Annotated in this window: 52 protein-coding genes, 1 tRNA gene, 1 pseudogene and 1 riboswitch; of the genes and pseudogenes, 21 read left to right on the forward strand and 33 right to left on the reverse strand. The window is 71.0% G+C overall.

Annotated features, from left to right (window positions below; all coding sequences use genetic code 11):
* Positions 1-139: 139 nt before the first annotated feature.
* A complete protein-coding gene (locus ACZ7GZ_RS25055) occupies positions 140-709 on the forward strand; it encodes a hypothetical protein (protein WP_471027529.1) in 570 nt (189 codons plus the stop codon).
* 6 nt (positions 710-715) lie between these two features.
* Here ACZ7GZ_RS25055 and ACZ7GZ_RS25060 read toward each other — a convergent pair whose 3' ends face one another.
* Positions 716-2,278 (reverse strand): carboxylesterase/lipase family protein, encoded by a 1,563-nt coding sequence (locus ACZ7GZ_RS25060; protein WP_471027530.1) that lies wholly within the window; start codon positions 2,276-2,278, stop codon positions 716-718.
* A gap of 70 nt (positions 2,279-2,348) precedes the next feature.
* Entirely contained in the window at positions 2,349-3,473 is a 1,125-nt protein-coding gene (locus ACZ7GZ_RS25065) for an NADH:flavin oxidoreductase (RefSeq protein ID WP_471027532.1), read from the reverse strand.
* Positions 3,474-3,854: 381 nt separating this feature from the next.
* On the opposite strand from ACZ7GZ_RS25065, the gene ACZ7GZ_RS25070 reads away from it, so the two are divergent.
* Positions 3,855-5,201 carry an MFS transporter gene (locus ACZ7GZ_RS25070; RefSeq protein ID WP_471027534.1) on the forward strand — a complete coding sequence of 449 codons (1,347 nt, stop codon included), beginning with the start codon at positions 3,855-3,857 and terminating at the stop codon, positions 5,199-5,201.
* 24 nt (positions 5,202-5,225) lie between these two features.
* Here the strand turns inward: ACZ7GZ_RS25070 and groL are convergent, their stop codons facing one another.
* From groL to thrC, 4 genes are all read right to left on the reverse strand, one after another.
* Positions 5,226-6,848 (reverse strand): chaperonin GroEL, encoded by a 1,623-nt coding sequence (gene groL, locus ACZ7GZ_RS25075; protein WP_471027535.1) that lies wholly within the window; start codon positions 6,846-6,848, stop codon positions 5,226-5,228.
* Positions 6,849-7,172: 324 nt separating this feature from the next.
* A complete protein-coding gene (locus tag ACZ7GZ_RS25080; RefSeq protein ID WP_019057200.1) occupies positions 7,173-7,379 on the reverse strand; it encodes a cold-shock protein in 207 nt (68 codons plus the stop codon).
* Positions 7,380-7,809: 430 nt separating this feature from the next.
* The gene (locus ACZ7GZ_RS25085) at positions 7,810-8,085 is read right to left on the reverse strand and encodes a MoaD/ThiS family protein (RefSeq protein ID WP_076087077.1); all 276 of its coding nucleotides are present in this window, start codon (positions 8,083-8,085) and stop codon (positions 7,810-7,812) included.
* A complete protein-coding gene (gene thrC, locus ACZ7GZ_RS25090) occupies positions 8,082-9,365 on the reverse strand; it encodes a threonine synthase (protein WP_471027536.1) in 1,284 nt (427 codons plus the stop codon). Before thrC ends, ACZ7GZ_RS25085 begins: the two co-directional genes overlap by 4 nt.
* 17 nt (positions 9,366-9,382) lie before the next feature.
* Positions 9,383-9,530: riboswitch (SAM riboswitch) on the reverse strand.
* 159 nt (positions 9,531-9,689) lie between these two features.
* Between thrC and ACZ7GZ_RS25095 the strand changes: the two genes are divergently transcribed.
* Positions 9,690-10,634, forward strand: a complete 945-nt coding sequence (locus ACZ7GZ_RS25095; RefSeq protein ID WP_471027538.1) for a glucosyl-3-phosphoglycerate synthase — start codon at positions 9,690-9,692, stop codon at positions 10,632-10,634.
* An 89-nt stretch (positions 10,635-10,723) separates the two neighbouring features.
* Positions 10,724-12,145, forward strand: a complete 1,422-nt coding sequence (locus tag ACZ7GZ_RS25100) for an alpha,alpha-trehalose-phosphate synthase (UDP-forming) (RefSeq protein WP_471027539.1) — start codon at positions 10,724-10,726, stop codon at positions 12,143-12,145.
* On the opposite strand, the gene otsB is transcribed toward ACZ7GZ_RS25100, so the two are convergent.
* From otsB to ACZ7GZ_RS25115, 3 genes are all read right to left on the reverse strand, one after another.
* Positions 12,133-12,966, reverse strand: coding sequence for a trehalose-phosphatase (otsB, locus tag ACZ7GZ_RS25105; protein WP_471027541.1), 834 nt, complete (start codon positions 12,964-12,966; stop codon positions 12,133-12,135). The genes ACZ7GZ_RS25100 and otsB overlap by 13 nt on opposite strands.
* A gap of 64 nt (positions 12,967-13,030) precedes the next feature.
* Entirely contained in the window at positions 13,031-13,255 is a 225-nt protein-coding gene (locus ACZ7GZ_RS25110; RefSeq protein ID WP_471027543.1) for a DUF3263 domain-containing protein, read from the reverse strand.
* Between the two features lie 35 nt (positions 13,256-13,290).
* The gene (locus tag ACZ7GZ_RS25115) at positions 13,291-14,622 is read right to left on the reverse strand and encodes an extracellular solute-binding protein (RefSeq protein WP_471027544.1); all 1,332 of its coding nucleotides are present in this window, start codon (positions 14,620-14,622) and stop codon (positions 13,291-13,293) included.
* A 64-nt stretch (positions 14,623-14,686) separates the two neighbouring features.
* On the opposite strand from ACZ7GZ_RS25115, the gene ACZ7GZ_RS25120 reads away from it, so the two are divergent.
* The 3 genes from ACZ7GZ_RS25120 (at position 14,687) to ACZ7GZ_RS25130 (ending at position 17,870) form a co-directional block, all read left to right on the forward strand.
* A complete protein-coding gene (locus tag ACZ7GZ_RS25120; RefSeq protein WP_471027695.1) occupies positions 14,687-15,664 on the forward strand; it encodes an ROK family protein in 978 nt (325 codons plus the stop codon).
* Positions 15,664-16,806, forward strand: a complete 1,143-nt coding sequence (gene nagA / locus ACZ7GZ_RS25125; protein WP_471027545.1) for an N-acetylglucosamine-6-phosphate deacetylase — start codon at positions 15,664-15,666, stop codon at positions 16,804-16,806. Before ACZ7GZ_RS25120 ends, nagA begins: the two co-directional genes overlap by 1 nt.
* Before the next feature lie 134 nt (positions 16,807-16,940).
* A complete protein-coding gene (locus ACZ7GZ_RS25130) occupies positions 16,941-17,870 on the forward strand; it encodes a 1-phosphofructokinase family hexose kinase (protein ID WP_471027546.1) in 930 nt (309 codons plus the stop codon).
* A gap of 79 nt (positions 17,871-17,949) precedes the next feature.
* Here the strand turns inward: ACZ7GZ_RS25130 and ACZ7GZ_RS25135 are convergent, their stop codons facing one another.
* A complete protein-coding gene (locus tag ACZ7GZ_RS25135; RefSeq protein WP_471027547.1) occupies positions 17,950-18,873 on the reverse strand; it encodes a CBM35 domain-containing protein in 924 nt (307 codons plus the stop codon).
* Between the two features lie 118 nt (positions 18,874-18,991).
* Positions 18,992-20,650 carry a diguanylate cyclase CdgB gene (gene cdgB, locus ACZ7GZ_RS25140; protein WP_471027548.1) on the reverse strand — a complete coding sequence of 553 codons (1,659 nt, stop codon included), beginning with the start codon at positions 20,648-20,650 and terminating at the stop codon, positions 18,992-18,994.
* 418 nt (positions 20,651-21,068) lie between these two features.
* Between cdgB and ACZ7GZ_RS25145 the strand changes: the two genes are divergently transcribed.
* On the forward strand, positions 21,069-21,560 hold the full coding sequence (locus ACZ7GZ_RS25145) for a flavin reductase family protein (protein ID WP_471027697.1): 492 nt from the start codon (positions 21,069-21,071) through the stop codon (positions 21,558-21,560).
* 408 nt (positions 21,561-21,968) lie between these two features.
* On the opposite strand, the gene ACZ7GZ_RS25150 is transcribed toward ACZ7GZ_RS25145, so the two are convergent.
* Positions 21,969-22,826, reverse strand: a complete 858-nt coding sequence (locus ACZ7GZ_RS25150) for a sigma-70 family RNA polymerase sigma factor (RefSeq protein WP_471027550.1) — start codon at positions 22,824-22,826, stop codon at positions 21,969-21,971.
* A 127-nt stretch (positions 22,827-22,953) separates the two neighbouring features.
* Positions 22,954-23,391, reverse strand: coding sequence for an alternative ribosome rescue aminoacyl-tRNA hydrolase ArfB (arfB, locus tag ACZ7GZ_RS25155; protein WP_471027551.1), 438 nt, complete (start codon positions 23,389-23,391; stop codon positions 22,954-22,956).
* A gap of 167 nt (positions 23,392-23,558) precedes the next feature.
* Here arfB and ACZ7GZ_RS25160 point away from each other — a divergent pair, with 167 nt between their 5' ends.
* Together ACZ7GZ_RS25160 and ACZ7GZ_RS25165 are read left to right on the forward strand one after the other, a co-directional pair.
* Positions 23,559-24,134 carry a TerD family protein gene (locus ACZ7GZ_RS25160; protein WP_471027553.1) on the forward strand — a complete coding sequence of 192 codons (576 nt, stop codon included), beginning with the start codon at positions 23,559-23,561 and terminating at the stop codon, positions 24,132-24,134.
* Between the two features lie 332 nt (positions 24,135-24,466).
* Positions 24,467-25,462 (forward strand): hypothetical protein, encoded by a 996-nt coding sequence (locus tag ACZ7GZ_RS25165; RefSeq protein ID WP_471027554.1) that lies wholly within the window; start codon positions 24,467-24,469, stop codon positions 25,460-25,462.
* Between the two features lie 78 nt (positions 25,463-25,540).
* On the opposite strand, the gene ACZ7GZ_RS25170 is transcribed toward ACZ7GZ_RS25165, so the two are convergent.
* Positions 25,541-25,996 (reverse strand): hypothetical protein, encoded by a 456-nt coding sequence (locus ACZ7GZ_RS25170; RefSeq protein WP_471027555.1) that lies wholly within the window; start codon positions 25,994-25,996, stop codon positions 25,541-25,543.
* A 602-nt stretch (positions 25,997-26,598) separates the two neighbouring features.
* Here ACZ7GZ_RS25170 and ACZ7GZ_RS25175 point away from each other — a divergent pair.
* Positions 26,599-28,155: a M4 family metallopeptidase gene (locus tag ACZ7GZ_RS25175; RefSeq protein WP_471027698.1), complete on the forward strand. Its 1,557-nt coding sequence runs from the start codon at positions 26,599-26,601 to the stop codon at positions 28,153-28,155.
* A 37-nt stretch (positions 28,156-28,192) separates the two neighbouring features.
* Here ACZ7GZ_RS25175 and ACZ7GZ_RS25180 read toward each other — a convergent pair whose 3' ends face one another.
* Positions 28,193-29,581: a M1 family metallopeptidase gene (locus ACZ7GZ_RS25180; RefSeq protein WP_471027556.1), complete on the reverse strand. Its 1,389-nt coding sequence runs from the start codon at positions 29,579-29,581 to the stop codon at positions 28,193-28,195.
* Between the two features lie 53 nt (positions 29,582-29,634).
* Here ACZ7GZ_RS25180 and ACZ7GZ_RS25185 point away from each other — a divergent pair, with 53 nt between their 5' ends.
* Positions 29,635-30,135, forward strand: a complete 501-nt coding sequence (locus tag ACZ7GZ_RS25185) for a hypothetical protein (RefSeq protein WP_471027557.1) — start codon at positions 29,635-29,637, stop codon at positions 30,133-30,135.
* Positions 30,136-30,180: 45 nt separating this feature from the next.
* On the opposite strand, the gene ACZ7GZ_RS25190 is transcribed toward ACZ7GZ_RS25185, so the two are convergent.
* The 3 genes and pseudogenes from ACZ7GZ_RS25190 to ACZ7GZ_RS25200 form a co-directional block, all read right to left on the reverse strand.
* Positions 30,181-30,870, reverse strand: coding sequence for a pentapeptide repeat-containing protein (locus tag ACZ7GZ_RS25190; RefSeq protein WP_471027558.1), 690 nt, complete (start codon positions 30,868-30,870; stop codon positions 30,181-30,183).
* Between the two features lie 92 nt (positions 30,871-30,962).
* Positions 30,963-31,442 carry a GNAT family N-acetyltransferase gene (locus tag ACZ7GZ_RS25195; protein ID WP_471027560.1) on the reverse strand — a complete coding sequence of 160 codons (480 nt, stop codon included), beginning with the start codon at positions 31,440-31,442 and terminating at the stop codon, positions 30,963-30,965.
* A 43-nt stretch (positions 31,443-31,485) separates the two neighbouring features.
* A pseudogene (locus ACZ7GZ_RS25200) lies at positions 31,486-32,402 on the reverse strand (aminoglycoside phosphotransferase family protein).
* Here ACZ7GZ_RS25200 and ACZ7GZ_RS25205 point away from each other — a divergent pair.
* From ACZ7GZ_RS25205 to ACZ7GZ_RS25215, 3 genes are all read left to right on the forward strand, one after another.
* Positions 32,401-33,054: a rhomboid-like protein gene (locus ACZ7GZ_RS25205; RefSeq protein WP_471027561.1), complete on the forward strand. Its 654-nt coding sequence runs from the start codon at positions 32,401-32,403 to the stop codon at positions 33,052-33,054. The pseudogene ACZ7GZ_RS25200 and the gene ACZ7GZ_RS25205 sit on opposite strands and share 2 nt — an antisense overlap.
* 10 nt (positions 33,055-33,064) lie before the next feature.
* On the forward strand, positions 33,065-34,471 hold the full coding sequence (locus ACZ7GZ_RS25210) for an NAD(P)/FAD-dependent oxidoreductase (RefSeq protein ID WP_471027562.1): 1,407 nt from the start codon (positions 33,065-33,067) through the stop codon (positions 34,469-34,471).
* A gap of 194 nt (positions 34,472-34,665) precedes the next feature.
* The gene (locus ACZ7GZ_RS25215; protein WP_471027563.1) at positions 34,666-35,106 is read left to right on the forward strand and encodes a VOC family protein; all 441 of its coding nucleotides are present in this window, start codon (positions 34,666-34,668) and stop codon (positions 35,104-35,106) included.
* A 115-nt stretch (positions 35,107-35,221) separates the two neighbouring features.
* Here the strand turns inward: ACZ7GZ_RS25215 and ACZ7GZ_RS25220 are convergent, their stop codons facing one another.
* The gene (locus ACZ7GZ_RS25220; protein ID WP_471027564.1) at positions 35,222-35,521 is read right to left on the reverse strand and encodes a hypothetical protein; all 300 of its coding nucleotides are present in this window, start codon (positions 35,519-35,521) and stop codon (positions 35,222-35,224) included.
* Positions 35,522-35,551: 30 nt separating this feature from the next.
* Between ACZ7GZ_RS25220 and ACZ7GZ_RS25225 the strand changes: the two genes are divergently transcribed.
* Complete coding sequence (locus tag ACZ7GZ_RS25225; protein WP_471027565.1) at positions 35,552-35,803, forward strand: hypothetical protein; 252 nt, start codon at positions 35,552-35,554, stop codon at positions 35,801-35,803.
* A 330-nt stretch (positions 35,804-36,133) separates the two neighbouring features.
* Here the strand turns inward: ACZ7GZ_RS25225 and ACZ7GZ_RS25230 are convergent.
* A tRNA-Thr gene (locus ACZ7GZ_RS25230) sits at positions 36,134-36,207 on the reverse strand.
* 216 nt (positions 36,208-36,423) lie between these two features.
* Between ACZ7GZ_RS25230 and ACZ7GZ_RS25235 the strand changes: the two genes are divergently transcribed.
* The 3 genes from ACZ7GZ_RS25235 (at position 36,424) to ACZ7GZ_RS25245 (ending at position 39,025) form a co-directional block, all read left to right on the forward strand.
* On the forward strand, positions 36,424-37,560 hold the full coding sequence (locus ACZ7GZ_RS25235; RefSeq protein WP_471027566.1) for an ABC transporter ATP-binding protein: 1,137 nt from the start codon (positions 36,424-36,426) through the stop codon (positions 37,558-37,560).
* A gap of 209 nt (positions 37,561-37,769) precedes the next feature.
* Positions 37,770-38,231: a hypothetical protein gene (locus ACZ7GZ_RS25240; protein WP_471027567.1), complete on the forward strand. Its 462-nt coding sequence runs from the start codon at positions 37,770-37,772 to the stop codon at positions 38,229-38,231.
* A gap of 62 nt (positions 38,232-38,293) precedes the next feature.
* Positions 38,294-39,025 (forward strand): nucleotidyltransferase family protein, encoded by a 732-nt coding sequence (locus tag ACZ7GZ_RS25245; RefSeq protein WP_471027568.1) that lies wholly within the window; start codon positions 38,294-38,296, stop codon positions 39,023-39,025.
* Positions 39,026-39,094: 69 nt separating this feature from the next.
* On the opposite strand, the gene ACZ7GZ_RS25250 is transcribed toward ACZ7GZ_RS25245, so the two are convergent.
* From ACZ7GZ_RS25250 to ACZ7GZ_RS25280, 7 genes are all read right to left on the reverse strand, one after another.
* A complete protein-coding gene (locus tag ACZ7GZ_RS25250; RefSeq protein ID WP_471027570.1) occupies positions 39,095-40,789 on the reverse strand; it encodes a DoxX family membrane protein in 1,695 nt (564 codons plus the stop codon).
* A 128-nt stretch (positions 40,790-40,917) separates the two neighbouring features.
* Positions 40,918-41,859 (reverse strand): 23S rRNA (guanosine(2251)-2'-O)-methyltransferase RlmB, encoded by a 942-nt coding sequence (gene rlmB / locus ACZ7GZ_RS25255; protein ID WP_471027572.1) that lies wholly within the window; start codon positions 41,857-41,859, stop codon positions 40,918-40,920.
* 89 nt (positions 41,860-41,948) lie between these two features.
* A complete protein-coding gene (gene cysS / locus ACZ7GZ_RS25260; protein ID WP_471027573.1) occupies positions 41,949-43,349 on the reverse strand; it encodes a cysteine--tRNA ligase in 1,401 nt (466 codons plus the stop codon).
* Positions 43,350-43,646: 297 nt separating this feature from the next.
* Positions 43,647-44,051, reverse strand: a complete 405-nt coding sequence (locus ACZ7GZ_RS25265; RefSeq protein ID WP_471027575.1) for a PPOX class F420-dependent oxidoreductase — start codon at positions 44,049-44,051, stop codon at positions 43,647-43,649.
* 57 nt (positions 44,052-44,108) lie between these two features.
* Positions 44,109-44,606: a 2-C-methyl-D-erythritol 2,4-cyclodiphosphate synthase gene (ispF, locus tag ACZ7GZ_RS25270; protein WP_471027577.1), complete on the reverse strand. Its 498-nt coding sequence runs from the start codon at positions 44,604-44,606 to the stop codon at positions 44,109-44,111.
* Positions 44,596-45,348, reverse strand: a complete 753-nt coding sequence (gene ispD, locus ACZ7GZ_RS25275; RefSeq protein ID WP_471027579.1) for a 2-C-methyl-D-erythritol 4-phosphate cytidylyltransferase — start codon at positions 45,346-45,348, stop codon at positions 44,596-44,598. The genes ispF and ispD overlap by 11 nt, the downstream gene beginning before the upstream one ends.
* A 317-nt stretch (positions 45,349-45,665) precedes the next feature.
* A complete protein-coding gene (locus ACZ7GZ_RS25280; protein ID WP_003953493.1) occupies positions 45,666-46,148 on the reverse strand; it encodes a CarD family transcriptional regulator in 483 nt (160 codons plus the stop codon).
* Positions 46,149-46,751: 603 nt separating this feature from the next.
* On the opposite strand from ACZ7GZ_RS25280, the gene ACZ7GZ_RS25285 reads away from it, so the two are divergent.
* Positions 46,752-47,444: a DUF461 domain-containing protein gene (locus tag ACZ7GZ_RS25285; RefSeq protein ID WP_471027580.1), complete on the forward strand. Its 693-nt coding sequence runs from the start codon at positions 46,752-46,754 to the stop codon at positions 47,442-47,444.
* 82 nt (positions 47,445-47,526) lie between these two features.
* On the opposite strand, the gene phoP is transcribed toward ACZ7GZ_RS25285, so the two are convergent.
* The gene (phoP, locus tag ACZ7GZ_RS25290; RefSeq protein ID WP_466437636.1) at positions 47,527-48,198 is read right to left on the reverse strand and encodes a two-component system response regulator PhoP; all 672 of its coding nucleotides are present in this window, start codon (positions 48,196-48,198) and stop codon (positions 47,527-47,529) included.
* Between the two features lie 5 nt (positions 48,199-48,203).
* Positions 48,204-49,463, reverse strand: a complete 1,260-nt coding sequence (phoR, locus tag ACZ7GZ_RS25295) for a two-component system sensor histidine kinase PhoR (protein WP_471027581.1) — start codon at positions 49,461-49,463, stop codon at positions 48,204-48,206.
* Positions 49,464-49,643: 180 nt separating this feature from the next.
* Between phoR and phoU the strand changes: the two genes are divergently transcribed.
* Positions 49,644-50,333, forward strand: coding sequence for a phosphate signaling complex protein PhoU (gene phoU / locus ACZ7GZ_RS25300; protein WP_471027583.1), 690 nt, complete (start codon positions 49,644-49,646; stop codon positions 50,331-50,333).
* 466 nt (positions 50,334-50,799) lie between these two features.
* Here the strand turns inward: phoU and ACZ7GZ_RS25305 are convergent, their stop codons facing one another.
* The 4 genes from ACZ7GZ_RS25305 to ACZ7GZ_RS25320 form a co-directional block, all read right to left on the reverse strand.
* A complete protein-coding gene (locus tag ACZ7GZ_RS25305) occupies positions 50,800-51,966 on the reverse strand; it encodes a GAF domain-containing protein (RefSeq protein ID WP_471027584.1) in 1,167 nt (388 codons plus the stop codon).
* Positions 51,967-52,357: 391 nt separating this feature from the next.
* Complete coding sequence (locus ACZ7GZ_RS25310; protein WP_471027585.1) at positions 52,358-53,116, reverse strand: GAF and ANTAR domain-containing protein; 759 nt, start codon at positions 53,114-53,116, stop codon at positions 52,358-52,360.
* On the reverse strand, positions 53,116-54,006 hold the full coding sequence (locus ACZ7GZ_RS25315; protein ID WP_471027586.1) for a GAF and ANTAR domain-containing protein: 891 nt from the start codon (positions 54,004-54,006) through the stop codon (positions 53,116-53,118). The genes ACZ7GZ_RS25310 and ACZ7GZ_RS25315 overlap by 1 nt, the downstream gene beginning before the upstream one ends.
* A 427-nt stretch (positions 54,007-54,433) precedes the next feature.
* Positions 54,434-54,655 carry a hypothetical protein gene (locus ACZ7GZ_RS25320; protein ID WP_345661612.1) on the reverse strand — a complete coding sequence of 74 codons (222 nt, stop codon included), beginning with the start codon at positions 54,653-54,655 and terminating at the stop codon, positions 54,434-54,436.
* Between the last annotated feature and the right edge of the window lie 12 nt (positions 54,656-54,667).

Below are 54,667 nucleotides of genomic sequence, written 5' to 3' on the forward strand. Positions count from 1 at the left end.
GGGGGGGGGGTGGGAAGGTGGGGGAGGACTTAACCGGTTGGTTCGGAAACCACGTCCCCGCCTCCGCCCCACCGCGGACCCCAGGGCGCCGGTCCCGGGGCAGGGGGGCCCGGGCCCCGGCGGGCGTTACCGTCGGACCATGAACCACGCCCAGCTCGCCGCCCTCGGACGGGCCCTCCGGTTGCTCGGGGAGCACGGGGAGGCGGTGACCGCCGACACGCCGGACGCCCGGTTGCACGAGATCAAGGCCGATCTGCGCAGGGCGCTCGACCTCCTCGACGAGAGCGTCGCCTCCAGCGCGCGGAGCACCCGGTGCGCCGAACATCCGCAAGGGCCCGTCGACGAGAGCGCGCCCGATCTGTGTCTGCTCTGTGAGACCCGGCGGCGCGCGGCTCGGCGGTCGGAGTTCCAGGGCCGGCCCGGTCCGGCACAGCCCGTACCGACCGCGCCCTCCCGCTACGGCGTGCGCGCCGACCGGCCCCAGCCGCAGCAGCGCTGGCTGCCCGAGGCGTGGAACGGGCAGGAGTGGCAGCTGTGCGGGACACCCCGCAGGGACCGGCGCGAGGCCGAGGCGTATCTCGCCGCCCAGCGGCGCGGATCACGGCCCGCGACGGCGTACCGGCTCGTGCACGAGTTCACCGACTACGAGGTGCTGCGGGTGTGGGGCACACCCGTGCACATCGACATCGAGCCCATGGGCAACCTGTAGGCGCCGTCAGCTGAGCAGGGGCGAGGGCAGGAAGTCGTAGCCCTCCCAGATCAGCCTGCTGCGCTCCTCCGGGTACGGGCCCGTCGCCGGTTCCGTGTCCAGGATCTGCACCAGGCGGGAGTCCGGGTCGTAGGACGGCCAGCCCGGGTCGCCCGTGCGTGCGAACGCCGTCCAGGCGCGGCGCATGAAGGCCGACAGGCGCTCCGCCTCCGGTGTGGGTCTGCCGCCGGGGAAGAGCAGGGCGCCCAGGTCCGCGCCGAACGTGCCGAAGAGCAGCGGGATGTCCAGGGCGTGGCAGGCGCCCAGCAGTCCGCCGCCGCCCGGGGCCGGCCAGGTCAGTTCGTAGACGTGGGCACGGCCGCCGCCCGTGTGCTGGGCCTCGGCGAGGCGCAGGCTCGGCAGCGCGAACAGCCAGTCGGTCTGCACGCGTGCGAAGAGCTGCTCCGCGGTGGCGTCGGGGAAGGCCGACCGGTAGGCCTTCTCGCCCGTCTCACCGCCCGGTGCGTACAGCCGCAGGGTCGCTCGCGCCAGTTCGTCCGTGACCTTGCCGTGCAGGCCGGCCATGACCAGGAACAGGCGGTACTCGTCGCGGTTGTGGCCGACGAGGAGGTCGATGTCGCGGGCCGCGCCGGAGGCGAGGGCCTGCCAGGGGGTGCGGGGGAGGACGTCGCCGTCGACGACGGGGGCGAACGGGACGGTGGTGGGGGCCACCTGGCCCCATCGGGCGGTGAACCGGGACATCTTGGTGCCCAGCGCCGCGCCCGCTTCGGTGAGCCGCTGCGGGTCCACCGCCGCCAGGTCGGCCGCCGTGGGCTCGCGGCCCGCTTCGGCCGCCAGGGCCGCCGCGATGTCACCGGCCAGGCCGGCGGAGAAGAACGTGCCGGGCACGCTCTGGGCCACCGCCCGCCGGAACAGGCCCTGGGCTCGGGGCATCGCCAGCAGTGAGGCGATCGAACCCGCGCCCGCCGACTCACCGAAGACGGTGACCTCGGCGGGATCACCGCCGAACGCGGCGATGTTCTCCCGGACCCATTCCAGGGCCGCCACCTGGTCCAGCAGGCCACGGTTGGCCGGGGCGCCGCCCCAGAGGGCGAAACCCTCCATGCCGACGCGGTAGTTGAAGGTGACGACCACGACGTCGCCGTCACGGGCGATGCGCTGCGCGTCGTAGCCGGGCTGGCCGCCGTGGCCCAGTTTGAACGCGCCGCCGTAGATCCACACCATCACCGGGCGGGCGGCGGACGGGTCCGGGTCGGGGGTCCAGACGTTGACCGTGAGCCAGTTGTCGTCCTGGGGCGCGGGCAGCCGGGCCGCACGGCCCAGGAAGCCGGACTCCTGCGGGGGCGGGGGGCCGAACGCGTACGCCTCGCGGGTCCCGTCCCACGGGCGGGGCGGGCGTGGGGCCTGGAAGCGGGCCGGGCCGACGGGTGGATCGGCGAAGGGGATGCCCCGGAACACCGACAGGCCCTGCTCCCGCAGGCCGCGCACCGCGCCGGAGGCGGTGCGCACCACGGGGCCACCGGTGTCCGGGGCGCCGGCCTCCCGGGCCTGTGACTCGCTCGTCGTCATGCTCGCTCCTCACTGGTCATCAGAAGAAACGTACGGCAGCGGTCACAAGTGCCCGTCCGGGGAGGGGGATTCAGCTGAGCGTCTTCAGCGAGGCCGCGTCGTACGGCGCCAGCTCGTCGAAGCGGTCGGAGAGCACCTTGGCCGCCCACTCCGGGTCCTGGAGCAGCGCGCGGCCCACGGCGACCATGTCGAACTCGTCGGCCTCCATGCGGTCGAGGAGGTTGTCGATGCCCTTGACCTCGGACCCCTCGCCCTGGAAGGCGTTGATGAAGTCGCCGTCGAGACCGACCGAACCGACGGTGATGACCTGCTTGCCGGTGAGCTTCTTCGTCCAGCCCGCCAGGTTCAGGTCGGAGCCGTCGAACTCGGGCAGCCAGTAGCGGCGGGTGGAGGCGTGGAAGACGTCGACGCCGGCCGCGGCGAGCGGGGTCAGGATGGTCTCCAGCTCCTCGGGGGTCTCGGCGAGCCGGGCGGTGTAGTCCTGCTGCTTCCACTGCGAGTAGCGGAAGAGGACCGGGAAGTCGGCGGAGACCGCCTCGCGGACCGCCGCCACGATCTCCGCGGAGAACTTCGCACGGGCCACCGGGTCACCGCCGTAGGCGTCCGTGCGCCGGTTGGTGCCCTCCCACAGGAACTGGTCGAGGAGGTAGCCGTGGGCGCCGTGGATCTCCACGCCGTCGAATCCGATGCGCTCGGCGTCGGCGGCGGCCCGGGCGAACGCGCCGATCACGTCGTCCAGGTCCTTCTGGGTCATCGCCTTGCCCGTGGGCTCGGCACCCGCGGTGACCAGGCCGGAGGGGCCGACGGCCGGGGCGTCCGGGAAGGGGGCGTCGCCCTGGCTGCGGACCATGCCGATGTGCCACAGCTGCGGCACGATCGTGCCGCCCGCCGCGTGCACGTCCTCGGCGACCTTCGCCCAGCCCGCGAGCTGCTCCTCGCCGTGGAACCGCGGCACCCGGTCGCTCTGCCCGGCCGACTCGTGGCCGACGTACGTCCCCTCGGTGACGATGAGCCCGACGCCGGCGGCGGCGCGGCGGGAGTAGTAGGAGCGCACGTCCTCGCCGGGGATGCCGCCCGGGGAGAACATGCGGGTCATCGGCGCCATCACGATCCGGTTCGGAACGGTGAGACCGTTGAGCGCGATCGGGCGGGACAGTATCTGGGCCGCGCGGGAGGCGGGCGTCGTGACGGTCACGTGAGGGGCTCCTCGTGAGTGGCGGGGTTAACCGGACGGTATGTGAGCACGCATTGTTGCAGGCTCTTAAGTAATCGCCTATGCGCTGCCCCACATTCCGCCCCGCCGAAGCCCTTCACGTGACACCACTCACATGGCAGGACCGAAGGACCTCGACCCGTCGTCATCACCGCGCGCCCGGAGCAGCTGGGGCAGCGGCCAAATCGAAGTTCGAGGAGCACTTCGAGGTGGTGGCGGAGGCCAAGGCTCAAGCCACTGCGATCAGGGACGCGCCACCGCCCGAACGGTCCGGCCCCACCCGCTCCCGCGCCCACCTCCGTCTATCGATATCAAGTATCTTGACATCGAGATTACCGCGACGGTGGGAAACGGGGGCTGGCCATGCGACGGGCCGGAAACGGCAAGGACGGCGGGGACGGGCTGATAGCGCAGCTGCGACGGCCACCGGGCGGGCGGGACGCGCGGACCATGCTGCTCGCGCAGTGCGTGGACCGGACCGGAACGGGTGTGTGGGCCGCGGCCTGCGTCCTCTACTTCACCTACGTGAGCGGGCTGGACGCGCGCCGGCTCGGGCTGCTGCTGGGGGTGGGCGCGGTCGCGGGGATCGCCGGGTCGCCGCTCGCCGGGCGGGCCGCCGAACGGCTTCCCGTGCGGGGTCTGCTGATCGGCTGTCACCTGCTGCGCCTGGGCACGATGGTCCTGCTGCTGGTCGCCGACGACCTCGCCACCCTGCTGCCCGTGGTCGCCCTCACCAGTCTGGCGGAGCGAGCGGCCAAGACACTGGAGATGCTCTTCGCCACCCGGGTCGCGGGTGAGCGGCGAGCCACCTACCAGGCGCTGTTCCGCAGCGTGGCGAACGCCGGATACGCCGTCGGTGCGGGCATCGCCGCGCTCGGCCTCGCCGTGGGCACCCCGAACGCCTACCGCGCGCTGATCCTGGCCAACGCGCTGTCCTACCTCGTGGCCGCCGCGCTGGTCTGGCGGACCCGGGAACCGGCCGGCCAGGGCCTGATCGTGGCGCACGGCGACGGCAGCACACCCGCCCCCGACCCGACCCCCGCCCGCAGCCCCTGGCGGGATCCCGGCTACCTGCTCTTCGTCCTCCTCGACATCCCGATGAACCTGGACGACTCCGTTCTCAGCGTCGGGCTGCCGCTGTGGCTGGTGCACCACACCAGCGCGCCGCACGCGGTCGTCCCCGCGTTCCTGGTGGTCAACACCGTGCTCGTGGTGGTCCTGCAACTGCGGGTCTCGGCACGGGCCGAAGGCGCGCGCCGGGCGGCCGCGGCAGTGGGCTGGTACGGCATGACGCTGCTCGCCGGCTGCCTCGTGCTGGCGACCGCCACCGGTGGCGGGGCCTGGTCCGCCTCGCTCGCCATGCTGGCCGCCGCGATGCTGGTCACCCTGGCCGAACTGCTGCGCTCCGTGAGTTCCTGGGAGCTGGCGGTCGTCCTGGCGCCACCGCGCGCCCGTGCTTCCTATCTGGGCGTGGCCGGGATGGCGCAGTCGGTGCAGAAGTCGGTGGGGCCCCTGCTGCTGACCGGTGCGGTGATGACGGCCGGTCCCGCGGGCTGGCTGGCGCTCGGTGCCGCCGTCACCGGGCTGAGTGTGGTGCAGCGTCAGGCCAGCCTGCGGCGCCTGACGGCCCTCACCGCGCCCGCCACCGGCTCCCGGACACGCCCGAGGGCGGCACCCCCTGCCACTGACAGGGAGTGCCGCCCTCGGTAAAGGACGTGATCAACCAGGGGTCGATCAGAAGTCCATGTCACCGCCCGGCATGCCGCCGCCGGCCGGCGCGGCGGCCTTCTCCGGCTTGTCGGCGATGACGGCCTCGGTGGTGAGGAACAGCGCGGCGATGGAGGCGGCGTTCTGCAGCGCGGAACGGGTCACCTTCGCCGGGTCGATGATGCCCTCGGCGACCAGGTCGACGTACTCGCCGGTCGCGGCGTTCAGGCCGTGGCCCGGGGTCAGGTTGCGCACCTTCTCCACCACGACACCGCCCTCGAGGCCGGCGTTGACGGCGATCTGCTTCAGCGGGGCCTCGAGCGCGATGCGCACGGCGTTGGCGCCGGTCGCCTCGTCACCCTCGAGCTCCAGCTTCTCGAAGACCTGGGAGGCCTGCAGCAGGGCCACGCCACCACCGGCGACGATGCCCTCCTCGACGGCCGCCTTGGCGTTGCGGACGGCGTCCTCGATGCGGTGCTTGCGCTCCTTGAGCTCCACCTCGGTGGCGGCACCGGCCTTGATGACCGCGACACCGCCGGCGAGCTTCGCCAGGCGCTCCTGCAGCTTCTCGCGGTCGTAGTCCGAGTCGCTGTTCTCGATCTCGGCGCGGATCTGGTTCACGCGGCCGTTGACCTGCTCGGAGGAGCCGGCACCGTCGACGATGGTGGTCTCGTCCTTGGTGATGACGACCTTGCGGGCGCGGCCCAGGAGGTCCAGGGTCGCGTTCTCCAGCTTGAGGCCGACCTCCTCGGAGATGACCTCGCCGCCCGTGAGGATGGCGATGTCGCCGAGCATGGCCTTGCGGCGGTCGCCGAAGCCCGGGGCCTTGACGGCGACGGACTTGAAGGTGCCGCGGATCTTGTTGACGACCAGGGTCGACAGGGCCTCGCCCTCGACGTCCTCGGCGATGATCAGCAGCGGCTTGCCCGACTGCATGACCTTCTCCAGGAGCGGGAGCAGGTCCTTGACGGAGCCGATCTTGGAGTTGGCGATGAGGATGTACGGGTCCTCGAGCGACGCCTCCATGCGCTCCATGTCGGTCGCGAAGTAGGCGGAGATGTAGCCCTTGTCGAAGCGCATACCCTCGGTGAGCTCGAGCTCCAGGCCGAAGGTGTTGCTCTCCTCGACGGTGATGACGCCTTCCTTGCCGACCTTGTCCATGGCCTCGGCGATCAGCTCGCCGATCTGGGTGTCGGCGGCGGAGATGGACGCGGTGGAGGCGATCTGCTCCTTGGTCTCGACGTCCTTCGCCTGCTCCAGCAGGGCGCCGGAGACGGCCTCGACGGCCTTCTCGATGCCGCGCTTCAGGGCCATCGGGTTGGCACCGGCGGCGACGTTGCGCAGACCCTCCTTGACCAGGGCCTGGGCGAGCACGGTCGCGGTGGTCGTACCGTCACCGGCGACGTCGTCCGTCTTCTTGGCGACTTCCTTGACCAGCTCGGCGCCGATCTTCTCGTACGGGTCCTCGAGCTCGATCTCCTTGGCGATGGAGACACCATCGTTGGTGATCGTGGGGGCGCCCCACTTCTTCTCGAGGACGACGTTGCGGCCCTTGGGGCCGAGCGTCACCTTGACGGCGTCCGCGAGCTGGTTCATGCCGCGCTCGAGGCCGCGCCGCGCCTCCTCGTCGAACGCGATGATCTTGGCCATGTGAAGTGGTCCCTCCAGGACTGGGGGTGATTCCTTCGGACCGCGCCCGCGCCCGCGACGGACGGCTCGCCGGCCCCGTGGTTCCTTGCCCCACTTGGCCTGCGGGCCTCACCGACCCGGTCCTTCTTTGTCACTCTCACCTTCAGAGTGCTAACGCCAATGATTAGCACTCGGCACCTCCGAGTGCAAGCGCCCCGGGCATGCCGCGGGGGGCGCTCAGCCCCGCGCGAACAAGGGCGCCGGGCATGACGAAGGGCCCGTACCCCAGGAGGTACGGGCCCTTCGAAGACGAACGTAGAACGTCGCTGTCAGTCGACGCGTGCTTCAGCTGGTCGCCAGCCGGACCATGTCCGCCTGCGGGCCCTTCTGGCCCTGCGAGATCTCGAAGTCGACCCGCTGTCCCTCTTCCAGGGTGCGGTAACCGTCCATCTGGATCGCGCTGTAGTGGACGAAAACATCCGCACCACCGTCGACCGCGATGAAGCCGTACCCCTTCTCCGCGTTGAACCACTTGACGGTGCCCTGAGCCATGCCTAACTCCCCTATTACTGGCCCTTGCACAGATCCACACTTCGCGGACCCGGGTCAGACCTCACCCCCCATTGGTCGGGGGCGTGCGCCGGAACGCGTCGACCGCGGCTGAATGTATCTGTCCAACTGCCGTCTGCAACAGGTCAATCGGACGAGAATTCTGGACGCGAACGGTCCGGAATGTGGTGAGAATTCACCTGACTTCGGGGCAAGTCGGGCCCCGCAAAGGTTACAAAAGCCGCATAAAAGCCCCGCACTTTGGCTGCATCTTGCGGGGTGTGCGGCATGAAATCCAGGGCTTACGCCCTGACGCCGTGCCCAGGTTCCCCAACTGTACCGCGCTCAATCACGCAGAATTGCCCCCTCCGCTTCTCTCACGGAGGAGGCAATTCCATGAACAATGAGTAACTGGGGTTACCCAAGGTAACGATCAGCCGCCGGCGACCGCCGGAATGATGGACACACCGGCGCCGTCCGGGGTGGCGGTCTCGAGGCCCTGCTCGAAGCGGACGTCGTCGTCGTTGACGTAGACGTTCACGAACCGGCGCAGCTTGCCCTGGTCGTCCAGGACACGGGCGGCGATCCCCGTGTGGTTCTTCTCCAGGTCCTCGATGACCTCGGCGAGGGTCGCGCCCTCGGCGGCGACCTCGGCCTGGCCGCCGGTGTAGGTGCGCAGGATGGTGGGGATGCGAACGGTCACGCTCATGCGAGGCCAGCCTCTCGGAAGGAGTCCAGGGTCGGGCGGATGGTGGCGGTGAGGCCGGTCCCGGCCACCGCGTCGAGGGTCTTCAGGCCGTCACCCGTGTTGAGGACGACCGTGGTCTTCGTCGGATCCAGGACGCCGTCCTTGAGCAGCTTGCGGGTGACGCCGACGGTCACACCGCCCGCCGTCTCCGCGAAGATGCCCTCGGTGCGGGCCAGCAGCTTGATCGCGTCGACGACTTCCTCGTCCGTGACGTCCTCCACGGCACCGCCGGTGCGCCGGGCGATGTCCAGGACGTAGGGGCCGTCGGCCGGATTGCCGATGGCGAGGGACTTGGCGATGGTGTTCGGCTTCTGGGGCCGAACGACGTCGTGGCCGGCCTTGAAGGCGGTCGACACCGGCGAGCAGCCCTCGGCCTGCGCGCCGAAGATCCTGTACGGCTTGTCCTCCACCAGACCCAGCTTGATCAGCTCCTGCAGACCCTTGTCGATCTTCGTGAGCTGGGAACCGGAGGCGATCGGGATCACGATCTGGTCGGGCAGCCGCCAGCCGAGCTGCTCACAGACCTCGTACGCGAGGGTCTTGGAGCCCTCCGCGTAGTACGGCCGCAGGTTGACGTTGACGAAGCCCCAGCCCTCGCCGGCCGGGTCGCCGATCAGCTCGGAGCAGAAGCGGTTCACGTCGTCGTAGTTGCCCTCGATGCCGACGAGCTCGCCGCCGTAGACCGCGGCCATGACGACCTTGCCCTGCTCCAGGTCGTGCGGGATGAACACGCAGGAGCGGAAGCCGGCCCGGGCGGCGGCGGCGCCGACGGCACCGGCGAGGTTGCCGGTGGAGGAGCAGCTCAGCGTCGTGAAGCCGAAGGCGCGGGCGGCCTCCAGGGCCTGGGCGACGACACGGTCCTTGAAGGAGTGCGTCGGGTTGCCGGAGTCGTCCTTCACGAACAGGCCGCCGGTGACGCCGAGTTCGGCGGCGAGGTTGTCGGCCCGGACGAGCTGGGTCCAGCCCGGGTTCAGGTTCGGCTTGTCGGCCACGTCGGCCGGGACGGGCAGCAGCGGCGCGTAACGCCAGATGTTCGCGGGACCGGCCTCGATACGGCGGCGCAGCTCTTCGGTGTCGTAGCCGGCGAAGTCGTAGGCGATCTCCAGCGGGCCGAAACACTCCTCGCAGGCGAACACCGGGCCGAGCGGCACGCGGTGACCGCACTCCCGACAGCTCAGGGCAGCGGCGGGACCGAGGTCGACGGTGGAACTGCTGGTGCTTGCAACTGTCTGCACAGCCATGGAGGCGAGGCCCTTTCTCCTCATCTTCCTCACGACGCATCTCGCCGTGAGACGGATTTGGCACCTTCCCTAGCCGGGAGCCTCGCCACGTCAACGTGACAAGAACCGACTGGAGGGTTGCCGGGGCTTCATCGGGCCGTGTCCCTCTGCCCCTCTGGATGAGCTGTATGCGGTTGTGGACGCCCATGACCCCCGACATGCGATGGTCATCGGCGTTGTTCAAGACTGTAACCGACGGCCAGGACAGTTGAGATAGTCGTCCGAACCGCGAGATGGATCACACGGCTCACCCGTGTGGTCACGAACAGTGAGGAGTCGCAGACCGTGCTGGAAGAAGTCGAGCGCTGGCTGTCCACCCGCTCCTGGTCCGTGACCGATCGCCCTCTCCACCGGATCCTGTCCGCCAAACAGCGCACGGGCCAGACGATCAGCGTCGTGCTGCCCGCGCTCAACGAGGAGGAGACGGTCGGCGACATCGTCGCGGTCATCCGTCACGACCTCGTGGAGCAGGTACCGCTCGTCGACGAGATCGTCGTCGTCGACTCCGGCTCCACCGACCGCACCTCCGAGGTCGCCGCCGCCGCGGGCGCCCGGGTCGTTCACCGCGACGAGATCCTGCCCCGCATCCCCGCCGTCCCCGGAAAGGGTGAAGTGCTGTGGCGCTCCCTGCTGGTGACCGGCGGGGACATCGTCTGCTTCATCGACGCCGACCTGAAGGAGTTCTCCTCCGACTTCGTCTCCGGAATCGTCGGCCCGCTGCTCACCGAGCCGGACGTGGACCTGGTCAAGGGCATGTACGACCGTCCGCTCGGCGGCGCCGCCGGGCAGGGCGGCCGGGTCACCGAGCTGATGGCCCGCCCACTGCTGAACATGCACTGGCCGCAGCTGGCCGGTTTCGTGCAGCCGCTCGGCGGGGAATACGCGGCCCGCCGTTCACTGCTGGAGCAGCTGCCGTTCCCCGTCGGCTACGGCGTGGAGCTGGGCATGCTGGTGGACGCGCTGCACCTGGCGGGTCTGGACGCGCTGGCCCAGGTCGACGTCGGGGTCCGCAGACACCGGCACCAGGACGGGCAGGCGCTGGGCCGGATGGCGGCGGCGATCTACCGGACGGCCCAGCTCCGGCTGGCCCGGGGGCATCTGATCCGGCCGTCGCTGACCCAGTTCGAGCGGGGCGAGGACGGCTTCGAGCCGCGCACCTACTCGGTGGACACGGAGGAACGGCCGCCGATGGTGGAGATCGCGGAGTACGCCGAACGCAAGGTGGCCTGAGGCCGGATGTGGCCTGTGTTCGTATACGGCCCCATCACGGCGCGTAGCCGTACGTTTGAGCGTTTCCGGGCCGGGCTAGGTTGAGGACCATGGCTTCCACGCAGGGTGCTGAGGTGCTGGTCGCGTCGAACCGCGGCCCGGTTTCGTACACGGTGGACGAGAGCGGCTCGCTGCACGCCAGGCGGGGCGGCGGCGGGCTGGTCTCGGGGCTGTCGGCCATCGGCGCGGACGCGGACTCGGTATGGGTGTGCGCCGCGCTCGGCGACGGCGACCGGGAGGCCGTACGGCGTGCGGACGGCGGGCTGCTGCCGGCCGGGGACACCGGCGGGCAGCGGGTGCGGATGCTCGACATCGACGCGGCCGTGCACGCGGACGCCTACAACGGCATCGCCAACTCGGTGCTCTGGTTCGTCCACCACATGCTGTACCAGACCCCGCTGGAGCCGGTCTTCGACACGGGGTTCCGGCGGCAGTGGGCGTCGTACGAGGCCTACAACCGGGCGTTCGCCGAGGCGCTGGCCCAGGAGGCGGCCGAGGGGGCGGCCGTGCTGGTGCAGGACTACCACCTGTGCCTGGTCCCCGGGATGCTCCGGGAACTCCGCCCCGACCTGCGGATCGGTCACTTCTCGCACACGCCGTGGGCGCCGCCGGAGTACTTCGCGCTGCTGCCGGACGACATCCGTGAGCAGTTGCTCAGGGGCATGCTCGGGGCGGACCGGGTGGCGTTCCTGACCCGGCGGTGGGCGGACGCGTTCCGGGACTGCGCGCAGGCGGCCCTGGAGTCCGGGATCCCCGCGGACACGCGGATCGGGGTGCACGGGCTGGGGGCGGACGGGGACTTCCTGCGCAAGCGCTCGCACGAGCCGGACGTCCAGGAGCGGATGGCGGCGCTGCGGGAGGAGATCGGCGAGGGCCGCAGGGTCGTCGTCCGGGTCGACCGCACCGAGCTGTCGAAGAACATCGTGCGGGGACTGCAGGCGTACCGGCAGCTGCTGGAGGACCACCCCGAGTGGCGTGAGCGGGTGGTGCACCTGGCGTTCGCTTACCCGTCGCGACAGGACCTCGCCGTGTACCGCGACTACACCGCCGCGGTGCGGCGGCTGGCCGAGGAGATCAACTCCACCTACGGCACACCGGGCTGGACCCCGGTCGTGCTGCACGTCAAGGACGACTTCGCCCGCTCCCTGGCCGCCTACCGGCTCGCCGACGTGGCCCTGGTCAACCCCATCCGGGACGGGATGAACCTGGTCGCCAAGGAGATCCCGGTCGTCTCCGACCGGGGCTGTGCGCTGGTGCTGTCCCGGGAGGCCGGGGCGTACGAGGAACTGCGCGCCGACGCGCTCGTGGTGAACCCCTACGACGTGCTGCAGACCGCGCGGGTCCTGCACGAGGCGCTGTCCCTGCCGGATGGGGAGCGGGCGGAGCGATCGAAGCGGCTGGCCGCCGCGGCCACCGCGCTGCCGCCCGCCCAGTGGTTCCTTCAGCAGCTGCGGGAGCTTCAGTCCAGCTGAGCCGCCAGCGTCCGCAGCAGGTGGACGACGCCGGCCGGGCCGTCCACGACCAGGTCGGCCCGTTCCGCCAGTTCCGTGACCTCCGTGCTGCCGCTGCAGACCAGGAGGCCGGGGACGCCCTCGGAGCGGAGTTCGTCGACGGCGGCGAAGGCGGGCAGGTCACCGAGGTCGTCACCGGCGTAGAGCACCGACTCGGCGCCGGTCTTGCGGACGTAGTCGCCGAGCGCCACGCCCTTGTCCATGCCCGGCGGGCGCAGTTCCAGGACCATCCGGCCGGGTTCGACGATCAGGCCGTGGCGGGTGGCGAGGTCGGTGAGGGGGCCGCGCAGGGCCTCGAACGCGGCCTGCGGATCGTCGGCGCGGCGGGTGTGCACCGCGACCGCCCGGCCCTTCTCCTCGATCCACGTGCCGCGCCAGGCTCCGTTGCGGTCCAGCACGCCCGGCAGTTCGGCGCGGGCCGCGGCGACACCGGGGTGCGGGGCCGGGGCGGTGACGGTGCCGGTGACCGCGTCCCAGCGTTCGGCGCCGTAGTGGCCGAGGACGGTCAGGTGCTCCAGGCCCGGGACGCCGGCGAAGCCGCCGTACCGGACCGCGACCCCGGCCGGGCGGCCGGTGATCACGGCGATGGAGGCCACCTTCGGGGCGAGTGCGGCGAGGGCCGGTACGGCCTCGGGGTGGGCGCGGGCCTGTTCGGGGTCGGCGACGATGGGAGCGAGCGTGCCGTCGAAGTCGAGGCCGACGATTGCTGCGGCGGGTTTCGCCAGGAATGCGGCGAGGCCGTCGCGGCCGGGCTGGGTCCGCGGGGTCGGCAGAGGGTCCATACAGCGAAGGTATCCAGCGCGGGTCCGCCTCACTCCTGGAGCGCCCTGTCCGGCCCGGTCGGCTTCAGCGCTCCGCTCGCCGGGATTCCCTCACCCGGCGCAGGCGGTTCACCGTCACCGGGTCCGCCGCCAGCGCTCTCTCGTCGTCCAGCAACGCGTTCAGCAGCTGGTAGTAGCGGACCGGGGACAGGCCCAGTTCCTCGCGTATCGCCCGTTCCTTCGCGCCGGGGCCGGCGAAGCCGCGGCGCTCCAGCGCGAGGATGGCTTGTTCGCGGTGGCCTAGTTCCATGCCCGCCACCGTAGCGCCGGGCACGGACAACCGGCTCAGCCCGCGTCGCCGCTGTCGGCCGCGGTCGCCGTCGCCTGGAGCCGGGACAGGACGGCCGAGGGGCTGCCGCCGGGGGTGACGGCCTGGCCGATGTTCTGCTTCACGGCCGCGCTGACCGCCGCCCAGGAGGTCTTGCCGACCGGGTACAGCTCGGAGGTGGGCAGCTGGTCGAGGAAGGGGTGCAGGGCCTGGTCGGCCGGGGATTCCGAGTCGCTCATGGCGTTGGAGGCCGAGCCGGTGACCGGGAGCAGGCCGTACTCGCGGGAGAACGCGAGGACGTTCTTCTCGCTGTAGACGAAGTTGAGGAAGTCGCCTATCTGCTCGGCATGCCCGTTCTGCTTGAAACCCATCATCCAGTCCGCCACGCCCATGGAGGCCCTGGCCTTGCCGGTGCGGCCCGGCATCGGCACCATGCCGAACTTCACGCCCTTCTTCTCCGCCTGCTGGATCAGCGTGGGGTGCCCGTTGAGCATGCCGACCTGGCCGTCGGCGAAGGCGGCGAAGGCGTCCGCGCGGTTGAGCTTGCCGGGCGCGACCGGGCCGGTCAGGCCCTTGCCGACCAGGTTGTCCTTGAGCCAGGTGAAGGTGTTGACGTTCGGCGCCGAGTCGATGGTGTAGGTGCCGATGTCGTCGGTGTAGCCGGTGCCGCCGTTGCCCCCGCTGAGCAGCCACTGCATCGTCTCGGCCTGGGCCTCCTCGGGGCCCAGCGGCAGCGCGACGGGGTACTTCACGCCCTTGGCCCTGAGCGCCCTGGCGTCGGCGGCCAGCTCGTCCCAGGTGGTGGGCGGGGTGATGCCGGCCCTGGTGAACAGGGTCTTGTTGTAGAAGAGCACGCGCGTGGAGGCGGCGAAGGGGATGCCGTACTGCGTGTGGTCCCACTGGCCGGCGTCGGAGAGCTGGGAGAGGAAGTCCGCCTGGGTGCGGATGGAGAGCAGCTCGGAGGCCGGGTAGAGCTTGCCGGCGGCCGCGTAGTCGGCGTAGGCGCCGATCTGGGCCAGGTCGGGGGCATGGCCCGCGGCGACCATGTCCTTGACCTTGGCGTCGACGTCGTTCCAGGAGTACACGCTGACGTCGATCTTCACGCCGGGATGCTTGGACTCGTACTCCTTGGCCAGGGAGTCCCAGTACTTCTTGGAACTGTTGGCGGCGGAGTCCCCGTAGTCGGCGGCGACCAGTCTCAAGGTGACGTCGGAGGAGCCCGTGCTCCCGCAGCCGCCGAGAACCGCCGTCATGCCCAGTGCGGACACCACCGCGATCGTTCCTGCCGTACGCCGACCCACCGTCAAAGCCCCAACCCTGCTGTCTGACCGTTCAATATATGGACGCATAAGGTCTACACCACGTAAGTGGACTAGACCTCTTGCGGGTAGGAGGTTCACACTAGGGGCCGTGGTGAGACATGTCATCGCCCTGGACGTGGGCGGTACCGGGATGAAGGCCGCCCTCGTCGGCGACGGCGGCGAGCTGCTCCACCGCGCCCGACGCGCCACCGGACGCGAACGCGGACCGGACGCGGTGGTCGCGACGATCCTCGACTTCGCCGCCGAGCTGCGCGCGTACGGCGTAGAGCGCTACGGCGAGGCCGCCGCCGCAGCCGGCATCGCGGTCCCCGGCATCGTCGACGAGGAGCGGGGCATCGCCGCGTACGCGGCCAACCTCGGCTGGCGGGACGTACCCCTGCGCGCGCTCCTCGGACAGCGGCTCGGCGTCCCCGTCGCCCTCGGCCACGACGTGCGCGCCGGCGGCCTCGCCGAGGGCCGGATCGGCGCCGGCAAGGGCGCCGACCGGTTCCTGTTCGTGCCGCTCGGGACCGGGATCGCGGGCGCCATCGGCATCGACGGCCGGGTGGAGGCGGGCGCGCACGGTTTCGCCGGCGAGATCGGCCACGTCGTCGTACGACCGTCCGGCACCCCCTGCCCCTGCGGGCAGCACGGCTGCCTGGAGCGGTACGCCTCCGCGTCCGCCGTCAGCGAGGCCTGGGCGGCGGCCTGCGGGGACCCGGACGCGGACGCCGCCGACTGCGCCAAGGCCGTCGCGTCCGGTGACCCGAACGCCGTCCGGGTCTGGCGGGAGGCGGTCGACGCGCTCGCCGACGGCCTGGTCACCGCGCTCACCCTGCTGGACCCGCGCACCCTGATCATCGGTGGTGGTCTCGCCGAGGCGGGGGAAGTGTTGTTCCAACCCCTGCGGGACGCCGTCCGGCGGCGGGTCACCTTCCAGAAACTGCCGACGATCGTGCCGGCCGCCCTCGGCGACACGGCCGGTTGCCTGGGCGCGGGCCTGCTGGCGCAGGACCTGCTCGACACCACCGACCCCACCGACCCCACCGACCCCACCGACCCCACCGACCCCCCGGAGGTAACCGCCTGATGGCTCCCAGCTTGGTTCTCGCAGGTGCCCGGGTGGTGCTGCCCGGCGGAGTGGTGGACGACGGGCGCGTCAGCGTCGAGGGTACGGGCATCACGGCTGCCGTTCCCGAGAACGCCGAGGTCATCGACGTGACCGGCCACTGGGTGATCCCCGGCTTCGTCGACATCCACAACCACGGCGGCGGCGGCGCCTCCTTCTCCGGCACCCCGGACCAGATCATGAAGGCCATCGCCACGCACCGCGCGCACGGCACCACCACCCTCGTCGCCTCGACCGTCACCGACGAGATGGACCTGCTGGTGCGGCAGGCCGGGCTGCTGAGCGAACTGGCCGAGCAGGGGGAGATCGCCGGCATCCACTTCGAGGGGCCGTTCATCTCGCCGTGCCGCAAGGGCGCGCACTCCGAGGAGCTGTTGCGCGACCCGGAGCCGGCCGAGGTGCGCAAGCTGATCGACGCGGCGCGCGGCAGGGCGACGATGGTCACCCTCGCCGCCGAGCTGCCGGGCGGCATCGACTCGGTACGGCTGCTCGCCGAGCACGGCGTGATCGCGGCGATCGGGCACACGGACGCGACGTACGAGCAGACGGTCGAGGCCATCGACGCGGGCGCCACGGTCGCCACCCACCTGTTCAACGCGATGCCCCCGCTGGGCCACCGCGCGCCCGGCCCGATCGCCGCCCTGCTGGAGGACGAGCGGGTCACGGTCGAGCTGATCAACGACGGCGTGCACCTCCACCCCGCCGCCCTGGAACTGGCCTTCCACCGCGCGGGCGCCTCCCGCGTCGCCTTCATCACGGACGCGATGGACGCGGCCGGCACCGGCGACGGGCGTTACATGCTCGGCCCGCTGGAGGTCGAGGTCAGCGAGGGGGTGGCGCGGCTGGTGGAGGGCGGTTCGATCGCGGGCTCCACGCTGACCCTGGACCGGGCGTTCAAGCGGGCGGTGACCGTCGACAAGCTGTCGGTCGAGGACGCGGTGACGGCCCTGTCCGTCAACCCGGCCCGCCTCCTCGGCCTCTTCGACCGCATCGGCTCCCTGGAGCCCGGCAAGGACGCCGACCTGGTCCTGCTGGACGCGGACTTCGACCTCAAGGGCGTGATGCGGCGGGGCGAGTGGGTGGTCCCGCCCCAACCGGCCTGATCTGCCCGCCTTTTTCCCTCGACGGCGGCTGACACGTGACTGGGCCGGCCGCCGTCTCTTTGGCATGATCGGGCCCCGGAAACCGATGACGGGCGCGATGGCAGGCGCAAGGGACTTCGAGGGAGGTCGACCGGGTGATCCTCACGGTCACGCTGAACACCGCTCTCGACATCACCTATCGCGTGCGGTCGCTACGGCCGCACGCCTCGCACCGGGTCTCGGACGTCATCGAGCGACCGGGCGGCAAGGGCGTGAACGTGGCCCGCGTACTGGCCGCGCTCGGCCACGAGGTGACGGTCACGGGGTTCGCGGGCGGCGGGACCGGCCGGGCGATACGCGACCGGCTGGCCGACACTCCGGACCTGACGGACGCGCTGGTCCCCATCGCCGGCGCGACCCGGCGCACGATCGCGATCGTGGACGAACGCTCGGGTGACACGACCCAGTTGAACGAGCCGGGCCCGCTCATCGCGCCGACCGAGTGGGGCGCGTTCCTGGACCGGTACGAGGAACTGCTCTCCGGCGCCTCGGCAGTGGCCCTGTGCGGCAGCCTGCCCCCCGGCGTCCCGGTCGGCGCCTACGCGAACCTGGTCCGCACCGCCCGCACCCACGGCGTCCCCGTCCTACTGGACACCAGCGGCGAACCCCTGCGCCGGGGGGTGGCGGCCCGCCCCGACCTCATCAAACCCAACGCCGACGAACTGGCCGAACTCACCGGCTCCCACGAACCGTTGCGCGCCACCCAGGATGCGCGGCGGCGTGGGGCGCAGGCGGTGGTGGCCTCCCTCGGCGCCCAGGGCCTGCTGGCCGTCACTCCAGAGGGCCGCTGGCGCGCCACCCCACCGGCCCGCGTCCACGGCAACCCGACGGGCGCGGGCGACTCGGCGGTGGCGGGCCTGCTGTCCGGCTTGGTGGAGAAGCTTCCCTGGCCAGAACGCCTGACCCGCGCGGTCGCCCTGTCGGCGGCGACGGTACGGGCACGGGCCGCCGGCGAGTTCGACCCCGCGGTGTACGAGGAACTGCGGGGGCGGGTGGCGGGGACCGGGGTGGTCGGCGAGGCGTGATTCCGGGGAGCCCGTTGAGGTATTGAGCGACACCTCTGGCGGCCGATGTGGGAATCCCCGCTGGAATCCCCCTTGAGGCTCAGCCGCCGGAATTCACCCAGCCGTTCACCAGCCACAGCTGGTCGATGTTGGCGTCACACTGGTCGCCCTGCTCACAGGAGACCTTGATGCTGTTCGTGCCTTTGTTGAGCTGGATCCAGTTGTAGCTGCGGGTCCAGCCCCTCTCGTAGTTGCCCTCGGGGGCGCGCGCCCAGTTCTTCAACTTGGCCTTGGACGTCGTGCCGTTGACTGTGAGAGTCGCTGTGGCGTCCTTGCCCGGGACGGAATAGCCGACGTACAGGCTGTACTTGCCGCTCTCGGGGATGCCGTCGATGTTCCAGGTGACCGAGGAGCCGACCTGGTTGAAGCCGCCGACGTAGACGCCACCCTCGGACGGGGCGCCCTTGATGTCCGAGGCCAGCGCGGCGCTGCCGCCCAGCTGCAGAGCCTTGGCATCCGTCTTCGGCAGCTCTCCCGGCGTCGTAGAGCTGCTGCTCGACGGGCTGGGCGAGTGGTTCTGGGACTGGGTCGGGGTGGTGTTGGCCTGGTTGGCGTTCTTCTTGTCGTCGTTGCCGTTGAGCATCGCGGCGCCGATGCCGACGACGACCGCGGCGACCACCGCGATGGCGCCGATCAGCAGGCCCTTGGTGTTGGGGCCGCGGCGGCCGGGGGCGGGCTGGTTCTGCGGGCGGCCGGGCGGCGGGGTGCCGCCGGGCAGCGTCTCCGGGGCCTGGTAGTGGGCGTTCGGCTGGCCGTAGGCGCCCTGCTGCGGCACGGTCGGCTGGCCGTACTGCGGCTGCTGGGCGTACTGGCGCTCACCGACCGTACGCACCCTGCTGACCGAGTTCGGGTAGCCGTAACCGCCGGACGGCGGCTGGGCTCCTCTGGCCTGGCCGTCGGCGTACAGATAGCCGAACGGGTCGTCGTCCTCGGGCGTGCTCGGGCCGTTTTCGCCGGGCGTCATCCCTTGGTCTCCTCAGCGGGTGCGGGCGGATGCGATACGGAGTGTGGAACAGCGAGCCTACCCGCTCTGACTGAGCCAAACGGGTGACTCGAATCGCATCAGGTCCCTGACCTGCGGATCATCCGGCGCGTCGGTTTTGTTTGGGACGAGATCGTTTCTCTACGTACATACGCTCGTCGGCTGACTTCAACACTTCGTCCGCCGTCATGCCGCAGTGCGCCCAGCCGATGCCGAAGCTCGCGCCCACCCGGACGGCCCGGCCCTCGGCCCGGATCGGCTGGATGATCTCGTTGCGCAGCCGTACGGCGAGGTCCTGGGCGTCGGCCCGGCCGAGGCCGTCGGCGAGGATCACGAACTCGTCGCCGCCGAGGCGGGCCACCGTGTCGCCGTCGCGGACGCCCCGGGACAACCGCCTTGCCACCTCGATCAGGACCGTGTCGCCCGCGTTGTGGCCGAAGCGGTCGTTGATCGACTTGAAGCCGTCGAGGTCGCAGAAGAGGACCGCGAGGCCCTTGGCGCCGTCGTCGCGGTCGTCCTCGGGGGCGACCGTGTGGACGTGGTGGTCGAAGGCGTCGTACGACTCCGCGCCGGGCCGGTAGTCGAAGCCGTGGACCGCCGCGGGCGCGTCGAAGGCCGGGTGGCCGTACGCCGCGTCCAGGGACTCCAGGTCGCCGGCGTGGGTGGGGCGCCGGCACAGCCGGGCCGACAGGCGCGAGCGCAGCTCGGCGGAGTTCGGCAGGCCGGTCAGGGAGTCGTGGGAGGCGCGGTGGGCGAGCTGCAGTTCGCGGCGTTTGCGCTCCTCTATGTCCTCGACGTGGGTCAGGAGGAAGCGGGGGCCGTCGGCGGCGTCGGCGACGACGGAGTTGCGCAGGGACACCCAGACGTACGTGCCGTCGCGGCGGCCCAGGCGCAGTTCCGCGCGACCGCCCTCCGCCGAGGTGCGCAGCAGCGTACCGATGTCCTCGGGGTGGACGAGGTCGGAGAAGGAGTAACGGCGCATGGCGGAGGCGGGGCGGCCCAGGAGGCGGCACAGGGCGTCGTTGGTGCGCAGGATGCGGCCGTGCTGGTCGCCGCCCATCTCGGCGATGGCCATGCCGGAGGGGGCGTACTCGAAGGCCTGCCGGAAGGATTCCTCGCTGGCGCGCAGGGCCTGCTGCTCACGCTCCAGGCGGACCAGGGCGCGCTGCATGTTCGCGCGTAGACGCGCGTTGCTGATCGCGATGGCGGCCTGGAAGGCGTACATCTGCAGGGCCTCGCGGCCCCAGGCGCCGGGGCGGCGGCCGTTGCGCGGCCGGTCGACGGAGATCACCCCGAGCAGTTCGCCGCGGGAACCGCCCTGCACGCCCGGTGTGTACATGGGGGCGAAGAGGCGGTCGGAGGGGTGCCACTCGTCCTCGAAGCGGGGGGCCGGGCCGTCGGTGTACCACTGGGGGACGTCGTCGTCGTCGAGGACCCAGCCCTCGGTGTGCGGTATGAAGATCAGGTCGCCCCAGCGCTCACCCATGTCCAGCCGCCGGTCCCAGGACTCGCGGGAGCCCACCCGGCCGGTGATCAGGGCCTCGGCGGCGGAGTTGCCGGAGAACGCGGCGACGACGAGATCGCCGTCGGGGCGTACGAGGTTCACGCACGCCATCTCGTACCCGAGGGCGTGTATGGCGCCGTCGGAGACGGTCTGCAGTGTGTCCGCCAGGCTGCGTGCCGTGTTCATGTCGGCCATGACCTGGTGCAGCTGTCGCAGGGACGCAAGACGGACATACGGCTCCGACTCGGTCTCCATGCTCGCCCTCCCCCCGAGACCTCGCAGCGAATCAAGGGTTGTCGTCGGCGCTTCTTCAGGGTGCCGCTTACGGTGCTGTTCCAGTTTCCCCGCCACTGAATCACAGCGCGCTGCCCACTCGGTACACAGGGTCAACAATTCCTGCCTCTTGTGACTCAAGTCACAGGAGAACGTGAACAATTGAGTGGAGTTTCAGCGGTTTCCCCATGCGTTTACTGAACGCAAACTTTATGGGTCCGTTCACAGGATGCACACACTGGTCGGGCGTTGGTCCTAGGACCCGTCTCGGGCCGTGGCCCGATGTGGCCTGTGCAGGGCGGAGACTAGCGTTTCCGGCGTGCTGAAGACTCCCTCACCCACCGCCACCGCAGCTTCCGGGCATGCTGAGGGGGTGAGCAACGACGAGTTCCGGGCCGCGATGTCCCGACTGGCCGCCGGGGTCGTCCTGGTGACCGCGCAGGAGCCGCCGCTGGACCCGGACGACCCGGGCGCGCCCGCCATGGAGGACGTCGGCATGACCGCCACCGCCTTCCTGTCCGTCTCCCTCGACCCGCCGCTGGTCCTGGTCAGCCTGCGCGAGGGCTCCCGCATGGACGACCTGCTCGACGAGCAGCCCCTGTGGGCGGTGTCGGTGCTCGCCGAGAGCCAGCGGCACATCGCGGGCCGCTTCGCCATGAAGGGCCGCATCAGCGACCGTCTGCTCTTCGAGGACATCGCCTACGCCCGCGGCGAGGCCACCGGCGCGCCGCTGGTGGGCGGCGCGCTGGCCACGCTGGAGTGCCGCACCGAGCAGCGGGTGACGGCCGGCGACCACACCCTCGTCATCGGCCGCGTCCTCACCGCGCGCGTACCGAGCGCGGAGGGGGGCCCATTGCTGTACTTCCGCGGCCGGTACCGGCACGTGGGCTGAGCCCCGCATTGCGTGGCCCGGGAGTGAACCGCGTGTCCACGGTGCCCGGATGACACCTCGTCCGGAAGAAGTCACACCCGCGAACTCCGACGCCGCGATGGCATCAGGACCGGCCCCGACCAGGAACACGCGGTCCGGGCCTCCTCGGCATCGACTGGTACGGCGACGGCAGCGTGCGCCGCTCGGGGCGGTGGCGCCTCCACATCGCCGCCGACGCCCAGGGGCGGGGCTACGGCCGATCCGCCGCCGGCTCCGAGGCCGGCCTGATCCGCGGCCGGGCGACACGGAGGGCTTCCACCTGGGCGCGGGCTTCCGGCCGACGGGGGAGGCCGACGGGGGTGCTCCACGCAACCTGCGGGCAGCCGCGCCGCCAGCGGCGGCACGGGTGGGCGCAGCGGCATCCCGCCCCTAGACCTGCTCGACGCCCAGCTCCGTCAACCGGTCCGGGTTCGTCACGATGTCGATGGACGCGATCCGGTCGGCGACGAAAGTGAACGTCAGGGCGCGCTCCAGGCGGCCGTCGGCGTACACGACCAACCCCGTGACCCCGTCGACCAGCGCGGGACGCGCAACGCGGGCCAGATGGGCGAAGCTCCTCGCGCCGGAGGCGACCCCGGCCGCCCCGACGGTCGTACCGGCATCGCCGCGGGCCAGCACGTCCGGGTCGAGCACCGCCAGCAACCCGTCGAAGTCACCGTCCCGCGCGGCCGCCAGAAACGCGTCGACCACCCCCCGTTGCCGGACCAGGTCGGCCTCCGGCGCCTCCGCGCCCCGCACCCGGCGCCGCGCCCGGCTGGCCAGCTGCCGCGCGGCGGCCGGACTGCGCCCGAGGATGCCGCCGACCTCCTCGAACGGCACCCCGAACAAATCGTGCAGCACGAACGCGAGCCGCTCGGCAGGCGAGAGCGTGTCGAGGACGACGAGCAGTGCCACCCCGACCGAGTCCGCGAGCACGGCGTCCTGGGCCGGGTCCGGCTCGGCGGAGGCTCCCGGATGCCAGGCGTCCAGGGGCTCCTCGCCCCGGGAGCGGCGGGAGCGGAGCATGTCGAGGCAGACCCGGCCGACGACGGTCGTCAGCCAGCCCCCGAGGTTGCTCACCTCACCGGTGTCGGACCGGCTGAGCCGGAACCACGCCTCCTGCACCGCGTCCTCGGCCTCCGCGGCCGAGCCCAGCATCCGGTAGGCGACGGCCCGCAGATGCCCCCGGTACGCCTCGAACCGCTCCGCGAGGAGATCGTCGTCGCCGTGCAGCCCGTTGTCGCTCATCGTGTGTCCGGCCTCTCCGTCACCGTCGGTGGTCCTCCGCCTCACTGACGAACGCCGGGCCGCGGATGTGACGGGCCCACCCGTATGCGGACCTCACCCGCCTTCGGACCTCACCCGCCTTCGGACCTCACGCCCAGTCGCGGCCCGAGCGGCCCTGCTTGGTCTGCGAGCGCTGCTTCTTCTCCCGCAGCCGGCGTTCGTTGATGCCGCGCGGGATCCGGGTCGGCCGGCGCGGCTTGGGCGGGGGCGCGCTGGCCTCCGCGAGGAGGGAGGCGAGGCGTACGGCGGCGGCCTCGCGGTTGCGCCACTGGGAGCGGTGCTCGGAGGCCCGTACGGACACCACTCCGTCGACCAGCCGGCCCGCGAGCCGCTGCAGCGCCCGCTCCTTCCACACCGGAGGGAGGGCATCGGTGCCCGCGAGGTCGAAGCGCAGCTCGACCTGCGAGTCACTGGTGTTGACGTGCTGTCCGCCGGGCCCGGAGGACCTGGAGAAACGCCACATCAGCTCGGCCTCGGGGAGCGAGACGGAGCCACGAATGACGTAGGGACCAGACATGCGTTCCATGTTCCCGGTCGCGCCCGGTCCACGTCACCTGGATTTCCGACTTGGTAAAAAAGGTAAAGGGATCCGGAACCAACGGGACCCCTCTCGACGTTCTCCCGGGTGACGGTAGCTTCATCGGCAAGTTCATCGGCACAGATACGCAGATACCAAGGGAAGGGACTCCCAACATGGCTGTAAGCCTGTCCAAGGGTGGCAACGTCTCGCTCACCAAGGAGGCTCCGGGCCTGACCGCCGTCACCGTGGGCCTCGGCTGGGACGTCCGCACCACCACCGGCACGGACTTCGACCTGGACGCCTCGGCCATCGCGGTGAACGGCCAGGGGAAGGTCTACTCGGACGCGCACTTCGTCTTCTTCAACAACAAGCAGACCCCGGACAACACCATCGTCCACACCGGCGACAACCGCACGGGTGAGGGCGCGGGCGACGACGAGGCGATCAACATCAACCTCGCCGCGCTCCCGGCCGACATCGACAAGGTCGTCTTCCCGGTCTCCATCTACGACGCCGAGAACCGCGGCCAGAACTTCGGCCAGGTCCGCAACGCCTACATCCGCATCGTCAACCAGGCCGGCGGCGCCGAGATCGCCCGCTACGACCTCTCCGAGGACGCCGCCACCGAGACGGCCATGATCTTCGGCGAGCTGTACCGCAACGGCGCGGAGTGGAAGTTCCGCGCGGTGGGCCAGGGTTACGCGTCGGGCCTGGTCGGCATCGCCCAGGACTTCGGTGTGAACGTCTGAGCAAGCCTGCCCCGGCAGTGAAGTCTTTGAGCCCCCGGCCGTCCGGCCGGGGGCTCCGACGCGTGCGGGGTCTTGATCATCCGGACGTCTCGTGGAGAGGCGATGTCTGACAGAATCGGCGCTCATGGGTCCGCTCGGGGGGCGATCCGGCGCTTTCGCCGGGCGTGCGGACCGAACTGGATATGGCGTCCTCGCGGACGGACACCGGTGACCGGCTCGGTCACCGTGATGACCGTGCCGTGAGCCCGGCACCCGTCACCCCCGGCCTTGACCGATCACTTCGGATCGATTTCGGGATGATGAGAGCGATACGTGAATCCAGGCCGCTGTGGGTGGCCGGTGCAGTACTGATGGCCGTCGTCGCCGTCGGAGGATGCGACAGCTCCTCGGGCCAGGACAACGCCGATGCGGCGAAGCGGCCCGCCCCGCCGGGCTTTTCGGGGACGGAACCGTCGATTCCGCCGCTCGTCCCGGCGGCGGCCGGTGACCCCTCCAAGCCGGTCGACTTCAAGGGTGGCGGTGCGACCGTCCGGCCTGACGGCTCGATGACTCTGCCGCTGGACGCGTATGTCTCGGTGAAGGACGAGCGGACGATCGTCCGCGCCGAGAACGTGCTCGCCCGGCAGTGCATGCGGGACGAGGGGCTGACCCTCCCCAAGGCGCTCACGCCGGACGACGGGCCCGAGCCCCCGGCCCCGTATGTGCTCTACGGCGTGATGGACATGAAGGCCGTCAAGGTCTACGGCTACCGGGAGCCGTCCCCGGAACCGAAGCCCGAGAGCGACCCAAGCGACCCAAGCGACCGATCGGCCGGTGACGAGATCGCTCCGGCGGTGAAGCGTGCCTATTTCGACGACCCGAAGAGCGGCAAGCTGGGATGCGAGGGAAAAGCGCGCAGGAAACTCGGCGGCAAGCACCCGGAGACGTTGTTCATGGTCGTCCAGCAGTTGAGGTCGCAGACGCTGAGCGCCACCTTCCAGGACAGCCGGGTCGTGGCCACGGTCTCCAAGTGGAGTGCCTGCATGAAGAAGTCCGGCTACGACTACGCCAACCCGCTCGCCCCCGCGCACGACCGGAGCCTGCTCGGCAAGGGTCTGCCCGTCCCCAAGGGGGCGACCCTGCCCCCGCCCTCCCCCGCCGAGATCGCGGCCGCCGTCACGGACGTCGAATGCAAGCGGAAGGCACAGTACGTGCAGACCGCCGCTCTGGTTTCCGCCGCCTATGAGCGGGAGATCATCGAGCAGCGGAGCAAGCCGTTGCAGGACGCGCGGCGAATTCAGAAGCGGAAGGTGGAAGCGGCCGAGAAGATAGTAAAGGCCGACGCCTGACAGGCCGTTGTCTTTTCAGAACACCAGGACAGGGCCCGCCGAATGACTCGTCAGGCCCTTCCTGTCCGATTACTTCGACTACTTCCAGCGCTGGTTGGAGTTGTTGTAGTCGGTGGAGTTGGCGTAGATGCCGCCGTGACCCTCGTCGTCCAGGATCCAGCCGGTCTGGCGGTTCTTCAGCTTCCAGCCCGAGTTCGTCGAGACCTCGTACCACCGCTGCCACCAGTTCGACTGGTCACGGCTCGTGCTGCAGTTCTCGGTGTACACCTGCCGGTAGTAGCCGACGAGGCACATGCCCCAGCCGTTGTACTCGGTGTAGCTGCCGTCACCGTTGGACTGGTCGTACCACTGGTAGTCGTTCTCATTCACGCCGGGCATGGCCCAGTCGCCCTTGACCGTGCCGCCGGAATTGGCGGTGAGGTAATAGCCGGACTTCACGTTCTTCCACGTCACCCAGCCGTCCGCGGACGCGGCGCCGGACGTGGCGACGAGCAGGGCGGGCACTGCCGCGGCGACCATGAGCGCCTTGGCCATTTTCCTCTTCACAAAGATCCCCTCCGTTTGTACCGAGAGGCGGGCATGCCGGGTTTTCGGGCATGCCGAAGCCCCTCGTCGATCCGTGATTGGAAGCAAGATGATCAAGCTGGCCGACAATAACACCCGTTGATGTCATGTCCACACTTGGAAAGTCCCAGGGCGTGACGCCCTCATACGGAACGGTGGAATCCGAATTCCCGCCGCTCGACGGGCCGCCACCGCCGCGACCTCCAGGAGTGCCGACTCCGGCGCACACGGGCGACACCGGCCGCGGTGGGGACGCGGGCGTGACGCCGCCAGCCCCAACTGCGCCTGACATACAGGCAGTTGACCCCACACACGTCGTCCGCATAACGGATTCCGCCGCACGCCTTTCGGATACGAACACGTAAAGTCTTGTCGCCGCCCTGTCAAACGGGGCCTCCCCGGTGTCACCCTCTCCCTCGCCGCCGCAACTCTGTGCATCCCCTGTGCCCCACCTGTGTCTCCGACCCCACGGAGACCAGCCCGAAGGAGATCGAGTGAGACAGCAGCCCCACGCTTCCCGCACCTCCCGCAAGACCGCCGTGCGCGCCGCCGCCCTGGTCGGCTCGGCCGCGATGGTCGTCCTCGCGCTGCAGAACGGCGCCGCCACCGCCGCCCCCACGCACACCCCCGGCGCCACCACCCTCCCGCTCAGCGCCACGGCCCGCGCCGCCGCCCTGGAGTCGGCCCAGCAGCACGCCGGTGCGACGTCCCGCGAACTCGGCCTCGGCGCCAAGGAGAAGCTGATCGTCCGGGACGTGGTCAAGGACGCGAACGGTACCGTCCACACCCGTTACGAGCGCACGTACGCCGGACTCCCCGTCCTCGGCGGCGACCTGGTCACCCACGTGGCGAAGAACGGCTCGCTCAAGGGCGTCGACAAGGCGACCCAGGCCCGGATATCCGTGCCGACCACCACCGCGGCCGTCTCCCCCGCGAGCGCGAAGAAGACCGCCCTCAAGGCCGCGGGCACCGCCAAGGCCACCGCCTCCACCTCCCGCAAGGTCGTCTGGGCCGCCGGTGCCAGGCCCGTCCTCGCCTACGAGTCCGTCGTCAAGGGCGTCCAGCACGACGGCACCCCGAGCGAGCTGCACATCGTCACCGACGCGCAGACCGGCAAGAAGATCTACTCCTACGAGGGCATCGACACCGGCACGGGCACCAGCCAGTACAGCGGCACCGTCACGATCGGCACCACCCCCGCCGCCTCCGGCGGCTACGACCTCGTCGACGGCGGCCGGGGCGGCCACAGGACATACGACCTGAACGGCGGTACGTCCGGTACCGGCACCCTCTTCCACGACGCCGACGACGTCTGGGGCGACGGCACCGTGGCCAACCGGCAGACCGCCGCCGTCGACGCCGCCTACGGTGCCGCCGTCACCTGGGACTTCTACAAGAGCGCCTTCAACCGCAACGGTATCGCGGGCGACGGCAAGGCCGCCTACTCCCGCGTCCACTACGGCAACGCCTACGTCAACGCCTTCTGGGACGACAGCTGCTTCTGCATGACGTACGGCGACGGCACGAACAACGCCGACCCGCTCACCTCGCTCGACGTGGCGGGCCACGAGATGAGCCACGGCCTGACCGCGGCCACGGCGAAGCTCAACTACAGCCGGGAGTCGGGCGGTCTGAACGAGGCCACCTCGGACATCTTCGGCACCTCGGTGGAGTTCTTCGCGAACAACGCCGCCGACCCCGGTGACTACCTCATCGGCGAGAAGATCGACATCAACGGCGACGGCACCCCGCTGCGGTACATGGACAAGCCCAGCAAGGACGGTCACTCCGCCGACTACTGGTCGAAGACGGTCGGCCGCCTCGACGTGCACTACTCGTCGGGCGTCGCCAACCACTTCTTCTACCTGCTGAGCGAGGGCAGCGGCGCGAAGACGGTCAACGGGGTCTCCTACAACTCCCCGACGTACAACGGCTCCACGGTCACCGGCATCGGCCGGGCCAAGGCCGACCAGATCTGGTACAAGGCCCTGAGCACGTACTTCACGTCGACCACGAACTACGCGGGCGCCCGCACCGGCACCCTGCAGGCCGCGGCCGACCTGTACGGCTCGGGCAGCGCGGAGTACAACGCGGTGGCGGCGGCCTGGACCGCGGTCAACGTCAAGTAGCCGTACGGGTACGGCAGTAAGGCGGCCGGACCGCCCGTCACGGGTGGTCCGGCTTGCGGTCGCCGTACAGCCAGTCCTTCCAGATCTCGGTGAAGTCCCGGTGCGGGGCCTTCTTCTCGACGTACGCGGTGAAGTCGGCGGTGCTCGCGTTGCCGTACCGGTGGTCGGCTGCCCAGCCCTGGATGATGTCGTAGAACGTGTCGTCGCCGACCTTCTGCCGGATCTTCTGCAGGACCATCGCGCCGCGCTGGTAGACCGGGCTGTCGGAGATGTGGGCGGCGCTGGACGGTTTGGCGGGCGGGTAGGCCCAGATGGCCTCGTTGTCGCCGTCGTAGAGGTCCGTGAAGGTCTGCTGGGCGCTCTTGCCGCCGTGGTCCTCCTGGTACAGCCACTCCGCGTAGGTGGCGAAGCCCTCGTTGAGCCACATGTCCTGCCAGGACTTCGGGGTGACCGAGTCCCCGTACCACTGGTGGGCGAGTTCATGCACGAGCGTGCCCGTGGCGAGGTGGTCGGCGGGGACGACGGGCCGGTTCTGGGTCTCCAGGGCGTAGTCGGCGGAGCCCGGCCGGTCGACGATCGCGCCGGTGGAGGAGAAGGGGTACGGCCCGAAGTTGATCTCCTCCCACCTGATGATGCCGGGGAGCTGCGCGAGCACCTCCTCGCTCGCCTTCTCCTGGGTGGGGTCGACGGCGGTGATGACCGGCAGCCCGTGCGGGCCGGTGCTGCGGTTGATGTCGAAGTGGCCGACGGCCACCGTGGCCACGTAGCTCGGCATGGGCTGGGCGGTGTGCCAGTGGTAGGCCGTACGGCCGCCCTTGGTGGACTGTTCCGTCAACTCGCCGTTGGACACGGCCTGCAGGCCCTTGGGAACGGTGACGGTGATGTCGTAGGTCGCCTTGTCGGAGGGATGGTCGTCGCCGGGGAACCAGGCCATGGAGCCGACGGGTTCACCGAGGCCGAGGGCGCCGTCGGCGGTGGACAGCCAGCCCTCCTCGGAGCCGTCGGGGTCGGTGACCGTGCGCGGGGTGCCCGAGTAGCGGACGATCGTGCGGAAGGTCTCGCCCCTGCTCAGGTCGTCGTGCGGGCGGACGGTGAGCTCCTGGCCGGCCCGGTTGAAGCGGGCCTTCCTGCCCTCGACGGTGACCGAGTCGACGTCCAGCCCGGAAAGGTCGAGGTCGAAGGCGGACAGGTCCTGGGTGGCGCGGGCGGTGATGACCGCCGTACCGGTCAGACGGCGGGTGGCGGGCGTGTAGTCCAGAGTGAGGTCGTAGTGCCCGACGTCGTAGCCGCCGTTGCCGGCCTTCGGGAAGTACGGGTCGCGCACGCCGGAGCCGCCCGGGGTGCCGTGCACACCGCCGTCGCACGCGGTGCCGGTGAAGGCGAGCAGGACGGCTACGGCCGACACGAGGCGCACGGGTCTGGACATGTCAGTGATCTTATGCGCCGGGGCTCGTACGCAGGCATGACACCATCTCTTCCGTGCTCGACATCGGCTACGCCCTCTCCAACCGGTTCCCCGACCCGCCGCAGACCGACTACCGACGCGCGGACGTCCACGCGCTGCGGCACGACCTGTTCTGCGGGGACGTCTATCTCGCGGACACGAAAACGGACCGCGAGCTGTCCACAGCCTGGGGATGGGTGCCGGTGCTGGACTTCGCGTGGGCGCTGTGCGACATCGTGGAGCGGCTGGACCGGGATCCGATGGGCTCCCGCGCCGCCCGGCCGCAGCGGGCCGAGCTGGACTTCACCGAGTCCACCGACCGGATACTCTTCGAGCGCCGCTTCGGCTGGGTGGACATCACCGCCGACTGGGTACCGGCCGAGGAGCCCCCGCTGTCCTTCTCCCACACCGCACTGCGCCGCGAGGCCCGCGACTTCCTGCACGATCTGATCGCGGACCTCACCGACCTGCATGAGGACCTGTCCGAGAACCCGGCCGTCTGGACCCTGCAGGCCCGCTTTCCGAGGGTGCCTTGAGTACGCGTGCCGTCCTGGGCTCTGCCCCCCTCCAGACGGACTGGTTCATTCCACCCGGATCCCCAGCTCCGCCGCCAACGCCGGTGCCAGGTCCAGCAGTTGCCCCGTGCTGATCACCGCCCCCGACAGCCGGTCCAGCCCCCGCACGATCTCCAGGGGAGCGGCCCCGCGCAGGTCCACGTCCTTCAGCGTCGCACTGCCGAAGTCGGCCTCTCTCAGTGCGCAGTCGACGAACTCCACCCGCTCCAGGCTCGCGCCCGCGAAGTCCGGCTCGACCAGCACGCAGGACTCGAAGACGACGTCCTTGAGGCGGGCCTCGCGCAGGTTCAGGTAGTCGATCTTGCCGCCGCGCACCACGACCCGCTCCAGGACGGCGCCGTGCAACTGGGTGCCGCCCAGCCGGGCGTCGATCAGCTCGACGTCCCGGAACGTGGACTCGGCGAGATGCGTGCCCACCCCGCGCAGTCCGGTCAGGACCGAGTCCAGCACCCTGGCCCGGCCCAGCGCCGTACCGTCCACCGCGCAGCCGGTCAGCGCGCAGTCCATGAAGCGGGCGCCCACCCCGTCCTGCCCGGTGAGGTCCGCGTCGCGGAACTCAAGCCCGTCGTAGTCCCCGTCGGGCCGCAACTCCGCCTCCGACCACGGCTCCGGCGGCGGCAGCCGCAGCTCCGGCCGTCGCGCACCCTTCACCCCTGCCCGGCCCGCCGCACGGCCGCCCGTCGCTCTCCTCGCCATGCCCCCCATGCTGCACCCCGCCACTGACAACCCGTCCTGACCTGGGAAAGCCGCCGAAGCACGGGGTGCCGGCCGGGGGGCCGGTACCGGAATCAGTGACCCGAGCCCAGCGCCGCCAACGCCCCGTCCGTGAGCCGGTACACCGTCCACTCGTCCTGCGGACGCGCGCCGAGCGCCTCGTAGAAACCGATCGCGGGCCGGTTCCAGTCGAGCACCGACCACTCCAGACGCTCGTACCCGCGCTCCACGCAGATGCGCGCCAGCTCCGTCAGCAGCGCCCGGCCATGCCCGCCGCCGCGTGCTTCCGGCCGCACGTACAGGTCCTCCAGGTAGATCCCGTGCACCCCGCGCCAGGTGGAGAAGTTCAGGAACCACAGCGCGAACCCGACCGGCTCACCGCCGGCGTCGTCCACCGCGACATGCGCGAACGCCGCCGGCCGCTCTCCGAACAGGGCCTCCCGCAGCTGCTCCTCGCTCGCCCGCGCCTCCTCCGGGGCCTTCTCGTACTCGGCCAGTTCACGGACCAGGGCGTGGATGACGGGGACGTCGGCGGGGGTCGCGGTGCGAATCATGCGAGGAGGCTAACCGGCCTGCTCCTGCCGCGGCACGCGGGTTTCACGCCGTGCGCAGCCGCCGGGCGATCTCCAGCTGGCGTTCCTCGACCGGCCGGCCGTCCGCCACGTCCCACAGGGCGTTCTGCAGCAGCCGGCCCAGCGTCCAGGCCCGGGCCCGCTCCCGGTCCAGCCCGAGCACGTCCGTCATCGCGTCGAAGCGCCGGCGGACCTCGGCCGCCTGGAAGCGGTTGTACAGCGCGGGCCACAGCTCGAAGCCGGGGTCGCCCGCGAGCGGCTTGGGATCGATGGCGAGCCACTCGGCACGGTCGGCGCGAGGACGTTCTCGAAGTGCAGGTCCCAGTGCAGCAGCCGGTCACCGGGATCGGCGGCCACCTCGCGCACGGCGGCCGCGCAGTCGGCGACCGTACGGCGGGCCCCGGCGTCGGGGATGCGCTCCAGCGCCCACGGGGTCCGCTCCAGCATGCCCTCGGCGATCTCGCCGAGCCGGCGCATGCCCGGTGGCGCCGGGAACGACGTCAGACGGGCCAGCAACCGGGCGATGACCAGGACGGCCTCGTCCGGGTCGGCCACGGCGGACAGCATCCGGGACACGTCCAGCCGCTCCAGGAGCATGGTGCCCGTCGCCGGGTCGTGGTCGAGGAGCCGTACGGCCCCGTCGCCGTCCCACACCCGCAGCGCGACCGGCTCGCCCTCGCTCTCCTCGTCCGGCAACTGCAGCTTCAGGACCGCGGAGCCGCCGTCGGCGTGGACGACCGGCAGCACCAGTGCGCTGACACCGTGCATCGGGGGTCCGTCCAGCCGCAGCCGCCAGCGGTCCAGGAAGGCCGCCGTGAGATCCGACAGCCCGTCGATGAAGGCCCGGCCCGCCGCGCCGTTGTACCTCTCCTGCGCTTCCGCCAGACCGCCCGGGATGTCAATCACGGACCGGACGATACCGACGTGCGTGAATCGGCTCATGCGAGTTATCCGGGGCCCCGGTGGCGTGCGGGCGTACATCCGCAGCGCCCCCGGCACATACGTGTGGCTGACGATCCTGTTCGTCACGACCGTCGCCCTGCACCACATGTCGCCGGAGTTCGAGCAGCACTTCCTGCGGCAGCGGTCGACCAACATCCATGAGCTGTCCCGCAACCCGGTCCGGGTGCTGGTGGCCAGCGCGATGTGGATCGACAGCGGCCACTGGATCCCGTACGCCGTGCTGTACACGGTGTTCCACGCACCGGCCGAACGCTGGCTGGGCACCGCCCGCTGGCTCGCGGTGTGCGCGCTGGCGCACGTGCTGGCCACACTGATCAGCGAGGGCGCCCTGCTGCTGGCGATCCGGGACGGCATCGCCCCGCACTCGGCGGTCAACACCCTGGACGTCGGCGTGAGTTACGCGCTGGCCGGGGTCATCGGCGTGCTCACCTACCGGATCGCGGCACCCTGGCGATACGCGTACCTGCTGGTGGTGCTGGCCCTCTTCGGGCTGTCGCTGGCCGTGGGACGGTCCTTCACCGAACTCGGCCACTTCGTCTCCGTACTGATCGGACTGGCCTGCTACCCCCTGACGAGGGGCCGCGGAAAAGCATGGAATCCGAAGGAGACACTGGCCGCGCTCAGAGGTTAACGTCCCGGCCATGAGCAGCTCGGCAAGCAGTGTCGTCAACGGCGGGATCTCCTTCTGGTACGCGGACGACGGCCTCCCCGCGGTCCGGGAGCCACTGTCCGGGGACGCGTCGGCCGACGTCGTCATCGTCGGCGGCGGCTACACCGGCCTGTGGACGGCGTACTACCTGAAGAAGGCCGCCCCCTTCCTCCGCATCACCGTCCTGGAGCAGAAGTTCTGCGGCTACGGCGCCTCCGGCCGCAACGGCGGCTGGCTCTACAACGGCATCGCCGGCCGCGACCGGTACGCCAGGCTGCACGGCCGCGACGCCGCCGTACGACTGCAGAGGGCGATGAACGACACCGTGGCCGAGGTCGTCGCGGTCGCCGGGGCCGAGGGTGTCGAGGCGGACGTGCACCGGGGCGGCGTCCTCGAGGTCGCCACCACCCCGGCCCAGTTGGCACGCCTGAAGGCCTTCCACGAGCACGAGCTGTCGTACGGCGAGAAGGACCGCGAACTGTACGGCGCCCGGGAGACGGCCGAGCGGATCCGCATCGCGGACGCGGTCGGCTCCACCTGGACCCCGCACGGCGCCCGGCTGCACCCGGTGAAGCTCGTCAAGGGCCTGGCGGCCGTGGTGGAGGCCCTGGGCGTCACCCTCCACGAGTCCACCCCGGTGACGGAGATCCGCCCCAAGCACGCCGTCACCCCGTACGGCACCGTCCGCGCCCCGTACGTCCTGCGCTGCACGGAGGGCTTCACGGCGTCGCTGAAAGGCCAGAAACGCACCTGGCTCCCCATGAACTCCTCCATGATCGCCACCGAGCCACTGACCGACGAGCAGTGGGAGTCGATCGGCTGGGCGGGCCGCGAAACCCTTGGTGACATGGCCCACGCCTACATGTACGCCCAGCGCACCGCCGACGGCCGGATCGCGCTGGGCGGGCGCGGGATGCCGTACCGCTTCGGGTCGAGGACGGACAACGACGGCCGTACGCAGCCGGCGACCATCGAGGCCCTGCACGAGATCCTGGCCCGCTTCTTCCCCTCCCTGGCCGGCGTGCGCGTGGAACACGCCTGGTCGGGGGTCCTCGGCGTGCCCCGCGACTGGTGCGCCACGGTGACGCTCGACCGCTCCACCGGTCTCGGCTGGGCCGGCGGCTACGTCGGCTCCGGCGTCGCCACCGCCAACCTGGCCGCCCGCACCCTGCGCGACCTGGTCCAGCAGGACTCCGGCCAGGGCGGCCGCACCGAGCTGACGGACCTGCCCTGGGTGAACCACAAGGTCCGCAAGTGGGAACCGGAACCCTTCCGCTGGCTGGGCGTCCACGGCATGTACGCCACCTACCGCACCGCCGACCAGCACGAACGCCTCCACCCGGGCACCGGGTCCTCGCGGCTGGCGAAGGTGGCGGACCGGGTGGCGGGACGGCACTGAGACACGACCACACGGCAAACGGCCCCGAGACGGCCCGGCGCGGGACAGGCTCATTTAGGCGCGATCCAGATTTCACAGAGTTCGGCGGTCTTACGGAGCTCGGCGGTCTGCGGATGTCGAGAACGTGCCACCGGCTCCGTCCCAGGGACGTCAGAGGCCACCACCGGCCGCACGAGGAAGAAGGAGAAACCGGCATGGCGGTTCAGCGGATGGACAACGTCGGCATCGTCGTCGAGGACATGGATGCCGCCATCGCGTTCTTCGTGGAACTCGGTCTGGAGCTGGAGGGCAGGACGGAGGTCGAGGGCCTCTTCGCCGACCAGTGCACCGGACTCGACGGCGTCCGCTGTGACATCGCGATGGTCCGGACCCCAGACGGTCACAGCCGGCTCGAGCTGGCGAAGTACCGCAGCCCGGCGGCGATCAGTGCCGGGCCGCGCAACCGGCCACACAACATTCCGGGCACGCACCGCGTCATGTTCGCCGTCGACGACATCGAGGACACCGTGGCCCGCCTGCGCCCCCACGGCGCCGAACTCGTCGGCGAGATCGCCCGGTTCGAGGACAGCTATCTGCTCTGCTACCTCCGCGGCCCGGAGGGCATCATCGTCGGACTGGCCGAGCAACTGCGCTGAGAAGGAGAACCGAACCAGGCAGCCGAACGGAAGCAGTCTTATCCCGATCGCTCTTGTGGCGCTCTTGTGGCCTTGATCTAGATCTAGGTCTAGGGCCGCCGAACCGCCCGGACCGTCACCCTGCGTCGAAGTCCGACCGGGGCCGGACCTCCACGACGAAGTCCGCATCCTCCATCTCGCCCGCCTCGTCGTGCCAGAGGAAGACACGCACGTGCATCGCGTGGTGGAGGCCGCTCCTCTCCCACTCGGTCAAGAGGTCGGCGACGATGCGGCCGATGGCGTGCCTGGCGCCCTCGTCCGTGTCGGCGGCGGTGATCACGCCGTGCCACCGTTTGGGGTCGCTGCCGTAGGGGCGCCAGCCCTCGGAGCCGTGCGGCTCGAACACCCGGTACACCCAGTCCGTATTGGTGTTCATAACACCGATCCTGTCACCGCAAGGAGCCTCATGCGCCGCATCGGATCGACGCCCGCCGAGCGCGGGTCGGTCGGAGCGAACAACTGCCCCGACGTCTTCGAGAGGGAGGACGGCAACTTCTTCGTCATCGGCAAGGTCGTCATGGCGCACCAGGCGCCGGACCCCGAGGAGCTGCGCCGGCTCGGTGCTTCCGTCGGTACCGACGAGCTGGCCGTCATCGTGCCACGCGACTGCATGCTGGCCGCCGCGAGGCAGCTCGTGGCCGAAGACCTCGTTGGGTAGAAACCGCAACCCGATGCGTCTGCGGTGGGTCCGCAAGGGTGAGGGCGCGCCGCGAGCGTGAGGTGGCAGCTCGGGCCCGCTGACCAGCGTGGGGTTCGCCGACCAGGTGGAGAAGATCTACGCCCCCTTCGTCCCGCCGGTCTCCATGGGCCTACGGCGCGGCGAGATCCCGGGGTGACGTCGGACACGCGGCGCGAGCCCATCAGCCACATGGACCGCCTGCTCAGGCGGCGCCCCGACCATGAGTGACCGCCCCCGTTGATGTCACCCGTGGATGTCGAACGCCCCGGACCGATCATCGGCCGGGGCGTTCGCGCTGTTCAGCGTCAGAGCCCCCTGTCGGATTCGAACCGACGACCTTCGCTTTACAAGAGCGGCGCTCTGACCAGCTGAGCTAAGGAGGCCTGCGCATGGGCGCCCGTGCAGTGTACCCACGTCCGGGCCCGCTCCTGTCGAAAATTTCCGCGAAGTTCACCAGGGCCTGGGTACTGACAGAACGAGTGAACGCCAGGTACCGTCCTGAGCCAGTTCGCGCAGTTCACCTGGGTGGACTACACCAACCACCTTCCTACAACGGATCGTCCGGCACGTTCCTGCCGGTAGAAGGGGACCCATTCACCATGGCCACTGTCACGTTCGACAAGGCGACCCGGATCTACCCGGGTTCCACCAAGCCCGCCGTCGACGCGCTCGACATCGCGATCGAGGACGGCGAGTTCCTCGTCCTGGTCGGCCCGTCGGGCTGCGGAAAGTCCACCTCGCTGCGGATGCTCGCGGGCCTGGAGGACGTCAACGGCGGCGCCATCCGCATCGGTGACCGCGACGTCACGCACCTGCCGCCCAAGGACCGGGACATCGCCATGGTGTTCCAGAACTACGCCCTCTACCCGCACATGACGGTCGCCGACAACATGGGCTTCGCGCTCAAGATCGCCGGCGTCAACAAGGCGGAGATCCGGCAGAAGGTCGAGGAGGCCGCGAAGATCCTCGACCTCACCGAGTACCTGGACCGCAAGCCCAAGGCGCTCTCCGGTGGTCAGCGGCAGCGTGTCGCCATGGGCCGCGCGATCGTGCGCGAGCCGCAGGTCTTCCTCATGGACGAGCCGCTGTCCAACCTGGACGCCAAGCTCCGTGTGTCGACCCGTACGCAGATCGCGTCCCTGCAGCGCCGGCTCGGAATCACCACCGTCTACGTCACCCACGACCAGGTCGAGGCCATGACGATGGGCGACCGCGTGGCGGTCCTCAAGGACGGCCTCCTCCAGCAGGTCGACTCGCCGCGCAACATGTACGACAAGCCCGCGAACCTCTTCGTCGCCGGCTTCATCGGCTCCCCGGCCATGAACCTGGTCGAGGTCCCGATCGCCGACGGCGGCGTGAAGTTCGGCAACAGCGTGGTACCGGTCAACCGGGACGCGCTGCAGGCCGCCTCCGACAAGGGCGACCGCACGGTGACGGTCGGCGTCCGGCCCGAGCACTTCGACGTGGTCGAGCTGGGCGGCTCCGTCGCCGCCTCCCTGACCAAGGACGCCGCGGACGCGCCGGCCGGTCTCGCCGTCTCCGTGAACGTCGTCGAGGAGCTGGGCGCCGACGGTTACGTCTACGGCACCGCCGAGGTCGGCGGCGAGCTCAAGGACCTGGTGGTCCGGGTCAACGGCCGCCAGGTGCCGGAGAAGGGCTCCACCCTGCACGTCGTGCCGCGGCCGGGTGAGATCCACGTGTTCTCGACGTCGACGGGCGAGCGGCTCTCCGACTGAGCAGCGCGTTTGCACCCACGTTGACGAAAGGGGCCCCGCGGCATGCCGCAGGGCCCCTTTCGTGTGAGACATCCCCCCGGATATATCCCGGCAGAGCGATCATTTCGGGCGTGGCGCGTCAACCCCTTACCCAGAAAAAAGCGGCACCCCATCCCCCAAAGGGGTGACTAAATGTCGCCAAATCATTACCCCGCGCTACCCTCACACGCGTGAAGCACTCCACCACGCCACAGACGCGACGCGGCCATCGGGGCGGCCCTGCCCGCCGGATCGGCCGCACTCTCGCCCTCGTCCTGCCCGTCGTCCTGGTGCTCTCCGGGACCCTCGCGGTCACCCGGGTCAACTGGACGGGGAGCCCCTCCAGCTCGGCGCTGACCGCCTCCGACGTCTCCTCGGCGGCGCTCTCCGCCAAGACGGCCTCCCGCGCCCCGCAGGACGTGCTCCGCGACCGGCTGATCACCGAGCTGCAGAAGAAGGACCCGGGCGTCGTCCTGACCCACCTCCAGCAGGCCGTCAACGGCCATCCGTCGCTGGCCGAGCACTGCGCCTCCATCGCCCGCTCCCTCGGCCAGGCCGCGGCCCGCATGTACGGCGTTCCGCGCGCCCAGTCCTACGCCCGCCCGGTGTGCGACACGTCGTTCGCCTCGGGCGTCCTCGCCGCGCGCGGCTGACGGTCCCCGAGGGACGCGCCGCTGCCGGCGGGCCGGGGCGGGGCGCCACGTACAGTGCGGTCATGACCCATCCGAACGCCGCGTCGCGCCCCACTCAAGCCGTGGTCCTGGCCGGTGGCCAGGGCTCCCGGCTGCGTCCCTACACCGACGACCGGCCCAAGCCGATGGTCGAGATCCCCGGCACGGGCACTCCGATCATCGGCCACCAGCTGACCTGGCTCGCCGAGGAAGGCGTGACCGACGTGGTGGTCTCCTGCGGCCACCTCGCCGACGTCCTGCAGAAATGGCTGGACTCCGCCGACCTGCCCGTCTCCGTCACCACCGTGGTGGAGACCGAACCACTCGGCCGTGGCGGCGGCCTCAAGTACGCCGCCGCCCGTCTTCCCCGCCCCGACCGGCCCTGGTACGCCACGAACGGCGACATCTGGACCCGCTTCTCCCTGCGGGACATGGCCGACTTCCACACCGAGCGGGATGCCGTCGCGACCCTGGCCCTGGCCCGGCCGCGTATCCCCTGGGGTGCGGTGAAGACCGACGGGTTCGGGCACATCACCGACTTCATCGAGGCTCCGCCGTCGACGTTCGAGATCAACGCGGGTGTCTATGTCTTCTCGCCCGAGTTCGCGGAGATGCTGCCCGAGCGGGGGGATCACGAGCGGACCACGTTCCCCGGGCTGGCCCGGGAGCACAGGCTGTTCGGGTTCCCGATTCCTCAGGGTGCCTACTGGCGGGCCATTGACACGGCGAAGGATCTGACCGAGGCGGCCAGGGAGCTTGCGGCTCTGGGGCGGTAGTTCGGCGGTAGTGCGTCGGAAAGGGCCCCGTACCTCCACTGGTACGGGGCCCTCTGCTACGTGGGACGGTTACCCGAGCAGGCCGCCCACCAGGCCCTCCTGGCCGCCGGACGCGTTGCCGCCGGAGCTGCTCGAACCGCCGGAGGACGAGCTGCCCCCGGTCGACGTGCCACCGGTGCTCGTCGGGCCGGCCGTGGTGCTGGGGGCGCCGCCGGTCGGGGAGGACGGGCGGGGCGGGGACTGGCCCGTGGTGCCCTGGGTCTGGCTGGGGGCCGCGGTCGTACCGCCGGCGGCCTTGGTGGCGCCCGGGGTGGACGCCGCGCCGGACGGGCTCGCGCCGGCCGTGGCGCCGCCCGTGGGGGAGCTGGAGGCCGACGGTGTCTTCTTGCTCCGGCTGCCGGTGTCCTGCGGGAGCGGGGAGCCGGGGAGGTTGTTGCGGGGGGCCTCGCCGGGGCCGGGGACGACCACGCGGCTGGAGTCGCGTACGGCGCCGCCGAGCAGGGAGCCGACCAGCAGGGTGAGGCCGACCGTGACGACGGTGATCAGCGCGCCGCGGCGCAGGACGAACTGGCGCAGGTCCCAGATGTCGGCGCGGGGGCCGAGGCGGCGCCAGGCGCCGGCCGCGATACGGCCGTCCACGGAGTAGACGGGGGCGCCGGCGATGATCAGCGGGGACCAGGCGGCGAGGTAGATGATGTCGGGGGCGTCGTAGGCGGGGACCGTCTTCCAGCTGACGGTGACGATCAGCGCGGCGGAGAGCAGGGCGCCGACTACCGCGGCCACCCGCTGCCAGCAGCCCAGGACGGTCAGGACACCGACGACCACCTGGAGGAAGGCGATGACCAGGCCCGAGCCGACCGGGTGGTGCAGGGCGAACTGGCGCAGCGGTTCGGCGACGTCCCACGGGTGCAGGGTGTTGAGCCACTTGACCATCGAGCCGCGCTTGCCGCCGTCGAAGTAGACGGGGTCGCACAGCTTGCCCATGCCGGCGTAGATGGAGATGAAGCCCAGGAAGATGCGCAGCGGGAGCAGGACCACGCCGAGGTTCATCCGGCGGCCGGGGTAGTAGGCGTGCCGGGACGGGTCGTCCGCGTGGCGCCTGGCGGGGCGGGCGGAGTCGTGCTCGGACGCGTCGTCGTAGCCGTCGGGGTCGTCGTAGTCGTCGAAGTCGTCGAGGTCGCCGTGACCGTCGTACGGCTCGAGGTCGGCGTCGGAGTAGGGAGGGTCGTCGTAGGCGCCGCTCACCGTGCGCATGTGCGGCAGCAGGCGGGTGCCGTCGGCGTCGGGGGCGGTGCGCTGGTGGCCGACGACGGGGGTCTCGACGGTCTGGTCCAGCGCGTCGTAGGTGTCGGCGTAGCCGGTCTGGACCCGCGGGATGACCTGGGTGGCTCCGGGCTCGGGCTCGTCGACGTGGCGGACGCTGCTGCCCCGCACGGCCTGGAGGAGCCGGTGGGCGCCGGTGTCGTCGGGGGCGGACTTGCCGCTCCACACGACGGGGCGGCGTCGGCCGGTGGCACCGGCCGAGCCCGCGGTGCCCAGGAGGGGCATGCGGGAGGTGTCCTGGGCGGCACTCAGGAGCCGGGCGATCCGCGGGGATTGGGCGCGCCTCGCCGACGCGCCCAGCTGCACGCGGAAGCTGACGTGATTGACGATGACCTGCGCCGGATCGCTCGGCACCTTCACCATGCTCAGCGCGGGAGCGTCGTCGTATCCCGACGAACGGTCCCCCGTGGGTGTGCGGGGTGTTCTGGTGTCCACACGCATCTAACCGAGTGACGTGGTGTTAGGACACTGCTTTGACCGGGCGGATGTGTCCGGACCCCGTCAAAGCAGCCTCGAACGCCATATGGGCGCCGAAATTCCCCCGCCCGGGTGAAGTTGCGGACGGTTGTTCAGCTCCGCCTGCTGGCCGCCTCGTACAGGACGATCCCGGCCGCGACACCCGCGTTCAGCGACTCCGCGCCACCCGGCATCGGGATGCGCACGCGGAAGTCGCACGTTTCGCCGACGAGGCGGGACAGGCCCTTGCCCTCACTGCCGACGACGATGACGACGGGGCCCGCCAGGGCCTCCAGGTCGCCGAGTTCGACCTCGCCGTCCGCCGCCAGGCCGACGACCGTGATGCCGGCCTTCTTGTAGGCCTCCAGGGCCCGGGTGAGGTTGGTGGCGCGGGCGACCGGGGTGCGGGCGGCCGTACCGGCGGAGGTCTTCCAGGCGCCGGCGGTCATACCGGCCGAGCGGCGCTCGGGCACGACCACGCCGTGGCCGCCGAAGGCGCAGACGGAGCGGACGACCGCGCCGAGGTTGCGCGGGTCGGTGACGCCGTCCAGCGCGACGACCAGCGGGTCCTCGCCCTCCTCGGCGGCGGCGTCGAGGAGGTCCTCGGGGTGAGCGTACTCGTACGGCGGGACCTGCAGGACCAGGCCCTGGTGGTTGAGGCCGTTCGTCATGCGGTCCAGCTCGGGGCGCGGGGCCTCCATCAGGTTGATGCCGCCGCGCTCGGCGGCGAGCTGGAGGGCCTCGCGGACGCGCTCGTCGTTGTCGATGAACTGCTGGACGTAGAGGGTCGAGGCGGGGACGCCCTCGCGGAGTGCCTCGACGACCGGGTTACGGCCGACGACCAGCTCGGAGGTCGACCTGCCGCCGCCCCGGCGCTGCTGGGGGCGGCCCTGGCCGCGGCGGGACTTGGCCGCGGCGGCGCGCTGCTTGGCGTGGCCCTTGCGCATCTCGGCGGGCGGGGTCGGACCCTTGCCCTCCAGGCCGCGGCGCCGCTTGCCGCCGCTGCCGACCTGCGCGCCCTTCTTGCCGGACATGCGGCGGTTGTTCGCGGCCATGACCTACCTGTTCTCTGCGAAAAAGTGTGCGTACGTCTATGCAGTGTGCCGCCCGGGGGCCGGGCGGCACAATCGATCAAGGCCTGCGCTCAGCGCGGGCCCAGGGTCCAGCGCGGGCCCTGTGGGCCGTCCTCGATGACCAGGCCCGCCTGGCCCAGCTGGTCACGGATGGCGTCGGCCGTCGCCCAGTCCTTGCGGGCGCGGGCGGACTCGCGCTGGTCGAGGACCAGACGGACGAGGCTGTCGACCACGCCGTGCAGGTCCTCGCTGTGGTCGGACTCCCCCGCCCACTGCGCGTCCAGCGGGTCCATGCCGAGGACGCCGAGCATGGCCCGCACCTCGGCGAGCCGGGCCACGGCGGCTTCCTTGTCGTCGGCGGCCAGCGCGCTGTTGCCCTGCCGGACGGTGGTGTGCACGACTGCCAGGGCCTGCGGGACGCCCAGGTCGTCGTCCATCGCCTCGGCGAAGGCGGGCGGGACCTCGGCGGCCGGTTCCACGCTCTTGCCGGCCAGTTCGGTGACCCGCTGCACGAAGCCCTCGATCCGCGCGAACGCCGACTCGGCCTCGCGCAGCGACTCCTCGCTGTACTCGATCATCGAGCGGTAGTGCGGGGTGCCCAGGTAGTAGCGCAGCACGACGGGCCGCCACTGCTTGACCATCTCGCTCACGAGCACGCTGTTGCCGAGCGACTTGGACATCTTGTCGCCGGCCATGGTCACCCAGGCGTTGTGGACCCAGTACCGGGCGAATTCGTCGCCGTAGGCCCTGGCCTGGGCGATCTCGTTCTCGTGGTGCGGGAAGATCAGGTCGAGTCCGCCCCCGTGGATGTCGAACGCGCTGCCCAGGTACTTGTGCGCCATGGCCGAGCACTCCAGGTGCCAGCCCGGACGGCCCGCGCCCCACGGCGTCGGCCACGTCGGCTCACCCGGCTTGGCCGCCTTCCACATCGCGAAGTCCCGCGGGTCCCGCTTGCCGGTCTCGCCCTCGCCGGACGGCTGCAGCAGGTTGTCCAGCTCCTGCCGGGACAGCTCCAGGTAGTGCGGGAAGGAGCGTACGTCGAAGTAGACGTTGCCGTCGGCGGCGTAGGCGTGCCCGCGCTCGATGAGGCGCTGCATCATCTCGACCATCTCGGTGATGTGGCCGGTGGCGCGCGGCTCGTAGGTCGGCGGCAGGCAGCCCAGCGCGGTGTAGCCCTCGTTGAAGGCGCGCTCGTTGTCGTACCCGATCGACCACCAGGGCCGGCCCTGCTCGTGGGCCTTGGCGATGATCTTGTCGTCGATGTCCGTGACGTTGCGGACGAACGTCACGTCATAGCCGCGGTAGGCGAACCAGCGGCGCATGATGTCGAAGTTGAGCCCCGAGCGGATGTGCCCGATGTGCGGTGCCGCCTGCACGGTGGCGCCACACAGGTAGATCGAGACACAACCCGGCTTGAGCGGGGTGAAGTCACGGATCTGCCGGGCGCTGGTGTCGTACAGGCGAATAGTCACCACTCCAGGGTAGTGGGCGCGAGAGGGTGCCTCACGCCCCTTCCCCACAATGCGGGGGCCTCACAGCCGCCCCACCACCTTCCGGGGACTGACGCGTACGACCACCCGCTGGGCGTCCTGGGCCGACGCCGGGTTGCCCCGTCCGACAGCGGGCTCCGCCCGCGGGCCGCGTACTTCTGGCCCGCGCCCCGCCCACCCGGCCCACAACCCGACTCGGCCGACCGCCCCCGACAGGCACCCCGGCGGCCCCGTGAGACAACCCGCCGGGCCCGCCCCCTGCTCACGCAAGCCGCCGCCTCACAGCCGCCCCACCACCTTCCGGGGACTGACGCGTACGACCACCCGCTGGGCGTCCTGGGCCGACGCCGGGTTGAAGTCCGCGTATTTCTGGCCCGTGTACTTCTCGCTCAGTTCGTCGATGAGTTCCGGAGCGCCCTCGGTCGTCATCGCGGCGGTGCCGCGGACCTCGGCGTACTCGTAGGGCTGGTCGGGGTTCATGACGACGACCGTCACCCGGGGCTCGCGGTCCAGGTTCTTGTACTTGCGGCGGTCGACCGTGGTGGAGAAGAGGAGGTCGTCGCCGTCGCGCTTCACCCAGACCGGTGACAGCTGCGGGCTGCCGTCGGGCTGGACGGTGCCGACGACGATGAACACCTTGCCGTCGAGCAGGGACTTCAGACGGTCGGACAGTACGGCGGACATGGGCACCCTCCGGAGTCCAGAGATCACTGGTGGTCGTGTGGGTACCCTCGCACGCGCTCAGCTCACCCGCACCACGAGCGCCGTCGCCACCGCCATCAGCCCCTCCTCGCGGCCCGGGAAGCCGAGGCCGTCGGTCGTGGCGCCGGAGACGGAGACGGGCGCGCCGGCCGCCTCGGAGAGGATCTTCTGGGCCTCGTCGCGGCGCTTGCCGATCTTCGGGCGGGGGCCGACCACCTGGACGGCGATGTTGCCGATGGTGAAGCCGGCCTCGCGGACGATCCGGGCCGCCTCGGTGAGGAGGGTGGTCCCGGAGGCCCCCGACCACTCGGCGCGGCCGGTGCCGAAGTGCTGTCCGAGGTCACCGAGTCCGGCGGCGGAGAAGAGGGCGTTGCACGCCGCGTGGGCGACGACGTCGGCGTCGGAGTGGCCGGCCAGCCCTGCCCCCTCGCCCTCCCACTTCAGGCCCGCGCACCACAGCTCGCGGCCCTCCTCGAAGGCGTGGATGTCGGTGCCGATGCCGACCTGGGGGAGGATCAGCGGCTGCTCAGAAGCCATCGTTGAGCCTCCTGCGGGCCAGGACCGCCTCGGCGAGGACCAGGTCGAGGGGGCGGGTGACCTTGAATGCCTCCTCGTGACCGGGGACGGCGACGACCGTCAGGCCCAGCTGTTCGACCATGCTCGCGTCGTCGGTGACGCCCGCGGTGACGGTCTCGTGGGCGCGGACCAGGGTCGCGCGGTCGAAGCCCTGGGGCGTCTGGACGGCGCGGAGACGGGCCCGCTCGGGAGTGGCGACGACCGGTTCCGGGTCGCCGGCGACGGCCGCGGGCTCGACCTCCTTGACGGTGTCGGCGAGCGGCAGCACGGGGACGACGGCGGGGGCGCCGTCCCGTACCGCCTCGACGACCGCGTCGACCGTGTCGACCGGAACCAGCGGTCGGGCCGCGTCGTGGACGAGGACGACGCCGTACTCGGGCGGCAGGGCGTCCAGTCCGAGCCTGACCGATTCCTGACGGCTGTCCCCGCCGGGGACGACCAGGAAGTCCGTGCGCTCGGGCAGGGCGTGCGCGTCGAGCAGTGACTTGACCTCGGCCGCGCCGTCCGGCGGGGCCACGACGATCACCAGGGAGACATGGCGGGACGCGGCGAGGGCGCGGACCGCGTGGATGAGCATGGGGGTGCCGTTCAGCGCGCGCAGCGCCTTGGGGGCGCCCGGGCCGAGGCGTACGCCCCGGCCGGCGGCGGGAATCACGGCGGCGACGGGGGTCGGCGCGGGCGAAGGGCGCGATTCGTCAGACATCGGTTCCTGTCAGGTTTGTGTGCTCGACCTAGGTGGGTATGGCCTGGAGGAGTGCCGGGCGCGACGCCTTGACCGGACCCTTTCCGTGACCCTGGTCGAGCCATCTGCCCGGGCCCGGCACATCAAGTATCGGGGGGCTTGCCTCTCGGGGGCTTTCCGAAGAACACGGAAGAGCGGCGAAGAGCGGGGCTTTTCCGGGATCCGGCGCCATGGATACGAACATGCCGCAGCGCCCGGCGACAGGATCAGTGTCATCGGGCACCGCGGCATTTACTGTGCTGAGCGTGGCGGGAGCGAAGGATCGCTGCCGTGGCGCGTCAGGAGGCGAGCACCTCGTCGAGCAGGGCTTCGGCCTTGTCCTCGTTCGTGTTCTCCGCGAGAGCCAGTTCGCTCACCAGGATCTGGCGGGCCTTGGCGAGCATGCGCTTCTCACCGGCGGACAGTCCGCGCTCGCGCTCACGACGCCACAGGTCACGCACGACTTCCGCGACCTTGATGACATCGCCGGAGGCGAGCTTCTCCAGGTTTGCCTTGTAGCGACGCGACCAGTTCGTGGGCTCCTCGGCGTACGGCGCGCGCAGCACCTCGAAGACCCGGTCCAGCCCGTCCTGACCGACCACATCACGCACGCCGACGAACTCCGCATTGTCCGCTGGCACACGTACCGTCAGGTCACCCTGGGCGACCTTCAGCACCAAGTAGGTCTTGTCCACGCCTTTGATCTGGCGAGTTTCGATGGCCTCGATCAGCGCGGCCCCGTGATGGGGATAGACCACGGTGTCGCCAACCTTGAACGTCATGTGACAGGTACCCCTTCCGTGGCTATCCAGGGTAACACGGATACGGCGTCTTCTGAATGGCGTTTTCGCAGGTCAGGGCATATCTCGGGGCTTGACAACTGCGACAGGAACGTGCTGCGAGGGGCCTGCGGAACCAGGAATTCGCAGGTGGGAGGGGCTCTTCGGGCGAGGGGAAACGCGTACGTTACACACTTCCCGAGCCGTCTCCAAGTGGATGAACGTCCCGTTTTGTCCGGTTCCAAGCGTACGACTTCCGCTACTCCGTTCGGTGACCCGGGACGGATCCGAGCCGATTCCGGAATTGATCAACGGCTGCCGGAGGGGGTGGCGCGTGATCAATATCCGGGGTGTCGCACATTCCTTCACGTAGATTTTGCGAGCGGTTATGTGAATGCCGGACGAGCGCCCGGCAAAGTGACTGGAGGGTCACTTGTGACCGGGGTGACGAAGGCTCGCGGTACCTCCAGCCGGAGGGAAGCGGAGCGCTCGGGGAGGGTCGGGTGCAGGCGCCCGGGAACGGCTCGGTAACCTGAGGCCGCTGACAGACACTTAGGGTGGCTTTAAAAGAGGAGCCGCCCGCGCGTTCAAGGAGTTGCCGCCGCCGTGAGCAGCAGCCTTCGACGCGGCGCCCTCGCCGCCTCCGCCATCGTCTTCTCGATCGCCTCGCTCGCCGCCTGCGGCGCCGGAAACGACTCCCAGACCCTTGAGGTCAAGCCGGACAACGCGGCGACCAGCGTCGGTGACATCAAGATCCAGAACGCCACGATCGTCACTCAGCCCGACCTGAAGTCGACGGGCCCGGCCGTGGTCTCCGCGACCCTGTTCAACATGGGCAAGGACCCCCAGACCCTGCAGTCGATCACCATTCCGGGCAGCACCGAGACCGTGAAGCTGAGCCCCGCCAAGGGCGGCAGCCTGACCGTCCCGGCGCACGGCTCGCTGATCCTCGGCGGCAAGGGCAACGCCTCCGCCGAGATCCCCAACGGCCACGAGTCGGTCCAGAACGGCAACGCGCAGAAGGTGACCTTCACCCTCAGCACGACCGGTGACGTGAGCCTGCGCGCCTACGTGGTCCCGGCGACCGGCTACTTCGACAAGTGGGGGCCGAGCCAGATCCCGTCCGGCCCGGCGACGAACTCCCCGGCTCCGGGCGCCTCCGCCGGCGGCAAGCCCCACAAGGGCGGCAAGGCGAGCCCGTCGTCCTCCCCGAGCGACACGGCGAGCAGCACCGCGAGCACCCCGAGCACCGGCGCCACCCCGAGCGACTCCGCGTCCCAGTCGACGGCCGGCCGCTGAGCACCGAGACACGAACGAAGGGCGGCACCCCTTGCCGGGGTGCCGCCCTTCGTCACAGCCGCGTGCGGGAGAGCCGTACGGTCTACGGCTCGAACTTGTAGCCCAGACCCCGCACCGTCACCAGGTATCGCGGAGCACCCGGGTCCGGCTCGATCTTGGCGCGCAGGCGCTTGACGTGGACGTCGAGCGTCTTGGTGTCGCCCACGTAGTCGGCGCCCCAGACACGGTCGATGAGCTGCATGCGGGTCAGGACGCGGCCGGCGTTGCGCAGCAGCATCTCCAGCAGGTCGAACTCCTTCAGCGGGAGGTCGACCTTGGAGCCGGCGACCGTCACCACGTGGCGGTCGACGTCCATGCGGACCGGGCCGGCCTCCAGCGCGGCCGGGGTGACCTCCTCCGGCTCGCCGCGGCGGCGCAGCACGGCCCGGATACGGGCCACCAGCTCGCGCGAGGAGAAGGGCTTGGTGACATAGTCGTCGGCTCCTATTTCCAGGCCGACGACCTTGTCGATCTCGCTGTCCTTGGCCGTCACCATGATCACGGGGACGTTGGAGCGACCGCGCAGCTGGCGGCACACCTCCGTGCCGGGCAGACCCGGCAGCATCAGGTCGAGGAGTACGAGGTCGGCGCCGTTGCGCTCGAACTCGTCGAGTCCGTCGGGGCCGGTGGCCGCCACGGCGACCTCGAAGCCCTCCTTGCGGAGCATGTACGACAGGGCGTCGGAGAAGGACTCCTCGTCCTCGACGACGAGCACACGGGTCACGGAAGGACCTCCGGGGCGGGAAGCGGTTCATACGGGGATGACTCGGGGGCGCCGCCGTCCTCGTCGTCTTCGTCGAGGTCGGGGTGCTGTTGCGCGCGGTCGCGGGCCGCGCCCGCCTCCGGCAGCCTGAGGGTGAAGGTGGAGCCCTGGCCTTCGGCGCTCCAGACCGTGACCTCCCCGCCGTGCGAGGCGACCACGTGTTTGACGATCGCGAGGCCCAGACCGGTGCCTCCGGTGGCCCGTGAGCGGGCCGGGTCGACGCGGTAGAAGCGCTCGAAGATGCGCTCCTTGTCCTTGTCGGAGATGCCGATGCCCTGGTCCGTCACGGCCAGCTCGATCATGTCGCCGCCGGGTGCGTTGACCCGGCGGGCGGCTATGCCGACCCGGGTGCGGGCCGGGGAGTAGTTCACGGCGTTCTCGACCAGGTTGCCCAGGGCGGCGGCCAGCTGGCCGCGGTTGCCCCAGACGGCCAGGTCCGCCGTGCCTCCGGCGGCCATGGTGATCTGCTTGGCGCCGGCCTGGTGGCGGCAGCGGTCGACGGCCTCGGCGACCAGCTCGTCCACGCGGACGGGCTCGGCGTCCTCCAGCGGGTCGTCGTTCTGCACCCGGGAGAGGTCGATCAGCTCCTGGACCAGGTTGGTCAGCCGGGTCGCCTCGATCTGCATGCGGCCCGCGAAGCGCTGCACGGCCTCCGGGTCGTCGGAGGCGTCCATGACCGCCTCGGAGAGGAGGGAGAGCGCGCCGACGGGCGTCTTCAGCTCATGGCTCACATTGGCCACGAAGTCGCGCCGTACGGCCTCGATCCTCCTGGCCTCGGTCAGGTCCTCGACCAGCAGCAGGACCAGGCGGGAGCCGAGCGGGGCAACGCGCGCGGAGACGGCGAGGGCCTCGCCGCGTCCGGTGCCACGCCGGGGCAGGTCCAGCTCGACCTGCCGTATCTCCCCGTCACGTCTGGTGTCCCGGGCCATCTGGAGCATCGGGTCGACGGCGAGCTTGCCGCCCCGGACCAGCCCGAGGGCGTAGGCGGCGGAGCTGGCCTTGACGACGGCGTCGGCCTCGTCGAGGACGACGGCCGAGGAGCGGAGCACGGACAGTACGGTGTCCACGCCGGGCGGGAGTACGGGATCGGTGTGCAAGGAAGTCCTGGTCGGTCGCTTCTGGTCGCGTTCGCTCCAGCGGAACGCCAGCATGGCGATGACGCCGGTGAGCACCCCGGCGATCGCTGCCGCTGCGGCGACCGCCGCGTTCACGTCCATGCCTCCAGGTTAAGCAGCGGGTACGACATGACCCCAGCCGTCGAGGTGGGACCTCGGACACTCGTCGCCCAGAGTTCACCTTGGAGCCAGGATTGGTTCATTTGGGGTGGCGGAAACGGACGCGTGCGGGGCAGAACGTGGGAGCGTGGGGACCAAGCACACCTATGAGAGGGAACCCTGATGCGGGACGCGTACCACGAGGAACTTGACTCGATCGGCGACGGTCTGGTGGAGATGACCCGGCTGGTCGGGTCGGCGATCGGGCGCGCCACGACCGCCATCCTGGACTCCGACCTGAAGCTGGCCGAGAGCGTGATCGAGGCCGACCAGAAGGTCGACGAGCTCCAGCACGACCTGGAGGCGCGGGCGATAGCCCTGCTCGCCCGGCAGCAGCCGGTGGCGACCGACCTCCGTATCGTCGTCACCTCCCTGCGGATGTCCGCCGACCTGGAGCGGTCCGGCGACCTGGCCCAGCACGTGGCGAAGCTGGCGCGCCTGCGCTTCCCCCAGCGGGCCGTCCCCCAGGACCTGCACGCGACCATCCTGGAGATGGGCCAGCTCGCGCAGCGCCTGATGGCGAAGGCGGCCGAGGTCATCATCACGAAGGACATCGACCTCGCGCTCCAGCTGGAGCAGGACGACGACGAGATGGACCTGCTGCACCGCACGCTGTTCCAGCACCTGATCGACGACCGCTGGAAGCACGGCATCGAGACCGCCGTCGACGTCACCCTGCTGGGCCGCTACTACGAGCGGTACGCCGACCACGCCGTGGCCGTCGCCAAGCGCGTCGTCTACCTGGTCACGGGCGAGCACGCGGACGAACTCCAGGCGGACATCCAGCCGGTGACGGGCGTCGAGGGCGCGTGACCCCTCCGGGGCGGGCGGGCAGTCGGGGCGGTTCGGGGTTTCCGGGGCCGTTGAGGCCTGCGGGGTCCTGGGCCCGGTCCGGATCGGCTCCGGGCCGGTTCCCGGTCCGCTCCGGGTCCGCTCCCGATCCGCTCGGGGGCGCCTGGGCGCCTCCGTGCGCCGTTGATGCGCCCGGGGATACGGGCATGGAATGGACGAGGGCACCCCTGCCCCAGCGTTTAGGAGGGACCCATGGCCGAATCCCCCAGCACCACGCCCGACCCCACGCAGGAGCGCGAGACCGACCAGCCCGCCCCCGTCACGAGCCTTCCGCTGATCGGGGCGTGCGGGTGCGGCTCGGGCTGCGGGTGCGGGTGCCAGTCGGGCGCGCCCTGCCAGTGCGGCTGACGGACGGCACGACGTCGTAGGACCGGTAGGGCCGGTGTGAACGCGATTCACACCGGCCCTACCGGCGTACGGTCCCCGGTCACGGCCGTTGGGCACGCCCGTGCAGGTCCTCCAGCGCATCGCGAACGCTGTTCGTGCGGTGCCAGTCCAGCCAGGCCCCCGCCTCCCGCGCGACCCGGTCCAGCGCGCCGAGTTCGGCCCCCGTGTAGGCGTGCCCGGGCCGGTCGTAATGGGTGGAGAACATGCCCTGCGGCCGGCCGGCCGGACCCGGGATGGGGGTGCACTGCAGCGAGCGGATGTGGGCGGCGAGGAGCACCGCCCGGGAGGACTCGTCGTAGACCGGCGCGGTGGCGACGTCGTCGACGACGACCCGCTCACGTTTGCGCGCGGCGTGCCCGCAGGCGGTGCTGGAGTCGTCGATCACGGCGAAGAAGTGCACGAACTCGATGGGGAAGCCGCAGTGCGACTCCAGGCGCAGGGTGTTGTCGCTGGCGTCGATGAGCTGGACGTTCACCATGGTCGTACGGGTGATCGCGCCGACGGCGTCCCGCAGCGCGTCGAGGAAGACCGGCAGCGGCGGCGGCCGGTCCGCTGTCCCGGCGACGAACCCGACGACGGGCTGCGGAAGCCGGATACGGCCCGGGAACCAGGCCCTGTCGGCGCGGGGCGGCGGAGTCTGGGCGAGGGCCGCCGCGAGCGGGACGGCACCGAGGCCGTGGGCGCGGCCGACGGCCCGGAGCAGGGCGGCGGCACCGAGGGCGTGCCGCAGGCCGTACCGCTCCATGAGAATGCCCTGCGCGCGGGCGACCAGGGCATGCGCGAGCAGCTCGTGGCGCAGTTCGACGGCGTACGGGCGCAGGTGGGAGCCGTCCGGCACGGCGGCCGACGCGAAGACGGCGCTCAGCGCTTCGGACACCGACGGGTACAGCCCGCATCCGACGGCCCCGGGCAGCCGCGCCCCGGCCAGGACGGCGGCCGGCTCGGCGGGGCAGGCGGCGAGGAAGACATGGCGGCCGTGCTCACCGGCACCCTCGGCGAACCGGTACAGGGCCTTGACGGCGGGGACCGACAGACGGCGCAGACCACTCAGATCGAGGAGGAGCTGGGTGCGGCCGGGGGCGCGGAGCGCGGCGTCCAGCTCGGCGCCGGAGTCGGCGTCGCCGTACAGCGCGAGAACCGTCAGCCGGCCCGTCGCCAGTCCGGGCATGGCCAGTTCCGCCACGGTCCGGCAGGAGAAATGCTGCATCGCGGGCCCCTGCCCTGCTGCCACGAAACCACCCGGGCCCCGTGGCTCGGCCCCCCTCCCAGCGTAGTCACGCGGAAGGGGCGAGTCAGCCCGGCGCGGTGCCGAGTGCACCGGCTGTGCGACGAGCGTGCGGGCTGTGTACGGGGGTGAGTGGACGCATGGCGGTGGACAGCGGTGGACGGCGGCGGACGGGGTTGACGGCGGACGGGCCCGGCGACGGCCAGACGGCCACCGGATCCGGGGTGGTCAGATCCGGGCAACCGCCAAGCGGCCGGCGGGCGCCGGCTGGGCTCGGTGGCGGCCGGACGGCCGGCCAGGCTCGGCGGCAGCCGGACGTCGGCCGTTCTCCGCGGCGGCCCGCCGTCCACCGGACCGGGGCGGTGATCGGCCGTCAACCGGCTCGGCGTCGATCGGTCTCAGACGGGCCTGGGGTGAGGACGGTGTCCGGGTGCAGGGTGCGGTTGACCAGGGCCTGGGCGGTGTCCAGCAGGCGGCGGCGGTGGCCGTCGGCGTAGGCGCGCAGGGCCGCGTGGGCCTCGGACAGGGAGACGCCGCCGGTCTCCGCGAGCATCCCGGTGGCCATGTCGACGGCGGCCTTGGCGGCGAGCGCGGCCTGTACGCGGTTGCTGACGTCGGTCGTGCGCACCAGGTCCGGCCGCCAGTTGACCAGCGCGACGGCCGTGACGTCGGCGAGCGCCTGGGCCAGTTCCACGTCCAGCGGCACGAGCCCGCCGGGCCTGCGGAGCAGGAGGTTGACCGCGCCGACGGCCTGCCGGTGGACGCGCAGGGGAAGCCCGTGCAGGGAGCGGTAGCCGCGCCGCAGGGCGAACGGGGCGACGTGCGGCCAGCGGTCCCGGCTGTCCTCGAGGTCCGGGACGTCGATACGGCGGCACTCGCGGAAACTCTCCAGGCAGGGGCCCTCGTCTGCCTGGAGCTGGAAGAACTCCAGCTCGCCGGCGTCGTCCTCGGTGACCGCCAGCGGACGCAGCTCGCCACGGCCGGAGACGGCCATGATGCCGACCGCGTCGGCGCCGGTGATCTCGACGCAGTAGCGGGCCAGGCGCTCGACGACCACCACCGGGTCCATGTCGTCGGCGAGGGAGTCGGCCAGACCGACGAGCGCCTCGGCGAGCTGCTGTTCACGGCCCATCACCGTTCACCGTCCCTTCCCTCGTCCCCGCCGTCACGCCCGTCCTCACCGGCGTAGTCCCTGCGCTCACCGCTGTCTTCCGCCTGCGGCTCCGGCTCCGCCGCTGGTTCCTTGTGGAAGCGGAGCTTGCGGGCCAGGACCTCGCGGGCCACCTGGCTGACCGTGCGGCCGTCGACGTACGCGCGGGCCCGCAGCCGGTCCAGGGCCTGCCCGGGGTCCAGGCCCAGCTGCACCATCACCATGCCGACCGCCTGGTAGACCTCGGTGTGGTCGGCCTCGGAGGCCGCCACCCACGACGCTACCTCGCCCTCCGTGTCTTCCTCGGGGCCGTCGTGGCCGGCCGCCTGGAGGCTCACGAGCGAGTACGTCACCGCGTCCCGCACCCACAGTGCCGTCCGCATGTCCTGCTCCGTCAGCCCGCCGACGGATTCGCTGTACAGGTCGAGGGTGCCGATCGCGGCGCCGCTGACACCGAGCGGCAGGGAGAAGACCGCGCGGACGCCCAGTCCGACCGCCTCATGCGCGAAGATCGGCCAACGGCGGGCGTCGGCCCCGCTGGTGAGGTCGGCCGCGACGACCGGGGCGCCCTGGTCGAGAGCGCTCTGGCAGGGCCCGTCCCCCACGGTGTACTGCAGCTCGGCGAGCCGGGCGGCGACCCGGTCACTGGCGCACCAGGTGACGCGTACGCCCTTTCCTCCGGAGATCGACACCGAGGAACCGCTGACCGGCAGCAGCCGTACGCACGCCGCGCAGAGCGCGCCCGGCACCTGCTGAGGGGCGTCGGCACCCCGCGCCGCGGCGGCGAGCGCCTCCGTGACCCACAGCAGCCGCCCCTGTCCGTCCGGTGACGCTCCGCCACGGGCCGGTCCCTGCGGCTGCTCGGGCGGCATGGTCATCACCGCCCTCGCGGCACTTGGTCAGCAGACATGTTCCACCAGTATCCCGCCGGGCAAGCCCGGCACGACTGTTCCACGCCCCGAGTGCCCAGCCTGGGCCGAGTGACGTACCGCTTTTGACGGCTTCGCGGGCCGACCGGGCCCGGCACCCGGAGCCACCGTCGTTCGTGGAGCTAAGCCGCCTTGGGTGGCACCGTACGCATGTCCGAGTCGGGGTCCTGTGCGCCCTCGAACAGCCAGGTGTCGTCCTGCCCGAAGTCAGGGGTCTGGAAGGGGTTGGTCGCCGGAGGCGGCGATGCCGCACCGGAGCAGCGGGGCTGCCCCTCCAGGGCGGAGAACAGCGGCGTCAGATCGATGGGAGTCTCGCTTTCGTTGCAGGTCCCCGACGGGACCTGGTGTGCCGTGACCGGGCACAACGTTCCTACAGCTTGGTCATCTTGGCGTACGGGCTCAAGATACGCATCTGCGCTGAGCCGAAATCCACGAGCGCCGCGATTCCGTCCTCGATACCGATCACCCGGCCGAGACCGTACACGTCATGCGTGACCTGGTCGCCCATGGCGAAGTGCTTGGGAGCCGGTGTGACCGGGGCCTTGAAGGGGCTGGTAGGCAGATGACGCTTCGGTGCAGCAGGCTTTGTCATGGCTCAGTATGG

Source organism: Streptomyces sp. NPDC037288 (assembly GCF_055603265.1).

Bases quoted from the DNA above. Each gene is read 5' to 3' on its own strand.
- ACZ7GZ_RS25055 (WP_471027529.1), top strand. From the start codon at position 140: ATGAACCACGCCCAGCTCGCCGCCCTCGGACGGGCCCTCCGGTTGCTC.
- ACZ7GZ_RS25060 (WP_471027530.1), bottom strand. From the start codon at position 2,278: ATGACGACGAGCGAGTCACAGGCCCGGGAGGCCGGCGCCCCGGACACC.
- ACZ7GZ_RS25070 (WP_471027534.1), top strand. From the start codon at position 3,855: ATGCGACGGGCCGGAAACGGCAAGGACGGCGGGGACGGGCTGATAGCG.
- groL (WP_471027535.1), bottom strand. From the start codon at position 6,848: ATGGCCAAGATCATCGCGTTCGACGAGGAGGCGCGGCGCGGCCTCGAG.
- ACZ7GZ_RS25080 (WP_019057200.1), bottom strand. From the start codon at position 7,379: ATGGCTCAGGGCACCGTCAAGTGGTTCAACGCGGAGAAGGGGTACGGC.
- ACZ7GZ_RS25085 (WP_076087077.1), bottom strand. From the start codon at position 8,085: ATGAGCGTGACCGTTCGCATCCCCACCATCCTGCGCACCTACACCGGC.
- thrC (WP_471027536.1), bottom strand. From the start codon at position 9,365: ATGGCTGTGCAGACAGTTGCAAGCACCAGCAGTTCCACCGTCGACCTC.
- ACZ7GZ_RS25100 (WP_471027539.1), top strand. From the start codon at position 10,724: ATGGCTTCCACGCAGGGTGCTGAGGTGCTGGTCGCGTCGAACCGCGGC.
- otsB (WP_471027541.1), bottom strand. From the start codon at position 12,966: ATGGACCCTCTGCCGACCCCGCGGACCCAGCCCGGCCGCGACGGCCTC.
- ACZ7GZ_RS25110 (WP_471027543.1), bottom strand. From the start codon at position 13,255: ATGGAACTAGGCCACCGCGAACAAGCCATCCTCGCGCTGGAGCGCCGC.
- ACZ7GZ_RS25115 (WP_471027544.1), bottom strand. From the start codon at position 14,622: ATGCGTCCATATATTGAACGGTCAGACAGCAGGGTTGGGGCTTTGACG.
- nagA (WP_471027545.1), top strand. From the start codon at position 15,664: ATGGCTCCCAGCTTGGTTCTCGCAGGTGCCCGGGTGGTGCTGCCCGGC.
- ACZ7GZ_RS25135 (WP_471027547.1), bottom strand. From the start codon at position 18,873: ATGACGCCCGGCGAAAACGGCCCGAGCACGCCCGAGGACGACGACCCG.
- cdgB (WP_471027548.1), bottom strand. From the start codon at position 20,650: ATGGAGACCGAGTCGGAGCCGTATGTCCGTCTTGCGTCCCTGCGACAG.
- ACZ7GZ_RS25145 (WP_471027697.1), top strand. From the start codon at position 21,069: ATGTCCCGACTGGCCGCCGGGGTCGTCCTGGTGACCGCGCAGGAGCCG.
- ACZ7GZ_RS25150 (WP_471027550.1), bottom strand. From the start codon at position 22,826: ATGAGCGACAACGGGCTGCACGGCGACGACGATCTCCTCGCGGAGCGG.
- arfB (WP_471027551.1), bottom strand. From the start codon at position 23,391: ATGGAACGCATGTCTGGTCCCTACGTCATTCGTGGCTCCGTCTCGCTC.
- ACZ7GZ_RS25160 (WP_471027553.1), top strand. From the start codon at position 23,559: ATGGCTGTAAGCCTGTCCAAGGGTGGCAACGTCTCGCTCACCAAGGAG.
- ACZ7GZ_RS25170 (WP_471027555.1), bottom strand. From the start codon at position 25,996: ATGGCCAAGGCGCTCATGGTCGCCGCGGCAGTGCCCGCCCTGCTCGTC.
- ACZ7GZ_RS25175 (WP_471027698.1), top strand. From the start codon at position 26,599: ATGGTCGTCCTCGCGCTGCAGAACGGCGCCGCCACCGCCGCCCCCACG.
- ACZ7GZ_RS25180 (WP_471027556.1), bottom strand. From the start codon at position 29,581: ATGTCCAGACCCGTGCGCCTCGTGTCGGCCGTAGCCGTCCTGCTCGCC.
- ACZ7GZ_RS25190 (WP_471027558.1), bottom strand. From the start codon at position 30,870: ATGGCGAGGAGAGCGACGGGCGGCCGTGCGGCGGGCCGGGCAGGGGTG.
- ACZ7GZ_RS25195 (WP_471027560.1), bottom strand. From the start codon at position 31,442: ATGATTCGCACCGCGACCCCCGCCGACGTCCCCGTCATCCACGCCCTG.
- ACZ7GZ_RS25205 (WP_471027561.1), top strand. From the start codon at position 32,401: ATGCGAGTTATCCGGGGCCCCGGTGGCGTGCGGGCGTACATCCGCAGC.
- ACZ7GZ_RS25210 (WP_471027562.1), top strand. From the start codon at position 33,065: ATGAGCAGCTCGGCAAGCAGTGTCGTCAACGGCGGGATCTCCTTCTGG.
- ACZ7GZ_RS25215 (WP_471027563.1), top strand. From the start codon at position 34,666: ATGGCGGTTCAGCGGATGGACAACGTCGGCATCGTCGTCGAGGACATG.
- ACZ7GZ_RS25220 (WP_471027564.1), bottom strand. From the start codon at position 35,521: ATGAACACCAATACGGACTGGGTGTACCGGGTGTTCGAGCCGCACGGC.
- ACZ7GZ_RS25225 (WP_471027565.1), top strand. From the start codon at position 35,552: ATGCGCCGCATCGGATCGACGCCCGCCGAGCGCGGGTCGGTCGGAGCG.
- ACZ7GZ_RS25235 (WP_471027566.1), top strand. From the start codon at position 36,424: ATGGCCACTGTCACGTTCGACAAGGCGACCCGGATCTACCCGGGTTCC.
- ACZ7GZ_RS25245 (WP_471027568.1), top strand. From the start codon at position 38,294: ATGACCCATCCGAACGCCGCGTCGCGCCCCACTCAAGCCGTGGTCCTG.
- ACZ7GZ_RS25250 (WP_471027570.1), bottom strand. From the start codon at position 40,789: ATGCGTGTGGACACCAGAACACCCCGCACACCCACGGGGGACCGTTCG.
- rlmB (WP_471027572.1), bottom strand. From the start codon at position 41,859: ATGGCCGCGAACAACCGCCGCATGTCCGGCAAGAAGGGCGCGCAGGTC.
- ACZ7GZ_RS25265 (WP_471027575.1), bottom strand. From the start codon at position 44,051: ATGTCCGCCGTACTGTCCGACCGTCTGAAGTCCCTGCTCGACGGCAAG.
- ispF (WP_471027577.1), bottom strand. From the start codon at position 44,606: ATGGCTTCTGAGCAGCCGCTGATCCTCCCCCAGGTCGGCATCGGCACC.
- ispD (WP_471027579.1), bottom strand. From the start codon at position 45,348: ATGTCTGACGAATCGCGCCCTTCGCCCGCGCCGACCCCCGTCGCCGCC.
- ACZ7GZ_RS25280 (WP_003953493.1), bottom strand. From the start codon at position 46,148: ATGACGTTCAAGGTTGGCGACACCGTGGTCTATCCCCATCACGGGGCC.
- phoR (WP_471027581.1), bottom strand. From the start codon at position 49,463: ATGGACGTGAACGCGGCGGTCGCCGCAGCGGCAGCGATCGCCGGGGTG.
- phoU (WP_471027583.1), top strand. From the start codon at position 49,644: ATGCGGGACGCGTACCACGAGGAACTTGACTCGATCGGCGACGGTCTG.
- ACZ7GZ_RS25305 (WP_471027584.1), bottom strand. From the start codon at position 51,966: ATGCAGCATTTCTCCTGCCGGACCGTGGCGGAACTGGCCATGCCCGGA.
- ACZ7GZ_RS25310 (WP_471027585.1), bottom strand. From the start codon at position 53,116: ATGGGCCGTGAACAGCAGCTCGCCGAGGCGCTCGTCGGTCTGGCCGAC.
- ACZ7GZ_RS25315 (WP_471027586.1), bottom strand. From the start codon at position 54,006: ATGCCGCCCGAGCAGCCGCAGGGACCGGCCCGTGGCGGAGCGTCACCG.
- ACZ7GZ_RS25320 (WP_345661612.1), bottom strand. From the start codon at position 54,655: ATGACAAAGCCTGCTGCACCGAAGCGTCATCTGCCTACCAGCCCCTTC.